Below are 57262 nucleotides of genomic sequence, written 5' to 3' on the forward strand. Positions count from 1 at the left end.
ACGCTGGCGGCATTGCGCTGCGCCATCGGCGAACTGGATGCCTGGTATCTGGAATACGTGGCCAATCTGAGCCAATTGGATGGCGAAGCCGTGCTTTCGTTTAACTTCGTGGATGGCGACAAGGGACTGATGTCCCGCGAGGAGATGCTGCTGCATCTGGTGACCCACGGCGGTTATCACAGGGGCGCAATCGGGCGGCTTCTGGTGTGTAGGAACTACTACACGCTGTTTTTTTTACAACAATCAGCATGTAAGTTTTTGATTTGTATCGGTGTCATTTTTAGGTGGATTTTTATAGGTTTTTTGTAGGTTGTTTTGTTCTTATGTGGAACCAGACACACAGCAAGCTGTGGTCTGTAGCAATCAGAAGGACACTGCGAAGCCAGGCCTATCGGGCTCAGTTGCTTGGTGGTGATCATCAAATAGCAGAAATGAAAAAAGCACCTGTGGGTGCTTTTTTCATAGATTGATAGTAACTGTTGCGATTACCCAGCTTGTGCGTTAGCATGCTAACGCATGCTTGCGAAAGGACGACATATGACTTGGAATCGTCAGAAGAGTGATTTGGAAGCGATGATGGTGAAAGTGCTAAAGAAGAAAAAAGCACTCAGCTTAGGTGAAGTTGTGTCAGAAATTGAAAAGATTGAACCCAATGCTTTTAGTGGGAAGACCCCAACAAACTCATTGTATTCCATCATTTACCGAAGAGAAAAACGCCGTGTTGAAAATGGCAATAAACTACTCTTCTTAATTGAGAAGGATAGAAACTATTCTGTCTACTCACTGAATCCGAAGTGTAAAGAAATCCTATGAAAAAAGCACCACATGTAATTCCATATCAAGGTAGCAAAAGAAAGCTTGCTGAAGATATTTTGTCTTACATGGATTTTGAGATTGATACTCTGTATGAACCATTTGTTGGTTCTGGTGCTATCACTCTTGCTGCTGCTGCCAATCAGAAGGCAAAAAAATTCGTTGTTGCCGATAAGCTTGAACCACTGGCTGAACTTTGGAAATTGATTGTTAGTGACCCTGAGCGATTGACTGAAGAGTATTCAAGGCTGTGGAATGAGCAATTGGCTGATCCTGCCGCTTACTACAAGAAAGTTCGTAACGACTACAATAAAAAAAAGTCACCATCTGACTTGCTATATTTAGTGGCAAGGTGTGTGAAAAATGCTGTTCGTTTCAATGGCAGTGGTGAATTTAATCAAGGACCAGATAACCGTCGCCTTGGTTTGAAGCCAGATAAATTGAGGCGCGAAGCAGTACTAATGTCTAAGTTACTGAAAAATAGAATTAAGATTTTTGGTGGAGACTTTAGAGATGCAATTGCTGATGCAACCTCTAATGATCTCGTTTACATGGACCCACCTTGGCAGGGAACAAGTGGAAAACGAGATCCACGATATGCCTATCTTTTGAATATTGATGAACTGATTCAAGAGCTAGACAGCCTGAATAAGCGAAATGTTCCATATATGCTGAGTTTTGATGGAACATGTGGCGACAGGACATATGGCACTGAACTTCCTGAATACCTTCAACTGAAGAAGGTTGGACTTCATGCGGGTCGTTCCAGTCAAGCAACATTACTTGGCCGTGATGATATGACAATTGAATCTCTTTATTTGTCACCTGCTCTGGTTGCTAAAACAAAGACTGTGAGCCACGAAAAGAAAAGCCCCCAACTTGACTTGTTAGGGGCTTCTGAGAGTTGATTACTTAATCAGCTTGTTGATTTCATCTTGAATGGAAGAGCCATTCCGTTTGGCTCTTTCTTCAAGCTCCTTGTATTTCAAAACATCAACACCAGAGAAAACAAGGTCAACTCTTCGCTCTTCTTTCATTGCCACATGGGTGTAATTTTCAGGAGATGCCCAATAGCAAGACTGACAGATTTGCAGAAATTTGATTTCTACAAAATTTTGGCAGTGCTCACAAACCCATGATTTTTGCCGTTGAGCAGCACCAGATAGCAACATGAAATCTGCTGGATTTCTAACAGTTCCGTCATCGTCACCAGAAATTCTATAAGGAACCCGGTGATCAATTTGAAGATGTGATTCGTCGTATTGTTCAGTGCTGATTGCACATCTAGCACCGAATTGTTCAACGAGTGCTTTCTTTAGTTGCTTGGGAAGAATTTTTCTTCCACCAAGTTTTCCATCTTCAATCTGAGATGGATCACCAAATCGGTAAGCACCAATAGACCGACCATCACTTCCCTTGACTTTGAAAGTCTCTAACGGGATGCCTTGGTCACGAACATCACCAGCAGCACGAGGCGGGTGGTTGTAGCCGTAGGTTTCCTTGAGATCTTCAGTCGTGATATAGCCATGTTTGATGATGTGATCGATCACAACCTTCGCACGATGTGCCGTCACCTTCTGAGCAGCTTCTAATAATTTGGGGTCTATCGCCACGATCCTCACCAGGGTAGTTGTTGACAAACCCCGGATTGTACGCTTGGTTTACATTCTCGAAAAGCACCTTATCATGAACAAAAAAGCACCTACGGGTGCTTTTTTGTTGCCTATTGCTAGAACATATTTATTTTTAGCTAATCAACTGGTAATCCCCCCATTTTTAGGGGCATTCAAAAGTAGAGGTCATGCAGCCTTTGTCAGATGCTGCTTTGGGGTATAACCATCCAGCGCCATATTGGGCCGCTCATGGTGTACAAGTCTAGTTATCACCTCGCCGGTCACTTGGCGGCCCCGCCTTTTGCGGCAGGCTTGCCACCCTGAGCTGCCGGTTTGGCTATGCCGGCACGGCTGGGTGCCTTGCCCTTATGGGCGGGTTTGCCCTGCCCGGCTGGTTTGCCTTGGGAGGCTGGCTTGCCATTGGCAGCGCCTTTCCCCTGAGCAGCACCTGCGACCTTGCCGTTACCAGCCTTGGCTCCGACATGGCCGCCCTTGTTGGCACCACCGTTGTTAACCGATGCGCCTTCGCTGCGAGTGCCCTGCTTGCCATTGTGTGGAGCCGATGAGGCGCCCTGTGCGGCGGCGGCGCCTTTAGTCGCGCCCTTACTGGCAGAGGCGCCCTTGCCCGCGCCATTGCCACGCTGGTGCACGATATTGCTATGGCGGGTCAGCGCGGGCTTGAGGCCCTTGTTACGGCTGCGCTCGGCCTTGGCCTCGCCGCGTCCTTCCGGCGGCACCAGGCAGTTGGGGCCGTTGCCGATCAGGTGACCCTTGCCCATTTCCAGCAGGGCTTCGCGGATCATGGGCCAGCCGGCCGGATCGTGGTAGCGCAGCAGCGCCTTGTGCAGGCGACGGCGGCGCTCACCCTTGACCACAAACACGTCCCCGCCCTGGCGGCTCACCTTGTTGAGGGGGTTTTTCTCGGTGTAATACATGGTGGTGGCGTTGGCGAGCGGCGACGGGTAGAAGTTCTGCACCTGATCCAGCTTGAAGCTGTTGGTCTTGACCCAGAGCGCCATGTTCACCATGTCTTCATCCGTGGTGCCCGGGTGGGCCGAGATGAAGTAGGGGATCAGGTACTGCTGCTTGCCCGCCTCTTTCGAATACTTGTCGAACAGCTCCTTGAAGCTGTAGTAGCTGCCCATGCCCGGCTTCATCATCTTGGAGAGCGGGCCCTCTTCGGTGTGTTCCGGCGCGATCTTGAGGTAACCGCCGACGTGGTACTTGGCCAGCTCCTTGATGTAGCGCGGATCTTCCACCGCTATGTCGTAACGCACCCCGGAGGCGATCAGGATTTTCTTGATGCCCTTCACATCCCGCGCCTTGCGATAGAGGTCGATGGTGGGGGTATGGTCGGTGTCCATGTGCGGGCATATGGTCGGCCAGACACAGGAGGCGCGGCGACAGGTCTGCTCGGCCTTGGGGCTCTTGCAGCGCAGCTTGTACATGTTGGCGGTGGGGCCGCCGAGATCCGAGATGACGCCGGTGAAGCCCGGCACCTTGTCGCGGATCTCTTCGATTTCTTTGATGATCGACTCTTCCGAGCGGCTCTGGATGATGCGTCCCTCGTGCTCCGTGATGGAGCAGAAGGAGCAACCGCCGAAGCAGCCACGCATGATGTTGACCGAGGTCTTGATCATCTCGTAGGCCGGGATCTTCTCCTTGCCATAGGCCGGGTGCGGCACCCGCTGATAAGGCAGGCCGAACACGCCGTCCATCTCGTCGGTTTCCAGCGGGAAGGCGGGCGGGTTGACCCAGACGATGCGATCACCGTGGGCCTGGGAGAGCGCGCGGGCGCAGCCGGGGTTGGTCTCGTGGTGCAGGATGCGCGACGCATGGGCGTAGAGCACCTTGTCTTCCTTCACCCGCTCGAACGCCGGCAGCTTGACGTAGGTCTTCTCCCAGGGTTTCTGCTTGGGCGGCTGCACCAATACCGGCTTGGCCTCCTGCTCCACCGGCGCCGTGCCTTCGTCGTCACTGCAGGGCGCCCCTTCCATATAGGGGTTCATGATGGGATCGATGCGGCCGATCTGATCCAGCTTGCTCGAATCCACCCCGCGCCACTCGGGCAGCGGCTCCTTGCGGATCACGGCGGTGCCGCGAATGTCCTGCATGGTCTCCATGGTCTCGCCGTTGGCGATGCGGTGCGCCACCTCGATCAGCGGCCGCTCGGCGTTGCCATAGATGAGGATGTCGGCCTTGGCGTCCAGCAGTATGGAGCGGCGTATGGTCTCGGACCAGTAGTCGTAGTGGGCGATCCGGCGCAGCGACGCCTCTATGCCGCCTATGACCACGGGGACCTCCTTGAAGGCCTCTTTGCAGCGCTGGGTGTAGACCAGAGTCGCGCGATCCGGCCGCTTGCCGCCCACATCCCCCGGGGTGTAGGCGTCGTCGTGGCGCAGCTTCTTGTCCGAGGTGTAGCGGTTGATCATGGAGTCCATATTGCCCGCTGTGACGCCATAAAACAGGTTCGGCTTGCCCAGGCGCATGAAGTCATCTTTGGATGACCAGTCCGGCTGGGCTATGATGCCGACCCGAAAGCCCTGGGATTCCAGCATGCGGCCTATGACCGCCATGCCGAAACTCGGGTGATCCACATAGGCGTCACCGGTCACCAGGACTATGTCGCAGCTGTCCCAGCCGAGCTTGTCCATCTCCGCTCTGGACATGGGCAGGAAGGGTGCAGTGCCGTAGCACTCGGCCCAGTAGCGGGGATAGGAGAAAAGGTGGGTAACCGGCTGCATTTTGAACACCTGGAACAATTCTGGTCGCGCATTATACCGGCAGAGCCGTGCGGGAGCGATGGCTTTTTGCCCCCATAAACCCAGAGGGATAAGGCGCAGCCGCCGGTGAAGCGAGGCGCACCGCCGCCGTGGCGGCAGGCAGCGCCGACAACCGGCCAACGAAGAGGGCGCCCGCAGGCGCCCTTCTCAATCCAGCGGGATCAGCCTGGCCGCTCAGGCCGCCGGCTTGCCCCGCTGCTCGGGCTCGCTGTCCACCGCCAGCGCCTCGTCCACCAGCAGATCCCGCGCGCCGGTCATGCCGGCCCGTCTGGCCAGCAGGTGATAGATGGCCGGCACCATCACCAGGGTCACCAGGGTCGCCAGGGAGAGGCCGAAGAACACCACAGTCCCCACCGCCATCCGGCTCTCATAGCCGGCCCCCATGGAGATCATCAGCGGCACGGCGCCTATGATGGCGGTCAGCGAGGTCATCAGTATGGGGCGCAGGCGGCGCACCGAGGCCGCGATGATCGCCTCCTCGAATCCCTCGCCACGCTGGCGCAGCTGGTTGATGAACTCGACGATGAGGATGCCGTTCTTGGTCACCATGCCGATCAGCATGATCATGCCGATCTGGCTGTAGATGCTCAGCTCCTGCCCCGTCAGCCACAAGCCCAGCAGGCCACCGAAGATGCCGAGCGGCACAGTCACCATCACCACGGTCGGGGTCAACAGGCTCTCGAACTGCGCCACCAGCACCAGATAGACCACCAGCAGGGCCAGGCCGAACACCATCAGCATCTCGCCCTGATTGTCACGGTAGTCCTTGGAGTCGCCGGCATAGTCCACCGTCATGCCGGCGGGCAGATGGGTGCTGGCCCAGCCGTCGAGAAAGTCGAGCGCCTCCCCCAGGGTGTGGCCGGGGGCCACGTCCGCGGTGAGGGCGATCGCCTTCTGGCGCTGGTAGTGGTTGAGGCGCTGCGGGCTCGCCACCTGCTTGACGGTGGCCAGGGTCGACAGGCTCACCATCTCGCCGCTGGCCGCCTTCAGATAGATGCGGCTGACATCGGAGATCCCGTTGAAGTCGCGCTGGTTGGCGCGCAGATAGACGTCATACTCCTCGCCCCTGTCCACATAGGTGGTCTGGCTGACGCCGCCGAGCAGCGCCTGCAGCGAGCTGGCCACGGTGGAGACGGGGATGCCGAGCTGACTGGCCCTGTCCCGCTCTATGGTCACCTGCAGCTCGGGGGTCTTCTCGGCGTAGTCGAGATCCGGCGCCAGCATCAGGCTGCTCTGGGCGGCGGCCTGCTGCAACACCAGCCCCTGCTCATAGATTTCGGCATAGTCCGAGCCCTGCAGCACAAACTGCACGGCGGCGTTGGAGCCGCCCTTGAAGCCGGGTTGGAAGGTGCGGATCATCACGTCCGGGATGGCGGCGAGGCGTGTGCTGAGGGTGCGGGCGAACTCGGTCGCGGTCTCGCCGCGCAGCGCCCAGTCGGTCAGCTGGATGATCGCCATCCCGGTCTGATCGCCACCGCGGCCGAAGGCCGGGGTGCTGAAGCTCATGGCCTGCACCACCCCCTTGCCGAGCAGCGGCATGACCGCGGCCTCCACCTGCTGCATGTTGCGCTTCATCCGCTCTATGCTGGTGCCCTCGGCCCCCTTGACGAACACATAGAGCACGCCCCTGTCCTCGGTCGGGGTCAGGCTGGCGGGCAGCTGGCTAAACAGGGCGCCGATGCCGCCGAGGCAGAGCACCAGCACCAGCGGGGTCCAGGCGGAGCGGCGCAGCACCCAGCCCAGCAGACGCCGGTAGTGCAACTCCACCCAACCGAGGTCACGGTCCAGGGTCGCGGTCAGGGCGTTGGGCTTGTCGACCGCGCGCATCAGCCAGGAGCCCATGGCCGGAGTCAGAGTCAGCGCCACCAGGGAGGAGAACAGCACGGCGAGCGACAGCAGGATGGCAAACTCGGTGAAGAGCCGCCCCACCATGCCATCCATGAAGGCGATGGGCACGAACACCATCACCAGCACGGCCGTGGTCGCGATCACCGCGAAGCCCACCTCGCGGGTACCGTGCCAGGCCGCCATCAGCGGGGGCTCCCCCCGCTGCAGATGGTGGTGGATGTTCTCCACCACCACTATGGCGTCATCCACCACCAGGCCAATGGCGAGAATAAGGGCGAGCAATGTGATGAGGTTGATGGAGAAGCCGAGGTACCAGGCGCCGATGAAGGCGGAGATGAGCGACACCGGCACAGTGATGGCCGGGATCAGGGTGGTTCTGCCCTGCCCCAGGAACAGATAGAGCACGGCCACCACCAGCACGGCGCAGATGGCCAGGGTGATATACACCTCGTGGATGGCCTGCTTGATGAAGACGGTGGAGTCGTAATCCACCTCGAGCTTGGCCCCCTCCGGCAGGAAGCGCTGCATCTCGCTCATCTTCTGCTCTATCCCCTGGGCCACCGCCAGCGGGTTGGCGGTGGACTGGGCGACTATGCCTATCCCCAGGCTCTCCTTGCCATTGCGCTGGTAGGCGCTGTCTTCGTTCTTGGCCCCCACCTCCACGTCGGCGATGTCGGCCAGGTAGATGCTCTGGCCATTGGCGGCGGTCGCCACCGGCAGGGAGCGGAAATCTTCGGCACTGTGGTAGAGACGGGCGATCTGCACCGCCATCGTCATGCTGTTGTTACGGATCTCCCCGCCCGGCAGCTCGATGTTCTCGCGCTTGAGGGCATCCTGCACATCCGCCACCGTGATGCCGCGGGCCGCCATGTCGGCGGGACGCAGCCTGACATACATCACCTGGGTCAGATCGCCAGAGAGGGAGATCTCGCTCACCCCGTCCACCAGACTCAGGGGATCGACCAGCACCCGGTTGGCGTAATCGGTCAGGGCGGTGCGGTCCATCTGGGTGCTGCTGAAGTTGAGCCAGATCGCCACATCCCCGTTACCGTTGTCCTTGGTGACCATGGGCTCGTCCACCTCGTCCGGCAACTTGGGACGGGCGCGGGAGATGGCGTCACGCACATCCGAGGTGCCTTCTACCATGTTCCAGCCGAGCTTGAACTCCACCGTGATGGAGGAGCGCCCCTTGCGGGTCACAGAGTTGATGTTCTTGATGCCGCTGATGCCGGAGAGCTGATCCTCGATGGGCTTGGTGACCTGGCTCTCCATGACCTCGGGGGCGGCGCCGTCATAGGTGGTGGTGATGGAGACGGACGGGGTCTGCACGTCCGGCATCTCCCGCACCGTCAGCTTGGAAAAAGCTACCAGGCCGAACACCGTGAGCAGGGCACTGATGACCACTGCCACCAGCGGGCGGCGCACTGATATATCGGAGAGCCACATCAGCCTTTTACCTCTGCCAGATCGCGCACATAGGCACCGTCACGCAGGTTGACCAGCCCCTCGACCGCGATGCGATCGCCGACGCTCAGCCCCTTGATGACCCACACCTCCTCGCCGTGGGTATCCCCCAGCTCCACCGGGATGCGCTTCACCCGGCCATCCGTCTCCAGTCGATAGACGAAGCGCTGCTCGCCGGCGTACTCCACCGATTGGGCCGGGATCAGGGTCATCTTCTGGGCGGGCAGGGAGAGCTCCACGTTCATCATCATGCCGGGCCGCAGCTGGCCGGTGGGATTGGGGATGATGACGCGGGCCTTGATGTTCTGGGTCTCGTTGGAGATCCGGCTGTCGAGCGTCTCCAACACGCCGGAGAAGGATTGGTCCGGCCAGGCCGAGCTGGTGGCCGTCACCGCCATGCCCGGCCTCAGCAGGGCGAGATAACGCTCGGGCACCGCCAGATCGAGCCGCAGCCGGGCGAGTTCATCCAGGTGGAGCAGCACGTCGCCGCTGTTGACCAGGGCGCCCTCGCTGAGATCGATCAGGCTGACGGTGCCGTTGAAGGGGGCCGGCAGGGTGCGCAGCGACAGCTCGTACTGGGCCGCGTCGACCCTCGCCTGGGCCTGGGCCACGGTCGCCTCCTGCCCTTCCAGCTCCGAATTGGTGATGGCGCCGCGCTCCACCAGCCGGCGCATGTCGCGCAACTTGCGCTTCTCATCGCGCAGGCTGGCGCTCTGCTCGGCCAGCTCCGCCCGCTGCTTGCCCTCATCCAGGGCGATCAGGGTCTCCCCCTGCTTGACCCGCTGACCGGAGCGCACTCCTATCTTGACGATGCGGCCGGTGACCTCGGGACTGACCGCCACTGAGCGGTTCGCCGCCAGCTTGCTGACCAGCTTGATGGAGGGCTCGGCCAGGCTCTGCCGGACAGTCTGCGCCCGGATATTGACTTGCTTCGGCTGGGGTTTGCTGACCGGTTCGGCCTGACGAAGATACCAGAGACCCGCCACCAGCAGGGCGAGCGGGAGGAGCCACAACCATATGCGCATTTTCATCAAACAATCCATGCAATGTAGGAGAAACGAGGAGACTTCATCAATGATGGCATCATGGTAACTCCTGACTATGCCGCGACTATGTATAAATGTGACAAATCGTAACAGCCAGGGCGAAAGATCATCAGACTCGCCTCTGGTGGGTGAATCTGACCCTAGGTCGGGCCCAGGCCTGCGGCCGCACTCAGGGTGAGGGCTAGCAGGATGACGGCCGGGAAAACAGGGAGTAAGCTGGAGCCCTCATTCATGCAAGGAGACGCACCGTGTCACGAAAACCCCGTTTGGGACTGGCCCTGGGCAGCGGCGCTGCCCGGGGCTGGGCACACATAGGCATCATACGGGCACTGGAGCGGCTCGGCGTCAAACCGGATCTGGTGGCCGGTTGCTCCATCGGCAGCTTCGTGGGCGCCGCCTACGCCGCCGGTGAGCTGGACAAGCTGGAGTCCTGGGTGCGCGGCTTCAGCCGGCTGCAGGTGATGGGACTGCTCGATCCCGCCCTCTCCGGCGGCCTGTTTCGCGGCGAGAAGGTGTTTGGCATCGCCGCCAACCACCTCGGCGATCCCCCCATCGAGAGCCTGCCGCTGCCCTTCGCCTGCGTCGCCACCGAGCTCAACACCGGGCGCGAGATCTGGCTGCAAGAGGGCCCGCTGCGCCAATGCGTGCGCGCCTCCTGCGGCATGCCCGGCATCCTGACCCCGACCCGGGTCGACGATCAGTGGCTGGTGGATGGCGCCGTGGTCAACCCTGTGCCCATCTCCCTCGCCCGCGCCATGGGGGCCGAGGTGGTGATCGCCGTCAACCTCAACGCCGATATGCACCAGCCCTGGGCTGACGACTCCGACGAACCCGTTCAGGGCGGCCGGTTCAGCCAATGGCTGAACCGGGGTGAACCGAGCACCCCCGGCATGTGGAGCGTGATGACGGGCTCCATCAACATCATGCAGGAGCGCATCACCCGCGCCCGTATGGCCGGGGACCCCCCCGAGATCCAGCTCTGCCCGCGTCTTGGCAGCTTCTCCATCATGGATTTCCATCGGGCGGGCGACGCCATCAGTGAGGGCGAAGCCTGCGTCGAGCGCAACCTGGAGCAGCTCAAGGAGGAGTTGTCCCGGCTCAGGCTCATCTGAGCGCCGTTAGTCACAATAAAAAAGAGCGCCACCGGCGCTCTTTTTTATCTCAGGGAATGGGATCAGAACAGCCCCAGCCCCTTGAGCATCACGATCAGGATCAGCAAGGGCGACACGTAACGGATGATGAAGAACAGGGGTTTGAGGATCTTCAGTTCCAGCTTGCCCCCATTGGTCAGCGCCGCCGCCATCCGCTCATAGCCCCAGACCCAGCCGACAAACAGGCAGAGGAAGATCCCGCCGAGCGGCATCAGCACGTTGGACGAGATGAAGTCGAACAGATCGAAGAAGGTCTTGCCGGCGATCTGCACCTCCGCCAGGGTGCTGTTGGAGAGCGCACAGGTCGAGCCGACCACCCCCAGCACCAGCAGGTTGATCAGGGTCGCCTTGGGGCGGCTCATGTGGAAGCGCTCCGACAGCACCGAGACCGGCACCTCCAGGATGGAGAGCATGGCGCCGGTCGCCGCGATGGCGGAGAGCACGAAGAACAGCACCATGAACAGATGGCCGAACGGGATGCTGGCGAACACCGCCGGAATGGTGATGAACAGCAGGGAGGGGCCGGCCGAGGGCTCGAAGCCGAACGCAAACACCGCCGGGAAGATGGCGATCCCCGCCAGCATGGAGACGAACAGGTCAGCACACATGACCCGGACCGTGGTCAACGGAATGTGCTGATCGTCCCGGAAGTAGCTGCCATAGGTCATCATGCAGCCCATGCCGATGGAGAGCTTGAAGAACGCCAGCCCCATGGCCGTCAGCACCACGCCGGCGGTGATCTTGGAGAAGTCAGGGGAGAACAGGAAGCGCAGCCCCTCGCTCGCCCCCGGCAGGGTCAGGCTGCGCAGGCCGATCACCAGCAGCAGGATGAAGAGCACCGGCATCAGCCTCTTGGTCACCGCCTCTATGCCCTTGGCGACCCCCATCAACAGGATCCCCCCCATCAGCGCCAGCACCAGCCACTGCCACAGCAGGCTCTGCAGCGGGTTGGTGATCAAGGAGTTGAAGGCCGCACCTGTGACGGCGGGATCGGTCGACAGGATCTCCCCGCTGATCGCCTTGAAGATGTAGGCGAACACCCAGGCCGCCACCTCGGAGTAGAAGGACATAATAAGGAAGGCCGCGGTGACCCCCATGGCCGCGATCAGCCACCAGGGCTGTCCCTTGGGCGCCAGCTTGATGAGTCCGCTCACCGCGTCGGATTTGGCCTGACGGCCCAGCATGATCTCCGAGATCATCACCGGCAAGCCCACCAGCAGGGTGGCGATGACATAGACCAGCAGGAAGCCGGCGCCGCCATTTTCCCCGGTCAGGTAGGGGAATTTCCAGATATTGCCGAGGCCGACGGCCGATCCCAGGGTGGCGGCGAGCACGCCGAAGGTGCTGGTGAAGCCATCTCTGGCTTTCGGTATGGTTTGACTCATGCTTGTCTCACTGTACGCATCACGGGAGGAGGCTCCCCATTCAAGGGTCGGAATTCTCTGGGGATTAATCCAGCTTGCCAAGCGGTTTTAATTAAAATCACTGCGCAGAGCACAGCCGACAGCATTTAATTAAATATGGCGGCATTTTGATGGATAAAAAAATGCCGCCTCGAGGGCGGCACTTTTACCAAAGCTCCGATGATCAGGCCTTGGCAATATCGTCCGGACCGATCTGACCGATTTCGGCGACTTTCTTGTCAGCCAGCAGCCAGAGGGTGAACTTGTGCAATTCCGGGTGATGAGCCAGGGCGACCAGGAAGGCGCCTCCGACTTCACGATAACCCAGTTCATAGTTCTTCAGGGTAGTCGGGGGGACACCCAGCAGATCGGCAAACTTGGGACGGCTCAGGCCAACCGCTTCGCGGATCTGACGGATCTTCTTGCCAACAGTTACGATATTTGAATTCATGGTGTTCCATACTCCGTTCGGCGGATTCACTCCACCTGTATTTTTCGCGACGACTCGTAGTCAAGTGTATCAGTTTTGAACGGACTCGTTATGGTCGAGCCTCTATCTTTAATAAGCGTCTTTCGACGACAACCCTAACAAACATCGGGGATGGTAATCGCAGAGCAGCCTCAGGTAAACAGTCTCGAAAAGAAACCTTATTGTTGCCACGGCCATAACTCGTATAATCCGCCGGTTATCCCTTAAAGAGTAATCAGCATGGTATTTCCAGGCATCATCTCCCGTCTTCATCCCGATTCGGACCCAGCGACCCTCGCTCGACAGCTCCTTCAGGGCCAGCAAACCCGAGCCGAGGCATTCTGGTTGCCAGCCGCCCTGCAAAGCGAGGCCGCGTCAGTGCTGGCGGCCCTCTCCGACCGGTGCAGCCTTTACCTCGAGCAGCCCGGCACGCTGCCCCTGCGCGGCCACGACGGCGTCTTGCAGGAGGATGGCACCCTGCTGCTCGGCAATGGTAACCATATGAAGCTTGCCGTGACGCAAGGAGATGGCGGCCTGGTGCCCGAACAGGGTCTGTGCGAGATGGCGCTGTGGCTGGAGGCCGGACATCGAAATTTCATTTGTTCAGCAGCAGTTCAGCCCGTGGCGCGGGCCATCCTCAATATCTGGCCCCTCGACCCCTATCTCGCCCGCCATTTTCTCCTCAGCTTCACCCCCTTGCTGTGCGAAGCAACCGAGGCCGATTACCTGGCGGTATTTTCCACGCGGGAGTCTGGAGCCACGGCACGGCCGGCCTGGGTTGAGGCCTATATGAAGCTTGAAAAAAAGCTGCACCGCGCCTACCTGGATCACTAATAAATTCGGATAAACAGCCAGTTACTCACACGACACAAATTGCCTTATCGATTATCTGTGAGCTTGATCATGTTTTGAAATGAGCATAAAGTGCGCCACGTCATCGGAATGACATCGGCTGTTCGTGAAGGGGGAAGCATTGTCGACAATGCAACCCGTTCACCTGTGCACCCAGATACGTGCCTCCTGGATGGATCTAGGATCCCTGCTCGGTGCAACCATTGTTGCCCGGCAGAGCCAGCAGCTTACATAAATTAAAAAATGCGAAGCACGTGGACTACGTGCCATCTCAACGAGGATTTTTTTATGATGAAAATGGCTCCTTCCCTGATCGCCATCGCTATGGCTACCATGGGCGCAACTGCTGCACACGCCGCTGACGACATCTACTTCGGTGCCGGTGTCGGTGCTACTCACTTCAACGGTCTGAACAAGATCGAAGGCGTTACCGCCGGTGAAGAAGACGCAGCTGCTGCAAATGCCTTCGTAGGTTACAACTTCAACGAATACTTCGGTTCCGAGCTGGGCTACCAGTACACCGGCCGTGGTAACACCGATGGCAACCGTTACGAGAGCCAGGGTGCCACCCTGTCCGGTATCGCTCGTCTGCCGCTGGGTAACGACTTCTCCCTGTTCGGTGAAGCTGGCGCCTACTGGGGCCACACCGACGGTATGGGCACCAGCGATACCAAAGTATCCCCGCTGGCTGGCGCCGGTGTGACCTACAAGGTTAACGACGCGCTGGATCTGCAAGCTCGTTACCGTTACATGTGGGACGTGGCTGACCTGACTACCGCCACCGGCGAGCAGTACAAGTCCAACCAGAGCGTGGCTACCCTGGAAGCCGTTTACCACCCGTTCCGTACTTCCTACGTAGCACCGGTTGCCGCTCCTGTTGTTGAAGAAGCCGCTCCTGCTCCGCAGATCGTTGAGAAGAACTTCGCCCTGAACTCCGACGTGCTGTTTGCCTTTGGCAAAGACAGCCTGAAGGCCGAAGGTGTTGACGCTCTGAACGCTCTGTACCAGCAGATCGTTGAGTTCCAACCGAAAGACGGCAACGCCGTAGTCGTTGGTTACACCGACCGCATCGGTTCTGACGCTTACAACCAGAAGCTGTCCGAAGCTCGTGCCCGCACCGTTGCCAACTTCCTGGTCAGCAAGGGTATGGCTGCCAGCAAGGTCGGTATCGAAGGTCGTGGCGAAGCCAACCCTGTCACCGGTACCAAGTGTAACGGCGTCAAGGCCAAGGCTGAGCTGATCTCCTGCCTGGCCCCGGACCGTCGCGTAGAAGTTCGCATCTCCGGCGTTCAGGAAGTTCAGCAGTAATCTGACTCCGCTCAGATAATGCGAAAAGGGGATGCCACGGCATCCCCTTTTGCTTGCCTGCGATCTGCGTCACGGCAACGCTCGCCCTCTCCTGCCCCCTTGCCGTCTCCCCCTCCTCACCGCTAGTCCCTCGCTGGATGTTTGTACAGAAACTTGATCAATGTGGGTCAAAAGAATACAGTAGCCTCGCTTGTAAGACATTGGATGAACTATTAAAAGTGCTTATTGCCCGGTTAGTTGTCCATGGAGAATTAGCTTCATGAGAATCCAGGTTACCATCCATTTTTTATTCAAGCCGCCCGTGATCGGCTCACGACGTCGCAGCATGAATTGTCATCTGCGGTCGGTATAACAGAAGAGTGCGCAGTACGCCCATAGCACGGCAACTCAACGAGGATAAAATGATGAAAATGAAAATGGCACCAACCCTGATTGCTCTGGCTATTGCAGCCATGGGAACTTCCACCGCCCAGGCGGCCGACGACTGGTACACAGGTATGGGTGCCGGTTGGGCATATGGCCATGACCTTGACTCCTTCGGCCAGGATGCCGACAAGGACGCCACCGCGCTGTCCCTGTTCGGTGGCTACAACTTCAACGAGAACTTTGCCGCTGAGCTGGGTTATCTCTACGCCGGCAAGGGTGGCGTCGATGGCGTCGACTTCAAGACCCAGGGTGCGACCCTGTCCGGTATCGCCCGCCTGCCGCTGAGCGACATCTTCTCCGTGTTTGCCGAAGGCGGTGCCTACTTCAACCACGTCAACGGCAATGGCGAGAGCGACAACGGCACGGCCCCCCTCGCCGGCCTGGGTCTGACCGCCAAGCTCTCCGATCTCATCGATGTGCAGGCCCGTTACCGCTACATGTGGAGCCTGGGTGACGAGCAGAAGACCTGGGAAACCGACATGAGCGTCGCGACCCTGGAACTGGTGATGCACCCGAACCGCACCACCTATGTCGCTCCCGTGGTCGCCCCCGTGGTCGCCGAGCCGGCTCCCATCGTGGTCGACAAGAACTTCTCCCTGAGCTCAGACGTGCTGTTTGCCTTCGGCAAATCCACCCTGAAGCCGGAAGGGACCGCCGCACTCAATACTCTGTATCAGCAGATCGTTGACGTTCAGCCGAAAGATGGCAGCGCCGTGGTGGTGGGTTACACCGACCGCATCGGCTCCGATGCCTACAACCAGAAGCTGTCCGAAGCACGCGCCCGTACCGTGGCCGACTTCCTGGTCGGCAAGGGCCTGCCGGCAGGCAAGGTGGCCATCGAAGGTCATGGCGAAGCCAACCCGGTCACCGGCACCCAGTGCGATGGCGTCAAGGGCAAGAACGAGCTGATCTCCTGCCTGGCTCCGGATCGTCGCGTCGAAGTGCGCGTCACCGGGGTGCAGGAAGTCCAGCAATAAGCTGCATGCTTGCACGAAAAGAAGGGGCCGCACGGCCCCTTTTTTTATGCCAAAATATTGCCGCCCGCCCCCCGGGCCGGATCACAATAGCTGCCGGTTGTCTCACAGAATTTCTATATGGATGCGCCACTTAAGTGGTTAAACCTCTTATATCGCCTATACATAATGGTGGTTATGCATAACAAGGGCTGGGAGCCCTATAACACCCAACATCGACGAGGATACGCGATGAACATAAGACTGAAACCGGTATGGATTGCATTGGCATTGGCGACCACGGCGGCGCAGGCGGCCCCCGTTCACGACTGGTATATAGGGGCAGGGGCGGGCTGGGCATGGGCACATGATATCGATGACTTTAGTCAGGATGTCAGCGACGATGACACCGCCTACAACGTCTTCGCTGGCTATAACTTCACCGAAAACCTGGGCGCCGAACTGGGCTATCTGTCCGGCGGCGAATGGGATATCAATGGCCACGAGTTCAGCAACCAGGGGGCAACCCTGTCGATCCTGGGCCGGCTGCCATTGAATGACATCTTCTCGGTGTTTGCCGAGGGTGGCGGCTACCTCTACAGCGTCAAATCCATCAACGGCAACGAAGAGAACCTGGCGCCGCTGGCCGGGCTTGGCATGACCGCCAGGCTGACCGACTGGATCGACATCCAGGCCCGCTATCGCTATATGGTGCGGGTCGGTGATGACTCGGACAACGACAAGGTGGGCAGCGGCACCCAGCGCTGGGTCAGCGACATCAGTACCGCCACCTTGGAGTTGGTGCTGCACCCCAACCGCACCGTGGCCGCGGCCGTGGTCGCCGCCCCCATAGTGGCGCCGCCCCCGGCTCCGGCCCCCGTGGATCAGACCTTCAACCTGAGCTCGGACGTGCTGTTTGCCTTCGGCAAGGCGGAGCTGAAACCTGAGGGGATGCAGGCGCTGGAGTCGCTCTATCAGCAGATAGTCGACATCCAGCCCAAGAATGGCAGTGCCGTGGTGATGGGCTACACCGACCGCATTGGCTCAGATGCCAACAACCAGGCGCTGTCGGAAGCCCGCGCAAGCACGGTAGCCAACTTCCTGATCGGCAAGGGCCTGCCGGCCGACAAGGTCAGCATTCAGGGCAATGGCGAGAGCAACCCGGTGACCGGCAACCAGTGTGACGAGGTCAAGCCCAGGGCCGCGCTCATCGACTGCCTTGCCCCTGATCGCCGGGTCGAGATCCGGGTCACCGGCGTGCAGGATGCCGACGCCGCTATGCCCGCCACCTCTGAGCCAGCGACTGAGCCCGCTGCCGAGCAACCGGCACAGTAGCAACCGGCACTCATGCCGTGCACAAAAAAAGGGATGCTACCGCATCCCTTTTTGCATCTGTGCCATTGACCCGAATCAGAACGAGGTGCGGCGATAGCGCCGGTATTCCGGCCGCCAGAAGTTCGCTTCTATGGCCTGATCGATCACCTCATCCGGAGTCTGCACCGCCTTGCCCTGCAGCATGGCGGTCTTGGCCACCATCTTGGCGATGTAGCGGGACACCTGGTGGATATCCGCCAGATCCGGCAGCAAGGAGCCATCCTCCCCCTTCACCAGCGGCGAACACTCCGCCAGGGCACGGCTGGCCGACATCAGCATGGCATCGGTCACCCGGGTGGCACCGGAGGCGATGACGCCGAGCCCGATCCCCGGGAAGATGAAGGAGTTGTTGCACTGGGCGATGACGTAGCGCTTGCCCTTGTGCTCCACCGGCGCGAACGGGCTGCCGGTCGCCACCAGCACCTGGCCATCGGTCCAGCGGATGAGGTCCGCCGGGGTGGCCTCCACCCGGGAGGTGGGGTTGGAGAGCGGGAAGATGATGGGGCGGGTGCAATGCTTGTGCATGGTCTTGACCACCTCTTCGGTGAACAGACCCGGCTGACCGGAGACGCCGATCAGGATATCCGGCCGACCGTGCTCCATCACCTCCAGCAGGGAGATGTTGTCCCCCACCGGCCACTCTTTGATCCGCTCCACCGGCTGGGAGAGACGGCGCTGGAACGGCAGCTGGTTCGGGATCTTGTCGGTGATGAGGCCGAAGCGGTCGACCATGAACACCCGGCCCCGCGCCTGCGCATCATTCAGCCCTTCGGCCTTCATCTGCGCCACTATCTGCTCGGCGATACCGCAACCGGCGCTGCCGGCGCCGAGGAAGGCGACCCGCTTCTCGGAGAGCTTGGCACCGGAGGCCTTGCAGGCCGCGATCAGGCTGCCCAGCGTCACCGCGGCCGTACCCTGGATGTCGTCGTTGAAGCAGCACAGCTCATCCTTGTAACGGTTGAGCAGCGGGGTGGCATTGCCCTGGGCGAAATCCTCGAACTGCAGCAGGATCTCGGGCCAGCGGCGCTTGACCGCCTGGATGAAGGCATCGACGAACTCGTCATACTCCTCCCCCGAGATGCGCGGATGGCGCCAGCCCATGTAGAAGGGATCGTTGAGCAGCTGCTGGTTGTTGGTGCCCACATCCAGCACCACCGGCAGGCAATAGGCCGGGGAGATGCCGCCACAGGCGGTGTAGAGCGACAGCTTGCCGATGGGAATGCCCATGCCGCCGATGCCCTGATCGCCGAGACCCAGGATCCGCTCGCCGTCGGTGACCACTATCACCTTGACGTTCTGCTTGGTGGCGTTCTGCAGCATGTCATCGATCCTGTCCTTGTCCGGATAGGAGATGAACAGGCCGCGGGCACGGCGGTAGATGTTGGAGAACTCCTCGCACGCCTTGCCCACGGTCGGGGTGTAGATGACCGGCAGCATCTCGGTCAGATGGTTGGTCAGCAGGCGATAGAACAGGGTCTCGTTGGTATCCTGGATGTTGCGCAGGTAGATGTGCTTGTCCATGTCGTTGCCAAACGCCATGAACTGGCGATAGGCCCGCACGGTCTGCTCTTCGATGGTCTCGATGTTCTGGGGCAGCAGGCCTTCCAGGTTGAAGCTGCTGCGCTCCTCGCTGGTGAAGGCGCTGCCCTTGTTGAGCAGCGGCGTCTCCAGCAGGGCCGGGCCGGCGTAGGGGATGTAGAGAGGACGTTTCTGATTATTATCTTCAAACATGGATCTGTACCTTGACTGTGTGGCCCGCCGATCCTATGGGCTTGGGCCAACAATTTCAAAGAGTTTGCGCATCCGTGGCGACAGGTTTGCGACCCAGTCGACGAAAGGCCCCCGGGGTCTGCCCCGTCAGGCGGCGAAAACGGTTGGCAAAGTTGGCACCGTCGCTGTAACCGACCCGGCCGGCAAGCTCGCCGAGCGGCCAGTTGGTATAGAGCAGCAGCTGGCGCGCCTTGTTCATTCGCAGCTGGGTGAGCCAGGCCATGGGCCCCATGCCGAACAGCTGCCGGCAGAGGCGGTGCAGATGGGGCACAGAGCAGGCCATCTGGCCGGCAAGCAGCGCCACGCTCCAGGGCTCGTCGAGGCGTGCCTCCACCCGCCGAAACAGCGCCTGCAACCGCAGCTCCGGGGTGCCGCGCACCTCCCCCTGCAGGGTCCTGTCCAGCAGCGCCAGCAGCAGGCTGAGCAGTTGCGGCTGCAGGGGGGAGCGGACCCCCTCCCCCTGCATCAGGCTGAGCAGATGGTAGAGCTGCTCCCCCTCCTCCCCTTGCCAGATGCGGTGGCCGAGCCGGTGCAGGTGGCGCCAGCGCGGGATGTCGTCGAGCAGGATCCAGCTGGTCTGCCAGCGCTCGCCGACAAGCCGCAACCCGCCCGGTACGGCCGCCGGCAGGAACACCAGCGCGCCCGCGGGAATGGGCTGTTCGGTCGCCCCGGTCAGCAGCACGCCCCCCTCGTCGTGGCTGACCATCAGGATGTGGAACTCGGGTCTGTTGCGGCGGATGAGGTAGTGATCCCGCAGGCGGGAGAGACCGGTCAGGAAGATGCCCGCCTCACCGAGCAGGGGCAATCCCTCCCGCCCCAGCATCCGCTCCTCGCAGCTCGGGGCGATCTCCAGGCACTCGCTAGCAAAGCCCATAACACCTCAACAAGATAGTTTTGCACAAGAAAACCGAGAGTCACTCACAGTGGCCCCGCCCCGGTCAGCCCCTATCATATCCCTGACAAGTGTCATCTTTTACACACCCGGTTAATATAAATGAATTATTGGCAAGCGATTTTAAAACAAACCACCGATCGCGAGTTCATGACGCGACTGTGGCGACTGGCCCTGCCGGTTTCGCTGCAATCCATGATGTTCTCCCTGCTGGGTCTCATCGATATCATGATGGTGAGCCAGCTTGGCACCACGGCTGTGGCGGCGGTCGGCTTGGGCAACCGGGTCTTCTTCTTCAATCTGCTGGTGATAGCGGGCCTCTCTGGCGGGGTCTCGGTGTTGGCGGCACAGTATTACGGCCGTGGCGAGCTGGGCGGGGTGCGCCGCTCCCTGGCGCTCGCGCTGGTGGGCGCCCTGCTGGTGAGCCTGCCGTTTGCCCTCATCTATGTGCTCTCGCCGGGCAGCGTGCTCGGCTTTGCCAGCCAAGATCCCGCATTGCGCCTGCTGGCCGACGAGTTTCTGATGATCACCGGCGCGACCATCCTCTGCACCGCCATCGTCGTGCCGCTGGAGGCGGCCCTGCGCTCGGTGGGCAACGCGGCGGCGCCGACCCGGATCGGCATCATCGCCATCATCGCCAACGTCATCCTCAACTATGCCCTCATCTTCGGTAACTTCGGCTTCGAGGCCATGGGGGTGGCGGGCTCGGCCTGGGGCACCACGCTCTCCCGTCTGCTGCAGACCGTGCTGCTGCTGATCTACGTGCTGCGCCAAGAGCCGCGCCTCGTGCCACGCAGACAGGACTGGTGGGACGCCTTTCGGCGCAAGGAGGTGGTGCGCTTCACCCTGATCGCCCTGCCGCTGCTGTTCCATGACGGACTCTGGGCCTTCGGCATGCTGCTGTATGGTTTCCTCTATGCCCACCTCGGCACCGACTCCCTGGCCATCATGACCACCCTCGGCACCCTGGAGAGCATCCTCATTTCGCTGTTCTTCGGGCTGGCGGTGGCCTGCTCCACCCTGCTCGGCCACCGGCTCGGGGCCGAGGAGTACGAGGCCGCCTGGCAACACTCCCAGCTGTTCCTGCTGCTCGCCCCCGTCGGCGCCCTGCTGGTGGGGATAGCGGTCTGGCTGCTGCAGACCAACCTGCTGCAGTGGGTCGGCAACCTGCCGGCTGAGCTGATGGGAGAGGCGGGCCAGGTGCTCGCCATCATGTGCCTCGGCATGCTGCTCAAGGTGTTCAACATGGTGGGCATCATAGGGGTGCTGCGCTCCGGCGGGGACGTGAACTACAGCATCTTCATCGACATCATCGCCATGTGGTGCATCGGCCTGCCTTGTGCCTGGGCGGCGGTCAGCCTGCTGGGCTGGCCCCTCTCCTGGGTGGTGGCGGTGGTGCTGCTGGAGGAGCTGTGCAAGGTGCTGCTGGTGCAGCGCAGGATCCGCCAGCGCCACTGGCTCAAAAACCTGGTGATGGGCTAAAAAACGGGGTCATATCAATGACAGAAAATCCCCCTTTGCAGTATGCTAGCGCCCTCTTCAATCAGCGACAGGGCGCGCCCGTGTCCTGTCAGTAGTCGTTTAAGGAGACGAGCATGCAACCAGAGAAAGAGCTGATCACCGAGACTGCCCTGCTGGAGATGGCCAACGGCATCATCAAGAGTCACGAAGACTTCATCCACGGCATGCGCGCCGACGCGGTGGAGCAGAAGGGAGAGATCCTGGTGTTCAAGGGAGAATTCTTCCTGGCCGAGGATGGCACCCCGACCGGCAAGACCATGGCGGTGTTCAACATGTTCAAGCTGCTGGCCCAGCAGCTGTCGGGCAAGTACCGGCTGAACTAGACGCAGGCGTTGTGGATCAGGATGCCGCCCTCAGGCGGCATCCGTGTTTACCGGGCTGGACAGCACGGTTTTTTCGCCGATCACGCAGTTGCGCCCCGCCATCTTGGCCAGATAAAGACACTCGTCGGCCCGGTTGAGCAGCTCTTCGATGCTCTCCCCGGAGCGGGCCAGCGTCAGCCCTATGCTCACCGTCACCTCCAGCAATTCGTCCGAGATCGGGCTCTTCACCAGCCGCGCCTCCACCGCTATCCTCAGCCGCTCCGCTATCCGCTTCGCCTTGGCCAGCTCGCCACAACCGGGCAGCAGGATGGCGAACTCCTCGCCCCCATAACGACCGAGCACCATGCCGGGTTCCAGCTGCTCGGCCAGGGTGGCCGCTACTTCCCTGAGCACCGCATCCCCCGCCAGGGGGCCGAAGGTGTCATTGATGCGCTTGAATCTGTCCAGATCCAACAGCAACACCGCAAAGGGGGCCTGCTTGTGGATCATGGTGGCCCTGGCCTTCTCTATCCTCTTCATCAACAGGCGGCGGTTCATCATGCCGGTCAGCTCGTCCGTGGTGGACTCCCGATAGAGCTGCAGCAGCATGTTGAGCTGGCCGCACTGCACCCAAGCACTCGCCACCGTGAACAGCGCCAGCAGCCAGATCTGGTTGAGGGTCTGCAGGCTCCACAGCGGCTGCTCGGTCAGCCACCAGTTACCCAGCAACATGGTGACCAGGATGCCGCCCGCCAGTTGCAGGCCGAGGGAGAGCGGTATGGGGAAGATGGCAAACAGGCTGATCAGCAGATAGGGGAAGGCCATGTAGCCCGCCTGCAGCTCCTGATCCGGCCCGAAGCTGTGCAGGCAGATGAGGGCAAACAGCATCATCACCGCCATCAGATAGCCTAAGGCCAGCTTCATCCGTTCGCGCTTGGAGTGAATGAGATAGGAGAAGGGGATGAGCGGAGAGAGGGCCAGCAAGCAGAAGATGCGGGCCTTGAACAACTCGTCGAACTGGGCAGGGGCCAGGGTCAGCCAATCCACCAGCGCCCAGGCGGGAAGACCCAGCATCAGCACACAGGTCAGCAGCCGCAGACGTACCGTCATGAAACCCATGCGGGTCAGGGTAAAATCATCGGAGTGTTCTCTGGCACTCCAAAACTCCGACAGCTTCAGCATCCAGAGTCTCCACGTTACAGACGAGGGCTCATTCTACGCCGTACAGCCTCAAAACCCTATGCGACAGTGACCATTTGAGGGCGAGCACCGTCACACAAACCGGCGGATCATAATCGCCGCGCGCAAACGTTTCAACCCATCCAGAAATAAACCCGATCCCGCTCAATTAGCGCTGGTCAGCCCCATTTCAGCCACTACAATAGCGCCCAATTTTATCCCCCTCCCCACCATTTTTTGAGGTATTTATGGAACAGGCAGCCGCCACGCGCGCCCCCCTAGAGGCACATCCCCCCAGGCGAGCCCACAGCGAACTGGTCTACGGCATCGACGATATTCCCCCCCTGCCCCAGACCCTGTTCGCCGCCCTGCAGCATATGCTCGCCATGTTTGTCGCCATCATCACCCCGCCCCTCATCATCGCCAATGCCCTCGGCCTCCCCGCCGCCGACACCCGCTATATCGTCTCCATGTCGCTGGTCATGTCCGGCATCGCCTCCTTCATCCAGACCCGCCGCTTCGGCCCGCTCGGCTCCGGACTGCTGTCGGTGCAAGGTACCAGCTTCAACTTCCTCGGCCCCATCATCGCCTCAGGCCTCGCCCTCAAGCAGGCCGCCATGCCCACCGAGGATCTGCTGGGCACCCTGTTTGGCACCATGCTGGCGGCCGCCCTCACCATAGTGGTGATGAGCCGCTTCCTGCATCTGGTCAAGCGGGTGATCACCCCGCTGGTGACCGGCATAGTGGTGCTGCTGATCGGTCTGACCCTGATCAAGGTGGGCCTCATCAGCATGGGCGGCGGCTACGGCGCCCTGGCCGACGGCAGCTTCGCCAGCCACAGCAACCTCTTCCTCTCCCTGCTGGTGCTCGGCCTCATCGTCTTGCTGCAACGCAGCCGCAATCCCTGGCTGCGCCTCTCCGCCATCATGCTCGCCATGTTGGTGGGTTATGGGGCGGCGCTGCTGCTGGGCAAGGTGAGTGCGCCGACCTTCGAGGGCCCATTGGTGATGGTGCCCATCCCTCTGCACTACGGCCTCGGCTTCGACTGGCAGCTGTTCGTGCCGCTGGCCATCATCTTCGTGGTGACGGCGCTGGAGGCCATAGGCGACATGACCGCCACCTCCGACATTTCCGGCGAACCGCTGGACGGCCCCGTCTACATGGCGCGGATCAAGGGCGGCGTGCTGGCCGATGGGGCCAACTCCATGCTGGCGGCGGTCTTCTCCACCTTCCCCATGTCCACCTTCGCCCAGAACAACGGCGTCATCCAGCTGACCGGGGTGGCCAGCCGTCACGTCGGCCTCTTCATCGCCGCCATGCTGGCCCTGCTCGGCCTGTTCCCGGCGGTGGCCAGCCTGGTACAGCAGATCCCCGAGCCCGTGCTGGGTGGCGCCACCATCGTCATGTTCGGCACCATAGCCGCCGCCGGGGTGCGCATCATCTCCCGCGAGGAGCTGGACCGCCGCGCCCTGATGATACTGGCGGTGTCGATCGCCATGGGGCTGGGGGTGGCGCAGGTGCCCGAGGTGCTGCAGCACCTGCCGGAGCTGGCCCGAAGCGTGCTCTCCTACGGTGTCGCCACCGGCGGTCTGACCGCCATCATCATGAACCTGCTGCTGCCCATTCGCGCCAACACCAGCCGCTGATCGGGTCAGACCCCCTCCCCTTGAAGCCCCGCCGTGCGGGGCTTTACCTTGCCCCTCCCCGCGGGTACTGTGCTGGCACCACTGCCGCCGGAGGCCGCCATGCCCTACTCCCTGCTCAGCCCGACACCGGATACGCCATCCACTCCCCAGCCCCCCGATCTCGTGCTGGCCCAGGAGCAGCAGTGGCTGCGCGACTGCGCCCGCCACGGTCAGGCCGGTGCCCACCTCTGGCAGGCGCCCCAGTGCCTCATCGTCACCCGCAAGGACATGCGGCTGCCCCACTATCAAAGCGCCTGCGAGCAACTCGCCGCCGAGGGCTGGCCCGTCTATGTGCGCGACAGCGGCGGCACTGCCGTGCCCCACGGCGCCGGCATCCTCAACCTCTCCCTGTTGCTGCCGCGCACCACCACGGATCTTGGCCACTACTACCAACTGCTGGGGGCGCCGCTGCTGGCCCTGCTGGCGGACTATGGCCTGCAGGGGGGCTACGACTTCGTGCCCGGTTCGTTTTGCGACGGTCAGTACAATCTGGTGATCGGGGGTCGCAAGATCACCGGCACCGCCCAGCGCTGGCTGGCGCCGGCCCAGGATCACGGCGGCGCCGTGTTGGCCCAGGCCATGCTGCTGGTGGCGGGGGATCTGGACGAGGGAACCCGGATGGCGAGCCGCTTCTATGAGCTGGCGGGCGGAGAGCTGCGCTTCCTGCCCGGCACCTCCACCACGCTGGCACAGCAGATCGGTTGGCAGGGCAGTCCCGAGGAGCTGGTGGCCCAGGTCCGGCGGCGGCTGCAGGTGCTGCTGATCGGCGGCTAGGCCCCTGCCCTTCTCCAACGGGCAGGAGAGCTAACCACTAGGACGCCAACGAAAAAGCCACGACCGGGGTCGTGGCTTTGTCATTTCCTGCACGGAGCAAAGACAGGCTCAGGCCGTCTGCGGCTCGGGCTCCGACTCGGTATCCTGGTTCCGGCTGAAGCAATAGACCAGGGTCTCGGCTGTCACAGCATGGGATCCCAACAGAGACTCATGCCGTCTGGGGCTCGGACTCCGCATCCAGATCCCGGCTGAAGTAGGCGCGGGTCTCGGCGATCACCACGTGGCGCAGGCCGATGAGGCCAATGAGGTTCGGCACCGCCATCAAGCCGTTGACGATATCTGCCAGGAGCCAAATCATGTCCAGATGGAGGAAGGCACCGCTCGCTACCAGCACCAGATAGATGAGGCGGTAGGGCTTGATCGCCTTGACCCCGAACAGGTACTCGGTGCAGCGCTCACCGTAATAGTTCCAGCCGAGGATGGTGGTAAAGGCGAAGAACAGCAGCCCTATGCTCACCAGATACTGACCTATGTGGGCATCCAGCCCCTGGGCAAAGGCCTGGCTGGTCATGGCGGCACCGCTCAAGTCTCCGCTCCAGACGCCAGTCACCACCAGGGTCAGGCCCGTCATGGTGCAGATGATAATGGTGTCGATGAAGGTGCCCGTCATGGAGACCAGCCCCTGCTCCACGCAGGAATCCGTCTTGGCCGCCGCCGCCGCTATGGGGGCAGAGCCCAGCCCTGACTCGTTGGAGAAGACCCCGCGCGCCACCCCGGACTGGATCGCCAGCATGATGCTGGCACCGACGAAGCCGCCGGTGGCGGCATGGCCGGTGAAGGCGCTGTTGATGACCAACATCACCGCCTCCGGCAGGGCGCCGGCATTGTTCACCAGCACCCCGGCACAGGCGAGGATGTAGAAGATGGCCATGAAGGGCACCACCTTGCTCGACACGCTGGAGATGGACTGGATGCCCCCCAGCGTCACCAGCGCCACTATCAGCGTCAGCACCACGGCGGTCGCCTCGCGGGGCACCGAGAAGGAGAGGCTCATGGCGTCGGAGATGGCGTTGACCTGGGGGAAGGTGCCGATGCCGAAGAAGGCGACACCTATGCCAAACAGGGCGAACAGCTTGGCCAGAGGCTTGGAGCCGAGCCCCTTCTCCAGATAGTACATGGGGCCACCCGCCATCTGGCCGTTGGCATCCTGCTGGCGATACTTGACCGCCAGCAGACACTCGGCGTACTTGGTCGCCATGCCGAACAGGGCCGCCATCCACATCCAGAACAGGGCACCCGGGCCGCCAAGCTTGATGGCGGTGGCAACCCCGACTATGTTGCCGGTGCCTATGGTGGCGGAGAGCGCGGTGCAGAGCGCGGCGAAGCTGGAGACATCCCCCTGCTTGCCCTGGCCCTGATCGCGACCAAATACCAGTCGCAGGGCGAGCGGCAAGCGCACTACCTGAAGCAAACCCAGACGCAGGGTGAGATAGACACCGGTCCCGACCAGCAGGATCAGCAGGGGCGGACCCCAGATAAAGCTATCGATGGCGGTTAACGCCGATTGAATTGATGACATGCATCCTCCTTAAAAAACAACAATTAAGGAGGAGAAGGATGATCTTCCCATAGGTGTCGCGATCGCCAGAGGTGATCGGATGCGGGCCAAGCCCAGGTACAACCATCCCATCCCCTCTGTCCTTTTGCCTGAGAGTTTCCGACACCTGCCTGCGATGCAGTCATGGTGCCTTGCTCCTTCGGCGCCCGATCTAACGGGTCTCTCCAGAGTATCGTCCAGTAGCAGTCCACACCGGTTGCCCGGTACCTGAAAGATTCACTTCTTCGGTGGATGGTCCCCCATCGCTCTCCTGCTACCTTCATCCGAACTAGTTTGGATTAGGAAGCGGGCATGGTAATCCAAAAACTGTGAGCTGTCTCCCGCTCGGCCGCCCGGGGCCGCGCTTTTTTTCCACTGGCGCCAGCATCCAGAAGAATGTTACTTGTTCGTTAACTATCAACAGCTTACCGAGTTTCATTCGACCCATTCTCGAGACAGCTTCGCCACCTCGTTGCATATCGACAGCATCTTTCGTCTCGACCAGAAAAACTTGCCAACATATCCAATCAAAATGCTTGCACAGAAACGCAATAAGCAGATAATCCCGCGCATAACTAAGCACTTTGCCGAGGAGTTATGCATTGTGCCTGGTGGGTCCCTCCGGACCACTCGCCTGAGCCGGCCGCTGCCGTCTCAACAAACCAAGGCTAGGGCAGACCTGCCCCCTAAGGACTTTCAAAACAGAATGAACGAGACCCTGATCGCACAAGACTACCGTCAGCTGGTTGAACAATTTGGCTCCCCCCTGCTGCTGCTCGACAAGGCAGCCGTCCGCAAACAGTACCGGGCCCTGGCCGCCGCCCTGCCCGATGTGCGCTTGCACTATGCACTCAAGCCCCTGCCCCATGAGGCGGTGGTCTCTGTCTTGAAGGAAGAGGGGGCCTGTTTCGATCTGGCCACCAATGGCGAAGTGGATCTGGTGCGCAGCCAAGGGGTTCGCCCGGGACGTTGTATTCATACCCATCCCATCAAGCGCGACAGCGACATCCGCTATGCGCTGGAGTTCGGCTGCACCGTGTTTGTCTATGACAACCCGCTGGAGCTGGAGAAGTTCATTCCCTACAAGGACGAGGTGAAGCTGCTGCTGCGAGTCAGCTTCCCGAACCCGGAGACCAAGGTCGATCTCTCCAAGAAGTTCGGCTGCACCCCGGAGCAGGCGCTGCCGCTGCTGCAACTGGCCCAGGCCAAGGGCATCAAGGTGATGGGGCTGTCGTTCCACGTCGGCTCTCAGGTACCCCACTCCCGTCGCCACGTGCAGGCCATCGACGCCTGCCGCGAGATCATGGAGCAGGCCTGGGATCTCGGGCTCAAGCCCTGGGTGCTGGACATCGGCGGCGGTTTCCCGGTGGACTATGAGGGTGGCGAGTTCGACATCGACGGCTTCTGCGCCCCGATCCGCGCGGCGCTGGCCAAGCTGCCCGCCACCGTGCAGAAGATCGCCGAGCCGGGCCGCTTCATCAGCGCGCCGGCCATGACCTCGGTGTCCAGCGTGATGGGCAAGGCCCACCGCGGTGACAAGATCTGGTACTACCTGGATGACGGCCTCTACGGCAGCTACAACGGTCAGCTCTATGATCACGTCACCTACCCGGTCAGCACCCCCTATGCCCACGGCGAGCTGCACAACGCGGTGCTCTCCGGCCCCACCTGCGACAGCGTGGACGTGATCCGCGACGGCATCATGCTGCCGGATCTGGCGATCGGCGAGCTGGTCATCGGTCGGGTGATGGGGGCCTACACCTGGGCCTCGGCCTCCACCTTCAACTTCTTCCCCAAGGCGAGCATCCTGATCCTGGACAGCGCCCAGAAGCAGAAGCTGGTGGCGGTGGCCTGATCCGGCCTGGATTGCACCAAACAAGAGGGGGAAGCCGATGCTTCCCCCTCTTCGTATCTATCCCTGCGTCACTCTGGCATCAGAGGAACTGGCTACCCAGCAGCCAGGAGGTATAGGCCACGAAGATGGCGAGCAGCAGGCCCCCTTCCCAGCGGTTGATCCGCCCCTGCCCCTTGCGGCCAAGACACATGATCAGCAGCAGCAGGGTCAGCCCCATCATCAGGCTCCAGTCACGGGAAAGCACCACAGAGTCCACATCCAGCGGCGCTATGCCGGCGGCGATGCCGACCACGGCCAGGGTGTTGAACAGGTTGGAGCCGAGCACGTTGCCGAGCGCAAGATCGTGCTCCTTCTTACGAATGGCGATGAGGGAGGAGGCCAGCTCCGGCAGCGAGGTGCCCACCGCCACTATGGTCAGGCCGATCACCAGATCGCTGATGCCAAGCGCCTGGGCTATGGTCACCGCGCCCCACACCAGCAGGCGGGAGGCGGCGATCAGCAGCACCAGGCCAACCAGGAGCCAGACGATGGCGCGCTTGAGCGACATGCCCTCGCTGCTGATATCGTCCGCGATATCCGCATCGAGCGCATCTCCCTTGCCGGTCATGCCGGCCCAGATGGACCAACCCATCAGCACCAGGAACACGGCCCCCAGGATCAGCGCATCAGTGCCACCCAGGTGGCCATCGATCAGCAGGGCACCGGAGAGCAGGGTGATGCCGAGCAGGATGGGGATCTCCTTGCGCACCACCTGGGAGGAGACGGCGATGGGGCTGATGAGGGCGGTCAGACCCAGGATCAGCGCGATGTTGGTGATGTTGGAGCCATAGGCGTTGCCGAGGGCCAGCCCAGGGTTACCCTGAGCCGCCGCCAGCGCGGAGACCACCATCTCCGGGGCCGAGGTACCAAAACCTATGATCACCATGCCGATCAGCAGCGGTGGCATGCCGGCATAACGGGCGGTCGCGGCGGCGCCGTCCACAAATTTATCCGCACTCCAGACCAGCAGCGCCAGTCCGGCAATCAGGGCAACAAAAGCCAGGGTCATATTCTTCTATCCCATCGACTGCAAACACGAGAGCCAGGCTGCTAGCCTGGCTCCATCCAAAAGTGGGCTCAGTGTAGCGAGCCGCCTTGCTATTTCAAGGTGAAATCAAACAATGATTAACAGTTCAGAGCGCGGCCAGCAGACTCTCGGCATCGGACACCTCAAACTTGCCCGGCGCCTCCACGAACAGCTGCTGCACCACGCCGTCCTGGGCGATCAGGGCGAAGCGTTGCGCCCGCAGGCCACCGAAGGCGCCGGTCTCCTTGGCCAGGCCCAGGGCCTGGGTCCAGCTGCCGTCGCCATCCGCCAGCATGGTGATGGCTTCGGCATTCTGGGCCTCCTGCCACGCCCTCATCACGAAGGCATCGTTCACCGAGAGGCAATAGATGGCATCGATGCCCTTAGCCTTGAACTCGTCCGCCAGCACCACGTAACCGGGCAGATGGGCATTGGAGCAGGTGGGGGTGAAGGCGCCGGGCACCGCGAACAGCACCACTCTCTTGCCCGCAAACAGGGCCTGGCTGTCCTGCACCTGCTTGCCCTCGGCAGTCAGGAAGGTGAATTCGCCCGCAGGCAGGGATTGGCCGACAGTGATCATGATGTCTCGTCCTTAAGTGGAGGGAAGATGTTCCAGTCTACTCCAACCCTGAAGGGGGCGACACCGGCTCCCCCCTGCCGCCGTGCCTGCCAGGTCGCGATGGTGAGCAGGAAAACCAAACTCGACGGCTCGCGTCGCCACCCTCACCCCTGCCGCCGCGCCTGCCAGGTGGCGATGGCGAGGAGGGAATCCGGAGTGAACTCGTCGGCCCGCACCGCTATCTCGGCCAGGCTCATCCAGTGCACCTCGCTCACCTCCTCCGCCTGCAGCTGCAGCGGCCCCTGATAGCAACAGCTGAACAGCCCGCCCCAGACCCGATAGCCTTCCCCCTCGGCGTAGAAGGTGCCAAACGCCTGCAACGCCACGTCGCGGATACCCAGCTCCTCGGCCAGCTCGCGCCGGGCGGAAGGTTCCATCTGCTCACCCTGGGTCACCACGCCGCCGGCGCAGGCGTCCAGCATGCCGGGGCAGAAGTCCTTGCCGAGGGTACGGCGCTGCACCAGCACTCTCTCGGCCTCATCGAGCACCAGGATATAGCTGGCACGATGGCGCAGATTCTCCCGCCGCACCTTGGCCCGCTCGGCGACCCCGATCACCCTATCCTGCGCATCCACTACGTCCACCCACTCCACTCGCGACACCTTCATTGAACTCATCGATGACCCGCAGTATATCGGGGCAGCGGCCTGCCGAGGCACCCTTTTTTCACGGCCCGGCGCGCCGCCCCGCAGGGCGCGATAACGCCGAAAGAAGGATTCATACAACCCTTTATAAAATGTCACATCAGTGTCACGGGAGCGCGGCATAGTGTGCCCTGTCCAAGCAACAGGGTGTTTTGCCATGAAGGTGTTCAAGCAGTTGTCTCCACGCCAGATTGCTCGTTATATCAAGAGCTTCCATCACGGTAGCTTCATGATAGAGGCGCTGGGGCGCTTCGAGTTTCAGGGCGGGATCATCGATCTGACATCCCTGAGCTGCCATCAGGCGCTGCGCCTGGCCCGGCAGATCAACCTGGCGGTGCGCGATCTGCGCACCACCGCCCTGTTGCCGGGCTGACATACTCCTTTCCGTTGGTAGTCTGCTTCCATGTACGTCTTTGCCCGCCGATCACCGATCGTGCGGGCGTTTTTATCGCGCCCTGCCGTCGGCGCTCAATGCTGCAGGATCTGGGACAGGAACAGCTTGGTGCGCTCCGACTGGGGATGGTCGAAGAACTGATCCGGCACGTTCTCCTCGATGATCTGGCCTCTGTCCATGAAGATCACCCTATCCGCGACCTGCTTGGCAAACCCCATCTCGTGGGTCACGCAGAGCATGGTCATCCCCTCATGGGCCAGCTCCACCATGACATCCAGCACCTCGCGCACCATCTCGGGATCCAGCGCCGAGGTCGGCTCGTCAAACAACATGACCTGCGGATTCATGCAGAGGCTGCGGGCGATGGCCACCCGCTGCTGCTGCCCGCCGGAGAGCTGACCCGGATACTTGAGCGCCTGCTCCGGGATCCTGACCCGGCGCAGGAAGGTCATGGCGATCTCCTCGGCCTCCTTGCGGGGCAGCTGCTTGACCCAGATGGGGGCCAGACAGCAGTTTTCCAGCACGGTCAGATGGGGAAACAGGTTGAAGTGCTGGAACACCATCCCCACCTCCTTGCGCACCGTCTCTATGTGCTTGAGATCCGAGGTGAGCACTGTGCCCCTGACCAGGATGTCGCCGCTCTGGTGCTCCTCCAGCCGGTTGATGCAGCGGATCATGGTGGACTTGCCCGAGCCGGATGGCCCGCAGATGACGATCTTCTCCCCCTTGCCCACCTGCAGGTTGATGTTTCGCAGCACATGAAACTCGCCATACCATTTGTTGACGTCTTTGAGTGAAACCACGGTGTCCGTTGTCATGTTGAAGCTACTCCCGAAGCTTGTGAGCACTGGTTCTGTGCTCCCATTATCCGTTTTTCCCCATTCCACCCCTGTCGGGCGATATTGCGCTGCATATGACAGTCGCCATGCCGTTTGTGATAGGCGGCCTTGAGCGCGGCCATCATCTCTGTTGTCATCTTGCAATCACTCCTAACGCTTGTGACCCGTGTTGAGCTTGTTCTCCAGATAGATGGAGTAGCGGGACATACCAAAACAAAACATCCAGAAAATCATGGCGATGAACACATAAGCCTCGGTGGAGAACCCCAGCCAGGCCGGATCCGCCAGCGCCACCTTGGAGATGGCGAGCAGATCGAACAGGCCGATGATCAGCACCAGGCTGGTGTCCTTGAACAGGGAGATGAAGGTGTTCACCAGGGAGGGGATGGTGATCTTGAGGGCCTGCGGCATGATGATGAGCCCCATCACCTTCCAGTAGGAGAGCCCAAGGGCATCCCCCGCCTCATACTGCCCCTTGGGGATCGCCTGCAGGCCGCCGCGCACCACCTCGGCCACATAGGCCGACTGGAACAATATGATGCCGATGAGGGCCCGCAACAGCTTGTCGAGCTCCACCTCGGTGGTCATGAACAGTGGCAGCATGACGGAGGCCATAAACAGCACAGTGATCAGGGGCACCGCCCGCCAGAACTCGATATAGACGGTGGACAGGCTGGAGATGACCGGCATGTGGGAGCGGCGCCCCAATGCCAGCAGGATCCCGAACGGCAGCGCCACCGCTATCCCCACCACCGCCAGCACCAGGGTCAGCATCAGCCCGCCCCAGCGGTTGGTCTCCACCACCTCGAGGCCAACCCCGCCGTGGATCAGCAGGAAGGCGATGACCGGGAACACCAGCAGGGTAAAGATCGCCAGCCAGCCCTTGCGGGGTGTCCTTGGCCAGATCAGCAACGCCAGCAGCCCGGCCAGCCCGGCAAACACCAGGTTGATGCGCCAGTACTGATCCACCGGGTAGAAGCCGTAGAGGTATTGCCCCAGCCGGCTCTCGATGAAGATCCAGCAGGCCCCTCCCTGCACGCAATCGGCACGGCTGCTCCCCAGCCAGCTGGCCGAGAACAGGGCCCAATCCAGCGCGGACCAGATAGCCGGCAACAGCAGGTACGCCAGCCCCAGGGTCAGCAGGCCGTTCCACCAGTTGGGGAACAGGTTTTGCCTGATCCAGGCGAGGATCCCTCGACGATTGCTGGGCGGCGGCAGCGCTTCTTGCAACTCATTCACAAACATATTGCCTCCCTAGCGCTCCACCAGCGTCATCTTGCGGTTGTAGATGTTCATCAGCACCGAGGTGGTGATACTGATGAGCAGATAGACCCCCATGGTCATGGCGATCACCTCGATCGCCTGCCCGGTCTGGTTGAGGGTGGTCCCCATGAACACCGAGACCAGATCCGGATAGCCGATGGCGGTGGCCAGCGAAGAGTTCTTGGTGAGATTCAGATACTGGCTGGTGAGCGGGGGTATGATGACCCGCATCGCCTGCGGGATGACCACCAGCCGCAGGGTCTTGGTGGGTGACAGCCCCAGCGCGGAGGCGGCCTCCGTCTGCCCCTTGCTGATGGCCTGGATGCCGGAGCGCACTATCTCGGCGATGAAGGCCGCCGTGTAGATGGTCAGCGCCAGCAGCAGGGCGGCCAGCTCGGGCAGCACCGTCAGCCCGCCCCTGAAGTTGAAGCCCTGCAGGGTCGGGATGCTCCAGGAGAGCGGGCTCCCCACCAGCAGGAAGGTAAGCAGGGGCAGCAGGATGAGCAGGCCTATGGAGCAGAGCCAGACCGGGAAGCTCCTGCCAGTCAGCTCCTGGCGGCGATGGGCCCAGCGACGCAGGCCCCAGCTCACCAACAGCGCCAGCAGCAGCGCCCACAGCACATAACCGAAGCCATCCTCGAACAGGGGCTTGGGGATATAGAGGCCGCGCACATTGAGGAAGGCGAGTTCTCCCAGCTCTACGCTCTGGCGCGGCGAGGGCAAGGTGCGCAGCACCGAGAAGTACCAGAAGAAGATCTGCAGCAGCAGTGGAATGTTGCGAAAGGTCTCGATGTAGACGGTGGCAATCTTGGCCACCAGCCAGTTGCTCGACAGCCGGGCCACCCCGAGCACGAAGCCGAGCAGGGTGGCAAACAGAATGCCGAGCACCGACACCAGCAGGGTATTGAGCAGGCCGACCACGAAGGTGCGACCGAAGGTATAGGTCTCGTCGTAGGGGATCAGGCTCTGCAAGATGCCGAAACCGGCGGTGTTGCCCAGAAAGTCGAAGCCGGTGGTGATGCCACGGGTGGCCAGATTGGTCAGGGCATTGTTGATGATGTAGAACAGAAACGCGATCACGGCCGCAACGGCCAGGCACTGGAAGATCAGAGCCCGTACCTTCGCGTCATACCACCAGCGGCCCTGTTCTTTCCTCTGGTTCGGTGCATATAACGCCATAGGGATGACTCCGGCAAGGCCAAGGCAAGAGGGAAATGGGGGGCTAGGCCCCCCGGCAGTTCATCGACTCAGCGGATGGGCGGGGCATACATCAGGCCCCCCTTGTTCCACAGCGCGTTGATGCCACGATCGATCTTGAGCGGAGACCCCGCCCCCACGTTGCGATCGAACGACTCGCCGTAGTTGCCGACCTGCTTGACGATGTTGTAGGCCCACTTGTCATCCAGCCCCAGCACGGCGCCCTTGGGCTCTTCCAGCCCCAGCAGGCGGCGGATGTCCGGATTGGTGGATTTCAGCATCTCATCTACGTTGGCACTGGTGACCCCCGCCTCCTCGGCATTGAGCATGGCGTAGAGGCTCCAGCGCACCACCTTGAACCACTGCTCATCCCCTTGCCGCACCGCCGGGCCCAGCGGCTCCTTGGAGATCACCTCAGGCAGCACCACAGCCTCTCCCGGCTTGGACAGCTTGATCCTGAGGGAATAGAGCTGGGACTGATCCGAGGTCAGCACGTCGCAGCGCCCCGCCTCAAATCCCTTGACGGTCTGATCCGAGGTATCGAACACCACAGGGGTATATTTCATGCCACCGTTGGCGCGGAAGTAGTCCGCCAGATTGAGCTCGGTGGTGGTACCGGACTGGATACAGACAGCGGCGCCGTCCAGCTCCTTGGCACTCTTGACCCCGAGGGACTTGTTGACCAGGAAGCCCTGGCCGTCGTAGTAGTTCACGCCGGCGAAGGTCAGGCCCAGCGAACCGTCACGAGTCAGGGTCCAGGTGGTGTTGCGGGAAAGCAGGTCGACCTCACCGGATTGCAGGGCGGTGAAACGCTCCTTGGCGGTGAGGGAGACATACTTGACCTTGCCGGCATCCCCCAGCACGGCGGCGGCGACGGCGCGGCAGACGTCCACGTCCAGCCCAGTCCAGGTGCCCTTGGCATCCGGGTTGGAGAATCCGGGCAGACCATCGCCGACCCCGCACTGCACGAACCCCTTCTTCTTGACTGCATCCAGGGTCCCATCCGCCCAGACATTGGCCGCCGTCAGCGACAGCACTATCACCATACCTGCCTTGTGTATCTGCTTCATGTCACTCTTCCCTGTGGTTTGATTCAAAGTTGGCACCCCAAACCTCATCAGATGCCTTGGTTTTCTCTGCTTTTTGCAGCTTATCCAGCCGGTTAAAAACCTGTCAATCGGTGCAACCTGGCCCACTTCTGGTGCAACAGCACAAAATGTTTAAACCGCTCGCGGTGCACCATTTGAATAGAAAATAGACCCTTATCGACCAAATAGCCTGCTGTCATAGGCCATTCATTCCATGAGGATTATTTTTTCGACAAAATGCGACTGCACCGTGGTGGGGCAACGAAGTGGCCTCATAACAGATTCATTAAGCTCAAATTTCTGTCAGCAGGCTCCAACACAGGGAGCCGTGACCCTGAAAGGCAGGAATGGGAGTGGCGGTGAAGAGCGCGATGGCCCTGTGGCTTTCCGGCGCTAGGGGACGCCATTGGCGGAGCTGCCATTGACTCGGCAGGCCCCCTGCCCGCACTGGCTCTGTGATAATGCAGCCGGACGGCCAGGGGATCAGCCGCCGCGCGGGCCGTCTTCGATCTCGGTGATGACGCCGTTCTCGACGGTGACAAACTGCATGAACTCGCTCTTGCCGAAGTTGTATGTCCAGCGCTCGGCATACTTGACCGTCATCCTGGCGCCAAAGCCGTTCTCCTCGTAACGGGTTAGGTCCTCCTTGAGCATCGGCTGACCGCAGCGGATCAGCAGCTCGGCCGTGGTATCCCCCTCGGTCAGCAGGGTACTCTTGCAACGCAGGGTACCGGCGCTCACCGGCAGCGTGGCAACCAGCAGTAGCAACCACCACATTGACTTCATTTTGCACTCCATTTGAATAACGCGGCCCCCAGCGTGACACACACCAGGGCGAACAGGACGACCTGGGCCAATGGCCCAGCCACCTCCTGCCAACCGGCTCCCTCCAGCATCACGGCGCGGGCCGCATCGATGATCTGACTGAGCGGCAAACGCGCCGCCACCGCTTGCAACCAGGGGGGAGAGCCTTCCAGCGAAAACCAGACGCCGGATAAGAACATCATGGGCAGACTGATGAGATTGAGCAAACCGCTCGCCAGCTCTTCGTTCTGGATGCGGGCGGCGATGAGCAGCCCGAGCGAGGCCATGGCGGCGCCACCTGCCAGAGCGATCAGCAGCAGCAACCAGCCCGAACCGAGCAGCGGGACCTCAAGCAGCCAGTACGCCACCAGAAACACCAGCAGACTCACCACCAGGGTGATCAGGACCCGCGACAACAGCTGGGCACAGAGGAACTCGGCCGCCGACAGCGGGGTCGCTCGCAATCGCTTGAGCACTCCGTTCTTGCGATAGCGCACTATGACAAAGCCGACCCCGAACAGACCGGAGAACATCAGGTTCATGCCGATCACCCCGGGCAGCAGCCAGTCGCCATAGCGGATGGCCTGGCCGCTCAGGGTCTCCTTCTGCAGCGGCATGAACACAGCTTGGCGCAGCAGGTACTCCGCCATGGCCCCCTGGGGCGCATCCGGGTTGACCCAATAGCGACCCTGCGCCGGTGAGAGCAGCAGATCCAGCTGATGGTGACGCACCTTGAGCCGTCCCCTCCCCTCATCCTCATAGGGGATCAGCTTGAGCAGCGGTATGGCACCGAGGGGCTGGTAGGCGGCGGGCAGCGCCCCCAGCACCCCGATCTGCACCAGCGGCTTTGGGGGGCCGGAGAAGATGAGGGAGAAGCCGATCACCAGCAGCAGGGGGAAGACCAGGTTCCAGATCAGCGCCGCCCTGTCCCGCACAAACTCGAGGTTGCGGGCATGGAAGAGTGCACCTATGCGCTTCATCGATCCGCTCATGCGCCGCTCCTCAGGCTATGGCCGACCCGCTGCGGGAAGAGATCCTCGAGGTTGTGGGCATGGAAGAGTGCGCCGATACGCTTCATCGAGCCGCTCATGAGCCACTCCTCAGGCTGTGGCCGGTCAGGTAGAGGAAGAGATCCTCCAGATTGGGGGAGCGTACCTGCATGCCGGTCAGCGGCACCCCCAGGCTGAGCAGCCGCGGCAACAGGGCCGCCACGTCGGGACAGCTCAGCTCCACCTGATCGCCATGGCGCTGCAGCGGGTGGCCCAGGGTGGCGAGGGCCGGGTGATCCATCAGCCGCACCAGCACGCCGTCGAAGTGACGGGCCAGCAGGGCCGCCGGCGTATCCAGGCTGAGCAGGCGACCGTGGTCGACGATGGCGATGCGGTCGCACAGCTGCTGCGCCTCGTCCATGTAGTGGGTGGTGAGCACCACCGTCTTGCCCTGGGCCTTGATCGCCTCGATACGCTGCCAGAAGTGGTGGCGGGCCTGGGGATCCAGCCCGGTAGTGGGCTCGTCCAGAAACAGCAGCTCGGGGTCGCCGAGCAGGGCCAGCGCCAGCAGCAGGCGCTGACGCTGGCCGCCGGAGAGCTTGCGGCTGTCCCGGTCGATGAACTCGCCAAGGGCACACAGATCGATGAGCTGCGCCTGGGGCAAGGGATTGGGATAGAGGCTGGCAAACAGGCGCAGGGTATCGCGCACCGTCAGAAAATCCTGCAGCGCCGTGTGCTGAAACTGGATGCCGATGCGGGAGCGATAATCGGGAGCGCGAGGGGCACCATGAAACAGGATCTGGCCGCTGTCCGGGGTGAGGATCCCCTCCAGCAGCTCTATGGTGGTGGTCTTGCCTGCCCCGTTCGGGCCGAGCAGGCCGAAACAACTGCCGGCGGGAATGGCGAAGCTGAGCCCGTCCACCGCCTTGACGCCGGGAAAGTGCTTGATGAGGTCGATGACCTCGATGATGGCTGCCATGGTCGCTCTCCTGGGAGAAGCCCTGACTATAACTCGGGCATCTGCCCATTGCCCGACCCCGAGGCCCCAAAAACAAACGGCGACCCAAGGGTCGCCGTTTGCATCAAGCCAGCCGGATCACAGGATGTCCAGCAGCTCCACTTCGAATACCAGCGCGGAGTACGGCGGGATGGAGCCGGCACCACGGGCACCGTAGGCCAGATCGTGCGGGATGTAGAGCTTCCACTTGGAGCCTACCGGCATCATCTGCAGTGCTTCCACCCAACCGGCGATGACGCCGGTCACCGGGAATTCGGCCGGCTCGCCACGGGCGACTGAGCTGTCGAACACGCCACCGTGGGTGAAGGTACCGTGGTAGTGCACGCGCACGGACTGACCGGCCACCGGCACGGCGCCATCGCCTTCCACCATGACTTCGTATTGCAGACCGGAGTCGGTCACCTTGACGTCGGCGCGCTTGGCGTTGTCGGCCAGGAAGGCTTCGCCTTCACCGGCAGCGGCCTTGGCAACGGCTTCCTGCTGTTCCTGCATGCGGGCGGTGATGACCTGGAAGGCATCGTTGATATCGTCACGGCTGACCGCGAACTCCAGACCATTCAGGGCATCTGCCAGACCTTGTTGCAGGGCCGGGATATCCAGACCGGCGAACGCTTGCTGCGCCAGTTGATCACCCATGTTGCGGCCGATGCCATAGCTGGCCTTCTGTTCGATAGAGTCGTATTGGGACATTGAGATGTAGCTCCAGATCCAAGTAATGAGGCATGTAAAAGAGACGGGATGATATCAGACTTTTTCCCGGGGTGCTGCCGGCGCCGGCCCTGATTTACCCGCCGGTGGGAGAGAGTTCACACCAGCCGGAGGCGAACGCCGCCCATTGGCGGCGATCTCCTCAAGAGCTAACCACTCTCGTCAGGCGTCCAGCAGCGCCCGCACCGCCGCCACCTTGGCGCCGTCGGTGATATTGACCCGGCCGTCGTCCGAGGTCCCCATGTTGACGCCGTGGGGTACCATGCCGCCGCGCCAGCCCATGCCGGACATATGCACCTCGCTCACCCCGGTGAACTCGAGGATGGTGCGCACGTTGTCCGCATTGACCCCGGCCCCCGGCATCAGGCTGGCGCGGCCCGCCAGCGTCTGCTGCATGGCCTGCAGGGTCTCCAGACCCGCCAGGGCGGTCGGTGCATGGCCAGAACTCAGGATCCGCTCACAGCCGGCCGCGACTATGGTCTCCAGATCGGCGCGCCAGTTGGAGCTGAGATCGATGGCGCGATGGAAGGTGACGCCGAGGGGGCCGGCGGCGTCAACCAGTTGCTGGAGCAAGGCGGCGGGCACCCGGCCGGCCTCGTCCAGCAGACCCACCACCACACCCTGCAAGCCGGCGGCACGGGCGGCGGCCACATCCAGCAACATGAGCTCGAATTCGGCGGCACTGAAACAGAAATCCCCGGCGCGGGGGCGGATCATGGCGTACACCGGGATGGTCGCGTGGCGCGCCACCTGTTGCATGAAGCCAAAGGAGGGGGTGAGACCACCCAGTCCCAGCGCAGAGCAGAGCTCGATGCGATCCGCGCCAGCCTGCTGGGCGGTAAACAGGGATTCCAGGTTGTCGATACAGATTTCAAGACGGGTCATGATGACTCCTTATTCCGGGGAGATCAGACCCTGTGTCTGATCTCATAAATTAAGCAGGGCCGCACCGCGTACCCCGCCGGCACCGCCGAAACGGGCCTGGCGGATCGCCGGCAGGGCGACGCCGGGCAGCAGATGGCCGGGCAGGCGCTGCGGCAACTGTTCATAGAGGGCGGGCAGGCCGCTGAGGCCGCCCCCCAGCACCACCACCTCGGGGTCGATCACCGAGATGGCGGTGGCGAGCCCGGCGGCCATGATCTCCAGCCAGCAGTCGATGGCCGCCAGAGCGCTGGGCTCGCGGGCATCGGCGCGGGCGACGATCTGGTGGCCGCTGGCCCGCTCGCTGTGGAAATGATGATAGAGCCGCTCCAGGCCGGTGCCGGAGGCATAGGTTTCGAAACAGACCAGGCGGCCGCAGCCGCAGCGGGGACGAGGCAGCTCGGGATACTTCATCAGGATGGTGGCCGGCAGCGGGTAATGGCCTATCTCCCCCGCCAGCCAGTTGCGCCCCTGGATGAGCCTGCCCGCCAGATAGACGGCGCCGCCGATGCCGGTGCCAATGGTCACCCCCAGGGCGCTCTCCGCCTCGGCGGCAGCCCCTTGCTGCACTTCGGACCAGAGGAAGCAGTTGGCGTCGTTGTCGACACTGACGGTACGACCCAGCAGGGTCGCCAGATCCGCCCCCAGATGACGGCCATGGATGGCGGGCAGGTTCGCGGCCACTATGCTCCGATCGTGGCGATTGAGGATGCCGGGAAAACCGATGCCGACCGCCCCTCTGGTGCCAAACCGGGCGTCGGCCTCCAGGGTCCTGGCGAGAATGAGTTGCTGCAATCCCTGATAGTCGTCACCCGGGGTGCTCATGCGCTCCTCGTGACAGAGATTCAAGCCGCCGTCATAGACCGCGAAGGCTATCTTGGTGCCGCCAATATCAAAGCCGTAATACATGCCCACACTCCCTTGCCGGTGAACCGGGTCACCTCAGTCTGTCCAGAAGGGGCACATTGTATTAATTCGCAAAAAAAATAAAGTGACCGGAGGCGAAAAACGGGAGCCAGCTCAAAGCAAACGGAACATTTGTCGCTGCAGGCAGGGTTGCCCGAAGCTCTGCAGGGTGCGCTCCTGACCATCGAAGATGAAGCCGCGGCGCTGGTAGAAGCGCTCCCCGATGTCGTTGCCATCGAGCAGCCACAACCTGACGCATTCGCAGCCTTCCCGGCGCATCTGCACCGCCACCGCCTGCCACAGCCGTTTGCCGTGGCCCTGGCACCAATGGTCGGGATGCAGGTAAAACGCCAGGATGCGGGCCGTCATCAGCGCCCCCTCCCGCGCCGGCTGCCAATAGAGCAGGCCGATGACCAGCTCCCCCAGGCAGAGCAGCATGGGATGGGGGCCGGGCTCGGCGAGCCGGTGGCGCCACACCCGCAGGTGCGCGGTGACCGCCAGCCGGGTCAGCGGCGCCTCCCCGAGCACCTTGCCATAGGCCGCCAGCCAGCTGGCCCGCTGCATCACCGTCATGGCGGCGGCGTCAGCGGGGCGGGCCATGCGCAGACTTATGCCTTGCACTGAGGAGTCAGACCTGCGGCACGGGCCTGTTGATACAGGGGCTGCGCCTCGGCCAGCTGGGCCTGCAGCTCGGCGATGCGGTTCTGATCACTGGGGTGGGTGGAGAGCAGCTGGGGCGGCGCCTTGCCACCGGAGGCGGCACTCATGTTCTGCCACAGGGGAATGGCCTGGGCCGGGTCGAAGCCGGCACGGGCCATCAGATCCAGCCCAAGCCGATCGGCCTCGCTCTCCTGCTCACGGCCATAGGGCAGGGTGATCCCCACCTGGACCCCGAGTCCGAGCGCCGCCATGGTGGCACCGCCGCCCTGGCTGCTGCCCAGGGCCACATCGGCCACCGCCAGCCCGATGCCGGTCAACTGATCCCGGGAGAGACGCTCGTTGGAGTGCTGGGCCAGCACATGGGTCAGCTCGTGACCTATGACGGTGGCGAGCTGATCCTGATTCTTGGCGACCTTGAGCAGGCCGCTGTAGACCCCGATCTTGCCGCCAGGCAGGGCGAAGGCGTTCACCTCCTTGGAGTCGAACACCACCACTTCCCAGCTGGTGATGCCGTAGCTGGCCGGCACCTGGGCGGTGATCGCCTTGGCCACGCAGGAGACATAAGCGTTGAGCCTGGCATCCTTGCTCACCTTCTCCTGCTTCTTCATCTGATCGAAGGAGTCGGCCCCCAGCTGGTTCATCTGCTGGGGGGAGAAGAGCAGCATCTGGCTGCGGCCGGTCGGCGACTGGGCACAGCCGGCCAGCAGCGAACCGCACAGAGCCACCAGGCCGATTTTGGACAGAGAAGAGGCGCGCATGAAGGGATCCTTTACCTTGAAGTTGCCCTATTTTCGGGAATGCCGCCGTCCGGTGCAAGCCGCCAGCCATGACATGCGACCAAAAAGATCCCATGGCGCCAATAAAAACGAGCCCGCATGGGGCTCGTTGTTCTGTACTGGCGAGGCGCTGGCTTACATCAGGCCCAGCTTCTTCAGGTCGGCCTGGACCACCTTGGCGGGGACAGGCACGTAACCGTCCTTGGCCACTATGGTCTGACCGGCCTTGGAGAGGATCATCTTCACAAACTCTTGCTCCATCGGGGAGAGCGGCTTGTTCGGATGCTTGTTCACGTAAACGTACAGGAAGCGCGAGAGCGGATACTTGCCGGTGATGGCGTTGTCAGAGGTCGCCTCGATGAAGGTCTTGCCATCCTTGGAGAGCGGCACGGCGCGCACGCCTGAGGTGACATAACCGATGCCGGAGTAGCCGATGCCGTTCAGGGAGGAGGAGACGGACTGCACCACGGAGGCGGAGCCCGGCTGCTCGTTCACGCCGCTCTTGAAGTCGCCGTTACACAGGGCGTGCTCCTTGAAGTAACCGTAGGTACCGGATACCGAGTTGCGACCGAACAGCTGCAGATCCTTGCTGGACCAGCTGCCATCCAGACCCAGATCGGACCACTTGGTGGCGGCCTTGGCTTCGCCGCACTTGAGGGTGCTGGAGAAGATGGCGTCGATCTGCGGCATGGTCAGCCCCTTGATGGGGTTGTCCTTGTTGACGAACACGGCCAGGGCATCGACCGCGACGCGGATGGCGGTCGGCTTGTAGCCGTAACGCTTCTCGAATGCCTCTTCTTCACCGGCCTTCATGGCGCGGCTCATGGGGCCAAACTGGGCGACGCCCTCGGTCAGTGCGGTCGGCGCGGTAGAAGAACCGGCGGCCTGGATCTGCACGTTGACGTTGGGGTACATGCGCTTAAATTCTTCGGCCCACAGGGTCATCATGTTGGCCAGGGTGTCTGAGCCGACAGAGGACAGGTTGCCCGAGATGCCGCTGGTCGGGGCGTATTCCGGCAGGTCTTTATCCACACCGGCAGCCAGAGTGCTGACAGAAAACAGGGTTGCTGCGGTGAATCCGATCACACCGGCCAGTTTGTTGAGTTTCATCCAATCTCTCCAAAATTACAGAAGGCTATTGCCAATACATGGCGCCGATTAACACTGTCTTGCGGTGGTCAACCCGACTGCATCAGTCAGATTGTTGAGTTTCATTCCCTACCCTCTCTCTCCAAAATGACAGAAGGTCTGTTCTTAAGACGGCGCCAGTATCTGACCTGGCAATGACAAATTTATGGATTTAATGTGACACTTTGATGACATGGCGGCAGATGCTGGCAGATGAGAAGGGGGCCTCGCAGAGGCCCCCTTGATGACACTAACGCATTGCTGCCGAGGCTATTTCACCACCATCCTCGCCGGGATGAGGAAGCTGAAGCGGCTACCGACACCGACCTGGCTCTCTATCTCGAGCTGGGCGTCGTGATGGCTCAGCGCGTGCTTGACGATGGCGAGGCCGAGCCCGGAGCCGCCGGTATGGCGGGAGCGCGCCTTGTCGACCCGGTAGAAGCGCTCGGTGAGGCGCGCCAGATGCTCAGGCGGTATCCCCTCCCCCTCGTCCTGCACCGCGAACAGCGCCATGGCCCCCTGCTTGCGCCACTCCACGCTGATCTTGCGACCCGCCGGGGTGTAGTGAATGGCGTTGTAGACCAGGTTGGAGACGGCGCTGCGCAGCTGATCCCTGTCCCCTCGCACCAGCAGGCCGGGCTGCACCCTGAACTCTATCTGGTGCGCATGCTCCCCGGAGAGCGCCCGCGCCTCCTGCTCCAGCAACCCCAGCATGGCGGGCATGTCCACCAGATGGGACAGATCCACGGTCGGGGCCGCCTCGATCCGCGACAGGGTGAGCAGCTGATTGACCAGATTGTCCATGCGGATGGTCTGCTCCATCATCACCCTGTGCGCCTTGGCCCACATGGCGGGGGGGGGCGGCTCCTCGGTCATCTCCAGATAACCCTTGAGCACGGTGAGCGGGGTGCGCAGCTCGTGGGAGACGTTGGAGACGAAGTGCTTGCGGGTCTTCTCCAGACTGCGCAGCCGGGTCACGTCACGCACCACCAGCATGGCCTGATCCTCGGCGTAGGGCATGATGCGAAACTCGAGCGATTTCTCCTCGTTGATCGGGGAGTTCATCTCGAAGGGTTCGTCATACTGCCCCTTGCCGAGGTAGGCGACGAAGGCGGGATTGCGGATCAGGTTGCCGATGTGCTGACCGGCATCCTCAGGCCAGCGAAAGCCGAGCAGTTGCTCCGCCAGCCGGTTGCACCAGAGGATGCTGCCATCGGTGCGAAACACCACGGCCGCATCGGGCAGCGCCTCGGCCCCCTCCCGAAAGCGGCGGATCAGACCCGCCAGCTCGCGGCGCCGGGCCCGGTGGCGCTGCTGCAGCTTGTAGATGCCGTTGAAGATGTATTCCCAGCTGCCGCTGCCGTTGGGGGGCACCAGGCTGCGATCGTGCCACAGCCAGTCCGACAGCCGCTTCTGGAAGCGGTAGTGCCAGCCGAGGTGCAGCAGGGTGGCTAGCAGCAGGCAGAGGGTGAGGTAATTCGTCAACCAACCTACCAAGACGAAGGGGGCGTAGAAGAACGCCATTCGCCACAACTGTCGCCGCCAGGCGTAAGGTTGCAACATGTTAGCCCCTAGAGACGGGTTGAGAAGCGATATCCGGCTCCACGCACCGTCTGGATCAATCTGTCGTGCCCCGTCTCTTCGATCGCCTTGCGCAGGCGACGGATGTGCACATCCACGGTTCTGTCCTCCACATACACATTAGTACCCCAGACGTTGTTGAGCAGTTGCTCGCGGCTGTAGACCCGCTCCGGGTGCGTCATGAAGAAGTGCAGCAGCTTGAACTCGGTCGGCCCCATGTCGAGCGCCTTGTCTTCGGCGCTGACGCGATGGGAAACCGGATCCAGCTTGAGCCCCTGCACCTCGATCACCTCGTCCACCGAGGTGGGGGAGACCCGACGCATCACGGCATGCAGCCGCGCGGTCAGCTCCTTGGGGGAGAACGGCTTGGTGATGTAGTCGTCGGCTCCCGCCTCCAGACCGCGCACCTTGTCCTCCTCCTCGCCACGGGCGGTCAGCATCACCACCGGGATCTGGCGGGTCACCTCATCCTGTTTGAGTTGCTTGATAAACTGGATGCCACTGCCACCGGGCATCATCCAGTCCAGCACGATAAGTTCCGGGTAGGGCTCACGCACCTTCGCCAAGCCATCGGCATAGTCTTCCGCTTCAATCGTCTCATATCCTTTTTGCTCGAGCACGAAGCAGAGCATTTCGCGGATTGGTGCCTCGTCCTCGACCACCAGAATTCGCTTAGCCATATCCCTTCTCTCTCCTCTGTGAAGATGGGTGCGCCAATTATTAGAACTTTCTGTGACACTTTTATGACTTTATGACAGGCAGGATGATAAACGTTTTCAGTTTCAGTTGGCAGCGACGCGTTGCAGCAGGTCCCAGCGGTTGCCACTGAGGTCCTCGAACACCACCACGGTGCCATAGGCCTCGACCCGGGGCTGTTCACAAAAGTGCACGCCATAGGCCTGCATCCGATGGTAATCGCCCCAAAAATCGTCGGTCTCGAGGAACAGGAAGACCCGGCCACCGCCCTGCCGGCCGATGGCGGCCTCTTGCTCGGGATTGGCGGCTCGCGCCAGCAACAGCGCCGAGCCGGAGGCGCCCCTGGGGGCGACCCGCACCCAGCGCTTGCCGGGCTTGCCCGGCTCGTCGAGCGGGCTGTCTTCCAGCAGGGCGAAGCCGAGCCCCTGGGTGAAGAAGGCGATGGCCTGGTCGTAGTCGGCCACCAGCAGGGTCAGGGCGCCAAGGTGTTGCGGCATGGGGATGTTCCTCGTCAGATGAGCCGGGCGGCGAGCGCCTTCATTGCGGCGCAGCATAGCGGGCTTTTGCCCGCAGAGGCCAGCACGGCCAGTGCATTTGAGGGCACCACCGCGCGCCCTTACCCCACCTCGACCCGGTTGCGCCCCTGCTTCTTGGCCCGATAGAGCGCCTCGTCGGCCCGCTTGAGCACACTTTCCAGCGGATCGCCGCGCCGCTCCGCCACCCCGAAGGAGGCGGTGATCTTCAGGCCCCTTGGCCAGTGCGGATAGCCGACCAGCGCGGCCCGCAGCCGCTCGGCCAGCGCCAGCGCCTTGGCCTGCTCATGGTGCAGGCAGACCAGCACGAACTCCTCTCCCCCCCAGCGCACCAGGCGGCAGAGGCTATCGCAGTGGCGCAGCACCTCGCTCACCATGTGCTTGAGCACCTCGTCCCCCATGGGGTGGCCATGGTTGTCGTTGACCCGCTTGAAGTGATCGATGTCGATATAGATAAAGGAGAGCGGTATCTCGCCGAGCTCGCTGAGCAGCTTCTCGCCGCCGAACCGGTTGAGGGCCCCGGTCAGGGGATCGTAACGGGCCTCCTCCTCGGTGCGCCGACTCTGCTCGCTCAGGCTCTGGCTAAGCGCCTCGGCCGCCCGCCGCGCCGCCCTGGCCTTGCGCAGCCGGTCCCGCATCAGCAGATGCTGCACCAGAAACAGCGTGAGCCCGTAGGCCAGCCAGCTCAGCAACAGGGGACGATAGAAGGAGCCAGCCCGCCCCCAGCGGCCATAAAACTCCATCTGCTCCAGCGCCAGCCGGTAGTGGCCGGGCTTCATGCCGACACCGGAGGCGATCTCGATGGCAAAGACGTGGTGCAGATCCGGCCCCTGCTGGGAGAGCGGGATCTTGTATTGCTGCACCCACCAGGTGGCCGGGGTAAACACCTTGAGCGGCACGTCCTGGACACGGCCGTAATCGTCGGGGCGGAAGATCACCTCGTTGAACTTGTGGGAGGTCTCATCCCCGGGCTTGGAGTAGGCGGGGTGATAGTTGCGCAGATAGAGTCGCCATACTTGCTCCCCCTCGCCCTCGACCCGCAACTTGATGCGCACCCCGTCGAAATGGGAGAGATCGATTCCCTGCTCGGGCTTGGCCAGGGTCAGAGCCAGCTCACAGAAGGGAAATTCGTAGCCGGCGCGCAACTGGCAGTCGATAGCGGGTTGCTCCCGTGATGGGAGCAGGGAGGTGACCGAATGGCCCCCCAGCGGGCGATCATCATGCACGGTGACGGACAGTTCGGCATTCGCCACCATCTCCAGCCGTCGATCCGGCCCGAATTCAAACAGCAGGATCGCCAGCAGGCTCAATACCAGCAACACCCAGAACAACAGGTTGGTCACGCGAGAATAGGAAGGAAGCATATGTATCACGCCTAAACAGGACTCTTACTCTACACCTTCCGATCCGGCTCCAACCTGATCCGGATCCGAAGGTTATTACACGCGCCGCCGCGGGCGCCATGGGCTAACGGGCCGCTGACATGCCTAGGGGCATGCGGGGCCGCCGCTCCCAGACGCAGGGATAACCCTGCTTGAGTTCCGTTCGGAATCAGATCCATGCTCGGGGTGGGAGGGAGCGGGCCAACGTCTTGATATCTTTACCACAGAGCACTCCATGCTACGGAAAAATAAAGAGAAATCGTCTTGCGCCCCATAGTACACAAGGCGGGCAGGAAGCGATAGCGCCCTCAGCCGCCCGCTCGCAGCGTCCGGTAGAGGGTGGTGCGGCTGATGCCGAGTCGGCGCGCCGCCTCGCTCACGTTGCCGTCACACGCCGCCAGGGTCTGCTGCACCCGCAGCCGGTTTTGCTCCCTCAGGGTGACGGCCTCCCCCACACACTGGGCTCGCGACAGCGTCTGCTCCTCGGGCAGATGCAGGTGCGAGGGCAGGATGTTGCCCAGCCCCTCCGCCAGCACGCAGGCCACCTCCAGCACCTGCTTGAGCTGACGCACGTTGCCGGGCAGGGAGTGGGCCAGCAGCTGGCGCTCGGCGGCCTCATCGAGCCGCAACGCGGGATCCATCTCCCGCAGCAGGTGCAGGATCAGGGCCCTGCGCTCGGCCAGCGGTCGCGCCCGCAGCGGCGCAAGTGACTGGCGCCAGCCGCAGATGCGGTAGTAGAGATCCTCGCGAAAGGTGCCGGCCTGCACCATGGCGGCCAGATCCCGGTGGCTGGCGCTGACCAGCCAGAAGTCCACCGGCTCGGGTCTGTGGCTGCCAACCGGGGTGACGGCGCGCTCCTGCAACACCCGCAGCAAGCGGGTCTGGGCCGACAGCGGCAGCTCGCCGATCTCGTCCAGCATCAGGATGCCGCCGTGGGCGGCGCGCAGATAGCCCTGACTGCCCTGGCTGCGGGCGCCGCTGAAGGCCCCGCCCACGTAGCCAAACAGCTCGGCCTCCACCAGCTCCGCCGGCAGGGCGCCGCAGTTGACGCACAGCAGCGCCTTGTCCCGTCGGCTCGACTGGCGGTGCAGGATGCGCACCAGGTGTTCCTTGCCGCTGCCGGTCTCCCCCTCGACGAGCAGGGAGATGCCCCGCTCCAGCATCTTGAGCGGCACCGATGCCGCGTCCTGACGAGGCGCCACGACGGGCGCGGGTTCGGGCGCCAGCCGCAGGCCACGGCGCTCGCGCAGCAGTTGTTGCCCATCGAAGGGGTACTGGCCGAGCCAGAGTCGCCCGGCCCGGTTCGCGCCGAGCAGTTCCCCCGCCTCCCCCAGCAGCAGCCGGGCGGACCAGAGGCTCTGGGGCTCCAGATCCACCAGCCAGCCCGGCTGGCGGGCCAGCAAGGCGTTCTCGAGCGTCATGGCCAGCAGCCGCACCGTGCCCAGCATGTCGCCGTCGTGGTGCGCCGCATCGGTGGAGATGTCGAGCACCCCGAGCAGACTGCCGTCCGGCCCGAGCAGCGGGCTGGCGCTGCAGCTGAGGAAGCTGTGCTGGGCGAAGAAGTGCTGGGCCCCCAGCACCTGCACCTCGCTCTGTTCGGCCAGCGCGGTGCCGATGGCGTTGGTGCCCTTGCTCGCCTCCCCCCAGCGGGCGCCGCTGCGCAAGAAGATGCGCTCGGCGTGACGGGCGAAGCCATCGTCGCCGCTGGCGGCCAGGATGGCCCCCTCGGCGTCACACAACAGCAGCCGGCAGGGTCGCCCGGCCAGCAGCTGGGCAAACAGTGGCAACACGAAACGCTGGAAGCAGGCAACGAGCCCCTGGCTCGCCTCCAGCCGGGCCGACAGCTCCCCCTGGGGCAGCAAGTCCAGCTCGGTGCTCTGCTGGCGGCTGAGCCCCTGATGCAGGCAGCGCTGCCAGGAGCGTTGGATGGGGCCGGCAAATTGGGGTAACTCGATCATCACGCCTCCTGTTCATAAAGGGCACAGTGTCGCGGTCACTGTCCAGAAACGGCACAGGCTGGACGCCGCCACCGGGCTCACTGGTTAATCAAGATACGACGCCACACCCCGCTTGATAACGTTTTTGTAACTTTTATCCTGCTGGTCAGACCCTCTGGCATGACCCTTGCGATAGCTGATGGGTGACTGCGTCAGGGAACAGGCATGACAGCCGGAGTGCCCAGGCACAACCGATCAGGACCACACACATAAGGACGTCGAGATGATTTATACCGCCCCCGGCCAGGCAGGTGCCCTGGTCAGCTTCAAGTCCCGTTACGACAACTTCATCGGTGGCGACTGGGTCGCCCCCCGCGCCGGCCGCTACTTTGAGAACATCTCGCCGGTGGATGGCAAGGTGTTCTGCGAGGTGGCCCGCTCCGACGCCGCCGACATCGAACTGGCGCTGGATGCCGCCCACAAGGCCTTTGCCAGCTGGAGCAAGACCAGCGTCACCGAACGCAGCAACCTGCTGCTGCGCATCGCCGATCGCATCGAGCAGAACATAGAGCGGCTCGCCGTCGCCGAGACCTGGGAGAACGGCAAGGCGGTGCGCGAGACCCTGGCCGCCGATCTGCCGCTGGTGGTGGATCACTTCCGCTACTTCGCCGGCTGCATCCGCGCCCAGGAGGGCTCGGCCGCCGAGCTGGATCAGAACACCGTCAGCTACCACTTCAAGGAGCCCATCGGGGTGGTCGGCCAGATCATCCCCTGGAACTTCCCGCTGCTGATGGCGACCTGGAAGCTGGCGCCTGTGCTGGCGGCCGGTTGCTGCAGCGTGCTCAAGCCCGCCGAGCAGACCCCGGTCACCATCATGCTGCTGATGGATCTCATCAAGGACATACTGCCCCCCGGCGTGGTCAACGTGGTCAACGGCTTCGGTGCCGAGGCGGGCCAGGCGCTGGCCACCAGCGATCGCATCCAGAAGCTCGCCTTCACCGGTTCGACCGAGATCGGTGCCCATATACTGCGCTGCGCCGCCGACAAGATGATCCCCTCCACCGTCGAGCTGGGCGGCAAGTCTCCCAACATCTATTTTGACGATGTGATGAGCCACGAGAGCCAGTACATCGACAAGGCGGTGGAGGGCATGCTGATGACCTTCTTCAACCAGGGCGAGGTGTGCACCTGCCCCTCCCGCGCCCTGGTGCACGAGAAGATCTACGACGATTTCATGGAGCGGGTGCTGGCCCGCACCCGTGCCATAGTGCAGGGCAACCCGCTCGACACCGCGACCCAGGTGGGGGCCCAGGTCTCCCGCGAGCAGTACGACAAGATCCTGAGCTACATGGCGATAGGCCGGAACGAGGGGGCCAGGATGCTGATCGGCGGCAACGCCGCCAGGGTGAGCGGGCTGGAGGGGGGCTTCTACATCCAGCCCACCATCTTCCACGGTCAGAACAAGATGCGGGTGTTCCAGGAGGAGATCTTCGGCCCGGCGCTCGGGGTCACCACCTTCAAGGACGAGGCGGAGGCGCTGGCCATCGCCAACGACACCCAGTACGGGCTGGGGGCGGGTCTGTGGACTCGGGACAGCAACCTGGCCTGGCGCATGGGCCGCGGCATCCAGGCCGGTCGGGTCTGGGTCAACTGCTACCACGCCTATCCGGCCCACGCCGCCTTCGGCGGTTACAAGAAGTCGGGGATCGGCCGCGAGACCCACAAGATGATGCTGGATCACTACCAGAACACCAAGAACCTGCTGGTGAGCCACGACATCAACCCGCTCGGCTTCTTCTAGCCAGGCAGTCGCTCATCTCAACAGACAAGGGCGCCTTAGGGCGCCCTCCCTTTATCCGTCGATCTCATCCCGACTGACGCCAGCCAGGGCTCAGCCCCCTGGCTGGGCTAGCTGCTGACGATAACGCTGGGGGGAGCAGCCCAGCTCCCGGTTGAACATGGCGATGAAGGCCGAGGTGGAGCCGTAGCCGAGCCGCCAGCCAATCTCCTGAATGGGCAGCTCCCCCTTGAGCCAGGCCAGCGCCTTGAGCAGCCGCAGCCGGGCCCGCCACTGACCGAAGTTCATGCCGAGCTCGCGCACGCAGCGCCGGGCCAGGGTGCGCTCGGTGCTGTGCAGCTGCTCGGCCCACTGGGCCAGGGTACGGGGATCGGCGGGATCGCTGCGCAGGGCCGCCAGCATGGGGGCCAGCAGCTTGTCCTGGCTCATCGGCAGGTAGCTCTCCTGGCAGCGGGTCCGGCTCAGTTTCTCCACCAGCAGCTCGGCCTGGCGCCTGTCCCACTCGTCCTCCATGTGCCCCAGCCGCCTATCGCAGAAATCCGCCAGCATGGCCCGGATCAGCGGCGTCATCTCCAGCAGCCTGGGCTCCGTGGGTAGCCGGGCGGCCAGGCTGTCGTTGACGTAGATGGAGGTGTAGTCGAGGGCCTGCTGGTTGTAGGAGGCGTGCTCCAGCCCGGCCGGCACCCAGATGAGGTAATCCGCCGGGGCCAGCAGCCGCTGCTCGTCCAGCACTATCTCCATCACCCCCAGGCTTATCATGCTGAGCTGACCCCAGGGGTGGCTGTGGGAGGCGCAGGCGCTGTCGGCCTGGATCTGCTGATAGCGCAGGTAGAGCGGATTGGGCTCGGCCAGTTCGGCATCCTGGCGCTGATGGGGACGCGGCTGCATGGGTTGTCCTTTCTGCGGGATAGATTGTCAGTTTTACGTTACTTGCCAACAAAAAGACAATAGTAGACTGATGGCCTGATGCTAAGGAGTCTTTAATGCGTATCTTCTCCCCCCTCCTGTTCCCCCTGATGGCGGTGCTGATCTGGGCCACCAACACCGTGGTCTCCAAGGCCGCGGCCGGTGTCGTCGATCCCGCCGCCATCTCGTTCTACCGCTGGGTGCTCGCCGCCCTAGCGCTCTCCCCCTTCTGCCTGCCGCAGCTGTGGCGCCGCCGCGCCGAGGTCCGCCTCTGGCTCGGCAAGCTGCTGGTGCTCTCCCTGCTCGGCATGGTGCTCTACCAGTGTCTGGCCTACTACGCCGCCCACAGCACCTCGGCCACCAACATGGGGGTGATCGGCTCATTGCTGCCGCTGCTCACCCTGCTGATCGGCGCCTGCTTCTTCGGCCAGCGGCCCGGCAAGCAGGCGCTGGGGGGCATGAGCGTCTCCCTGTTCGGGGTGTTCTGGCTGCTGAGTCAGGGTCAGCCCCTGGCGCTGCTGCATAACGGCATCAACCCGGGGGATGGCATGATGCTGCTGGGGGCGGCCAGCTATGCGCTCTATGGCCTGCTGATCCGCCGCTGGCAGCTGCCGTTCGGCCCCTGGCTCAACCTCTATGTGCAGATCCTGCTGGCGGTGCTGCTGCTCATCCCGGTCGCCCTCAGCGCCGACTCGCTGGCGGTGCCGCGGGAAGGCTGGAGCATGGTGCTGTTCGCCGGGCTGGCCTCCTCCCTGCTGGCGGCCTACTGCTGGATGCGCGGCCTGGCCAGCCTCGGACCTGAGCGCACCTCGGTGTTCATGAACCTGATCCCGCTGTTCACCGCCATGATCGCGGTCACCAGTCTGGGGGAGCCCATCCACGGCTATCACCTGCTCGGCGGCGGCCTGATCCTGGGGGGGGTCATGTGTTCCCAGTTCAAGCCAAGACGGCGCGCGCCCCAGCTGGAAGGGGCCTGATCCCCGGCCACACCAAGGGTGCCGGGTACAGATAAACAACAAGGGAGCCGAGGCTCCCTTGTTGTTTATCCTGCTCGCCTCAACCGGGGCGGCGCCAGTGATAACGCCGCTCGGGGCGGCCGCGCTGGCCGTAGTTGAGATCCACATCCAGCTTGTCTTCGGACTCCAGAAACTCCAGGTAACGGCGCGCCGTGGTGCGGCTGAGCGACAGGCGCAGCGCCACCGTATCGGTGGAGAAGGCCTGGTCCGGCTCCCCCGCCAGTAGCTCCAGCACCTGGCGCAGGGTGATGGCATCTATGCCCTTGGGGGTGTCGCGCACCTCCCGCGGCTGAATGCGGCCCTTGCCCATCAGGCGGTCGAGATCGCTCTGCTCCAGCAGGCCGCGCTCGCACAGGCGCCGGTGCAGGGTCAGGATCTCGTCCAGGCTCTGCTGGATGCGAAACAACCGCAGCGGCTTGATGATGTAATCCTGCACCCCCAGGTTGAGGGCCTGCTGTATGGTCTCCACGTCGCAGGAGGCGGTCACCATGACCACATAGACCTCGCGATTGTGGCTGCGCAGCCGGCTCACCCACTCCAGGCCGGAGCCATCCGGCAGGGAGATATCCACCACCAGCAGCTGGGGCTCGGTGGCGCGCATCATGAGATCGGCCTGGGCCAGGCTCTCTGCCCGGCCCAGCAGGGAGTAACCCGCGGTCGAGGAGATCAGCTCGGCCAGGATGGCGCCGATCCGCTCGTCATCCTCGATAACAAGAGTGAAAATTGGCTTCATCGCTCACACCAATTGGTTTTTATTCAAATAGATACCGAACAATGTCGTCTGCTCGGCGGTGCGTCGCCATTCTATCACACCCCCACGGCGGGCCACCGTCTTCTTGACCAGAAAGAGACCTACGCCGTGATCGCCGATCTGGCGGCTGACGCCGTAGTCGAACAGGTGATCCGCCAGCGCCTCGTCCACCCCCTCACCGCTGTCCTCCACCTCGATCACCAGCCGCCGCCCGAAGTCGTCGACGGAGAGGAGCACCCTGGGGGGGCACTGCTGGCGGTTGGCCCAGGCCGCGCGGATGCCGTTGTCCAGCAGGTTGCCGAGGCAGGTGATGAGATCCGCCGATATCTCGGCCGAGTACTCCCCGAGCGCCGAGCCGGGATCCAGCACCAGCTCGACCCCCAGCTCCCGCGCCCGGCTGAACTTGCCGAGGATGAGCCCGGCCACCGGTTTGTTCTCGATGGAGCGCAGCAGATCCTGCAGCATGGTCTGGCAGGCCTCGTTTTCCTGCTGGATCAGCTCCACCGCCTCGTCCACGTGGCCGAGCTGCAGCAGGCCGGAGAGGCTGCTCAGCTTGTTGGCAAACTCGTGGGTCTGGATCCGCAGCATCTCGGCATACTGGCGCAGGTGGGTCACCTGCATCCCCAGGCTGCCGGTGCCATCCGGTCGGCTGAAGATCAGCATACGGCCCGGCTCGCGGCCGCTGAGATCCTGCCAGTGGCCGACGAACGCCTCCCCCTGCACGGTGAAGTTCACCCCGCCCTGCTGGTTCAGGGCCGGCAACAGGCTGGGGGCCAGCTCGGCCAGGGATTGCCCCAGCAGGGCGTGGCGGCCGGTACCCGGCAGCCGCAACTGGTAGAAGGCCGCGCTGTTGAGCATCTTGATGCGATGGTTGCCATCGAGGGCCACTATCCCCTCCGAGATGCCCTCCAGCACCAGGTCCTGCTGGGCGAAGCGGTTGACTATGGTCTCCGGCTCCAGATCCAGCAGGGTGCGCCGCAGCCGGTGCTGCAACCAGAACGCCAGCAGCAGGCCGCAGCCCAGCACGGCGCCGATGGCGCTGATGAGCAGGGCGATCCTCTCCAGATAGATGCCCTCCACCGTCTGCATCAGGTAGCCCACCGCCACCGCGCCTATGGCACGCCCGTCCGCCCCTATCACCGGCGAGAAGCAGCGGATGGCCGGGCCGAGGGTGCCCGCATCCTTGGAGCAATAGCTGCGCAGCTCATTGATCACCGGCCAGATGTCCTCGCCGCGGAAGGTCCCGCCGACCAGCTCGGGGGACGGGTGGCTCAAACGGCGGGCATGTTCGTCGGTCACCACCATGTAGGCGGCATCGGTGCGGCTGCAGATCCCCTGCACATAGTCGCGCAGGCCGGGATCGCTGCCCTGCTGCAGGGCCTGCACCACCCGGGTGTCCGCCGCCAGCACCCGCGCCAGATCGCTGCCCTTCTCCTGCAGGTTGCTCTCCAGCAGGTGGCGGATGAAGAGGGCGAGCAGGCCCCCCAGGATCACGATCAGCAGCAGTGACAGCCCGAGGGAGAGGGTGACCAGTTGGTGGCGCAGTTTCATCGATTAACCTTGCAGCGTCAGGAGGCGGACCAATAGTGCGGGCGCCACCAGGTCTGGTCAATAAGCGGCGCGGGATCGCCGCTGAAATCGGCAAGCCCCTCGTCCCGGGCACAGAGCGCCACCGCCCTGGCCACGGCGCGGGCCACCTCCCCCACCTGCTCGATGGGAGGCAGCAGCCGCCCCTCCGCCAGCGGATAGGCCCCCACCGCCCGCACCGCCGCCTGCAACATGCCATCGCTGATGCGGCGCGCCTTGACGGCGCAGGCACCGAGGCCGATGCCGGGGAAGACGTAGACGTTGTTGCACTGGGAGACCACCCGCGCCTCCCCAGCCACCTCGACCGGGGCGAAGGGGCTGCCGGTGGCGAGCAGGGCGCGCCCGGCGGTGGCCTGCCACACCTGGGCCGGCGTCGCCTCGGCGCTGCGGGTCGGGTTGGAGAGCGGCAGTATCACCGGCCGCTCGCACACCGCCCCCATGGCGCCGAGCACCTGCTCGGTGAAGAGGCCACCCTGGCCGCTCACCCCGATCAGCACCCCGGGGCGCAGCCGCGTTATGAGCTCGGGCAGGGAGGCGCAGGCCTCCTCCGCCGGGCGGGCGAAGGGCCGCTGGGACGGCGTCAGGTTGGCTCTGTCCAGGCAGACCAGGCCGTCCTGATCGAACAGCTGCACCCCCTCAGGGTTGCCCGCCAGCTGGGCCAGCATGGCGGCGATGCCGCAGCCCGCCGAACCCGCGCCGACGATCAGCACAGGGGTCTGTGCCAAGGTGCTGCCGGCCTGCTGCAGGCCGGCCAGCACGCAGGCGGAGGCGACCGCCGCCGTGCCCTGGATATCGTCGTTGAACATGCACAGCTCGTCTCTATAGCGGGCCAGCAGGTTGGCGGCGTGCTTGCCGGCGAAGTCCTCGAACTGCAACACCACCTGGGGCCAGCGCCGGCGAATGGCCGCCACCACCTTGTCCATGAAGTGGTAGTAAGGCTCCCCGTCCACCCGTGGCGCCTGCCAGCCGAGGTAGGA

Annotated in this window: 51 protein-coding genes and 1 riboswitch (2 of these 52 running past the window's edge); of the genes, 16 read left to right on the top strand and 35 right to left on the bottom strand. The window is 62.7% G+C overall.

The features are described from left to right. From EL255_RS15460 to EL255_RS15470, 3 genes are all read left to right on the top strand, one after another. Positions 1 to 309: the 3' portion of a DinB family protein gene (locus tag EL255_RS15460; RefSeq protein WP_084228366.1), read on the top strand. It extends 219 nt beyond the left edge of the window; only the last 309 of its 528 coding nucleotides appear in the window; the start codon falls outside the window, past its left edge; its stop codon occupies positions 307 to 309. A gap of 228 nt (positions 310 to 537) precedes the next feature. Then, positions 538 to 813 carry a hypothetical protein gene (locus EL255_RS15465; RefSeq protein WP_084228367.1) on the top strand — a complete coding sequence of 92 codons (276 nt, stop codon included), beginning with the start codon at positions 538 to 540 and terminating at the stop codon, positions 811 to 813. Then, a complete protein-coding gene (locus EL255_RS15470) occupies positions 810 to 1721 on the top strand; it encodes a DNA adenine methylase (protein WP_084228368.1) in 912 nt (303 codons plus the stop codon). The genes EL255_RS15465 and EL255_RS15470 overlap by 4 nt, the downstream gene beginning before the upstream one ends. On the opposite strand, the gene EL255_RS15475 is transcribed toward EL255_RS15470, so the two are convergent. The 4 genes from EL255_RS15475 to EL255_RS15490 all read right to left on the bottom strand — a co-directional run bounded on the left by EL255_RS15475 (position 1722) and on the right by EL255_RS15490 (position 9552). Beyond that, on the bottom strand, positions 1722 to 2426 hold the full coding sequence (locus EL255_RS15475) for a hypothetical protein (RefSeq protein WP_197720901.1): 705 nt from the start codon (positions 2424 to 2426) through the stop codon (positions 1722 to 1724). Positions 2427 to 2707: 281 nt separating this feature from the next. Beyond that, positions 2708 to 5170 carry a YgiQ family radical SAM protein gene (locus EL255_RS15480; protein WP_042654311.1) on the bottom strand — a complete coding sequence of 821 codons (2463 nt, stop codon included), beginning with the start codon at positions 5168 to 5170 and terminating at the stop codon, positions 2708 to 2710. Between the two features lie 213 nt (positions 5171 to 5383). Next, a complete protein-coding gene (locus tag EL255_RS15485) occupies positions 5384 to 8503 on the bottom strand; it encodes an efflux RND transporter permease subunit (protein ID WP_042653966.1) in 3120 nt (1039 codons plus the stop codon). Then, positions 8503 to 9552, bottom strand: coding sequence for an efflux RND transporter periplasmic adaptor subunit (locus tag EL255_RS15490; protein ID WP_042653967.1), 1050 nt, complete (start codon positions 9550 to 9552; stop codon positions 8503 to 8505). Before EL255_RS15490 ends, EL255_RS15485 begins: the two co-directional genes overlap by 1 nt. 263 nt (positions 9553 to 9815) lie before the next feature. Here EL255_RS15490 and rssA point away from each other — a divergent pair, with 263 nt between their 5' ends. After that, on the top strand, positions 9816 to 10679 hold the full coding sequence (gene rssA / locus EL255_RS15495; protein WP_042653968.1) for a patatin-like phospholipase RssA: 864 nt from the start codon (positions 9816 to 9818) through the stop codon (positions 10677 to 10679). Between the two features lie 62 nt (positions 10680 to 10741). Here rssA and EL255_RS15500 read toward each other — a convergent pair whose 3' ends face one another. Then, entirely contained in the window at positions 10742 to 12103 is a 1362-nt protein-coding gene (locus EL255_RS15500; protein ID WP_042653969.1) for a sodium-dependent transporter, read from the bottom strand. Between the two features lie 202 nt (positions 12104 to 12305). Continuing rightward, entirely contained in the window at positions 12306 to 12572 is a 267-nt protein-coding gene (locus EL255_RS15505) for a helix-turn-helix domain-containing protein (RefSeq protein WP_005298604.1), read from the bottom strand. A 258-nt stretch (positions 12573 to 12830) separates the two neighbouring features. Here EL255_RS15505 and EL255_RS15510 point away from each other — a divergent pair, with 258 nt between their 5' ends. From EL255_RS15510 to EL255_RS15525, 4 genes are all read left to right on the top strand, one after another. Then, complete coding sequence (locus EL255_RS15510) at positions 12831 to 13424, top strand: hypothetical protein (protein ID WP_042653970.1); 594 nt, start codon at positions 12831 to 12833, stop codon at positions 13422 to 13424. 306 nt (positions 13425 to 13730) lie between these two features. Then, positions 13731 to 14750, top strand: coding sequence for a porin OmpA (locus EL255_RS15515; protein WP_042653971.1), 1020 nt, complete (start codon positions 13731 to 13733; stop codon positions 14748 to 14750). Between the two features lie 404 nt (positions 14751 to 15154). After that, the gene (gene ompA / locus EL255_RS15520; protein ID WP_042653972.1) at positions 15155 to 16153 is read left to right on the top strand and encodes a porin OmpA; all 999 of its coding nucleotides are present in this window, start codon (positions 15155 to 15157) and stop codon (positions 16151 to 16153) included. Between the two features lie 228 nt (positions 16154 to 16381). Next, the gene (locus EL255_RS15525; RefSeq protein WP_042653973.1) at positions 16382 to 17464 is read left to right on the top strand and encodes an OmpA family protein; all 1083 of its coding nucleotides are present in this window, start codon (positions 16382 to 16384) and stop codon (positions 17462 to 17464) included. 75 nt (positions 17465 to 17539) lie between these two features. On the opposite strand, the gene EL255_RS15530 is transcribed toward EL255_RS15525, so the two are convergent. After that, complete coding sequence (locus EL255_RS15530; RefSeq protein ID WP_042653974.1) at positions 17540 to 19234, bottom strand: NAD-dependent malic enzyme; 1695 nt, start codon at positions 19232 to 19234, stop codon at positions 17540 to 17542. A gap of 55 nt (positions 19235 to 19289) precedes the next feature. Continuing rightward, positions 19290 to 20147 (bottom strand): helix-turn-helix transcriptional regulator, encoded by an 858-nt coding sequence (locus EL255_RS15535; RefSeq protein WP_042653975.1) that lies wholly within the window; start codon positions 20145 to 20147, stop codon positions 19290 to 19292. A 120-nt stretch (positions 20148 to 20267) separates the two neighbouring features. On the opposite strand from EL255_RS15535, the gene EL255_RS15540 reads away from it, so the two are divergent. Together EL255_RS15540 and EL255_RS15545 are read left to right on the top strand one after the other, a co-directional pair. Then, the gene (locus tag EL255_RS15540) at positions 20268 to 21647 is read left to right on the top strand and encodes an MATE family efflux transporter (RefSeq protein WP_042653976.1); all 1380 of its coding nucleotides are present in this window, start codon (positions 20268 to 20270) and stop codon (positions 21645 to 21647) included. Between the two features lie 113 nt (positions 21648 to 21760). Then, positions 21761 to 22009 carry a DUF2498 family protein gene (locus EL255_RS15545; RefSeq protein WP_042653977.1) on the top strand — a complete coding sequence of 83 codons (249 nt, stop codon included), beginning with the start codon at positions 21761 to 21763 and terminating at the stop codon, positions 22007 to 22009. Positions 22010 to 22039: 30 nt separating this feature from the next. Here EL255_RS15545 and EL255_RS15550 read toward each other — a convergent pair whose 3' ends face one another. After that, positions 22040 to 23170 carry a GGDEF domain-containing protein gene (locus tag EL255_RS15550; protein ID WP_042653978.1) on the bottom strand — a complete coding sequence of 377 codons (1131 nt, stop codon included), beginning with the start codon at positions 23168 to 23170 and terminating at the stop codon, positions 22040 to 22042. A 245-nt stretch (positions 23171 to 23415) separates the two neighbouring features. On the opposite strand from EL255_RS15550, the gene EL255_RS15555 reads away from it, so the two are divergent. After that, on the top strand, positions 23416 to 24813 hold the full coding sequence (locus EL255_RS15555; RefSeq protein ID WP_042653979.1) for a nucleobase:cation symporter-2 family protein: 1398 nt from the start codon (positions 23416 to 23418) through the stop codon (positions 24811 to 24813). A 99-nt stretch (positions 24814 to 24912) separates the two neighbouring features. After that, positions 24913 to 25626 carry a lipoyl protein ligase domain-containing protein gene (locus EL255_RS15560; RefSeq protein ID WP_042653980.1) on the top strand — a complete coding sequence of 238 codons (714 nt, stop codon included), beginning with the start codon at positions 24913 to 24915 and terminating at the stop codon, positions 25624 to 25626. Positions 25627 to 25834: 208 nt separating this feature from the next. Here the strand turns inward: EL255_RS15560 and EL255_RS15565 are convergent, their stop codons facing one another. After that, entirely contained in the window at positions 25835 to 27205 is a 1371-nt protein-coding gene (locus EL255_RS15565; RefSeq protein WP_042653981.1) for an alanine/glycine:cation symporter family protein, read from the bottom strand. A 106-nt stretch (positions 27206 to 27311) separates the two neighbouring features. After that, positions 27312 to 27422: riboswitch (glycine riboswitch) on the bottom strand. A 507-nt stretch (positions 27423 to 27929) separates the two neighbouring features. Here EL255_RS15565 and EL255_RS15570 point away from each other — a divergent pair. Then, positions 27930 to 29078: a type III PLP-dependent enzyme gene (locus EL255_RS15570; protein WP_042653982.1), complete on the top strand. Its 1149-nt coding sequence runs from the start codon at positions 27930 to 27932 to the stop codon at positions 29076 to 29078. Between the two features lie 79 nt (positions 29079 to 29157). Here EL255_RS15570 and EL255_RS15575 read toward each other — a convergent pair whose 3' ends face one another. The 3 genes from EL255_RS15575 to yfcD form a co-directional block, all read right to left on the bottom strand. Beyond that, on the bottom strand, positions 29158 to 30126 hold the full coding sequence (locus EL255_RS15575; protein ID WP_042653983.1) for a calcium/sodium antiporter: 969 nt from the start codon (positions 30124 to 30126) through the stop codon (positions 29158 to 29160). A gap of 124 nt (positions 30127 to 30250) precedes the next feature. Then, positions 30251 to 30724 carry a peroxiredoxin gene (locus EL255_RS15580; RefSeq protein WP_042653984.1) on the bottom strand — a complete coding sequence of 158 codons (474 nt, stop codon included), beginning with the start codon at positions 30722 to 30724 and terminating at the stop codon, positions 30251 to 30253. A gap of 143 nt (positions 30725 to 30867) precedes the next feature. Next, positions 30868 to 31380, bottom strand: coding sequence for an NUDIX hydrolase YfcD (gene yfcD, locus EL255_RS15585; RefSeq protein WP_042653985.1), 513 nt, complete (start codon positions 31378 to 31380; stop codon positions 30868 to 30870). A gap of 184 nt (positions 31381 to 31564) precedes the next feature. Here yfcD and EL255_RS15590 point away from each other — a divergent pair, with 184 nt between their 5' ends. Then, on the top strand, positions 31565 to 31780 hold the full coding sequence (locus EL255_RS15590) for a DUF1107 family protein (protein ID WP_042653986.1): 216 nt from the start codon (positions 31565 to 31567) through the stop codon (positions 31778 to 31780). A 95-nt stretch (positions 31781 to 31875) separates the two neighbouring features. Here EL255_RS15590 and EL255_RS15595 read toward each other — a convergent pair whose 3' ends face one another. The 18 genes from EL255_RS15595 to EL255_RS15680 all read right to left on the bottom strand — a co-directional run bounded on the left by EL255_RS15595 (position 31876) and on the right by EL255_RS15680 (position 50248). Then, complete coding sequence (locus tag EL255_RS15595) at positions 31876 to 32619, bottom strand: amino acid ABC transporter ATP-binding protein (RefSeq protein WP_042653987.1); 744 nt, start codon at positions 32617 to 32619, stop codon at positions 31876 to 31878. Positions 32620 to 32790: 171 nt separating this feature from the next. Then, on the bottom strand, positions 32791 to 33885 hold the full coding sequence (locus EL255_RS15600; protein ID WP_042653988.1) for an amino acid ABC transporter permease: 1095 nt from the start codon (positions 33883 to 33885) through the stop codon (positions 32791 to 32793). Positions 33886 to 33894: 9 nt separating this feature from the next. Then, positions 33895 to 35082 carry an amino acid ABC transporter permease gene (locus EL255_RS15605; protein ID WP_042653989.1) on the bottom strand — a complete coding sequence of 396 codons (1188 nt, stop codon included), beginning with the start codon at positions 35080 to 35082 and terminating at the stop codon, positions 33895 to 33897. A gap of 68 nt (positions 35083 to 35150) precedes the next feature. Next, positions 35151 to 36170, bottom strand: a complete 1020-nt coding sequence (locus tag EL255_RS15610) for an amino acid ABC transporter substrate-binding protein (protein WP_042653990.1) — start codon at positions 36168 to 36170, stop codon at positions 35151 to 35153. Between the two features lie 501 nt (positions 36171 to 36671). After that, the gene (locus EL255_RS15615; protein WP_042653991.1) at positions 36672 to 36986 is read right to left on the bottom strand and encodes a DUF2845 domain-containing protein; all 315 of its coding nucleotides are present in this window, start codon (positions 36984 to 36986) and stop codon (positions 36672 to 36674) included. Continuing rightward, positions 36971 to 37984, bottom strand: a complete 1014-nt coding sequence (locus EL255_RS15620) for an ABC transporter permease (RefSeq protein WP_042653992.1) — start codon at positions 37982 to 37984, stop codon at positions 36971 to 36973. The genes EL255_RS15615 and EL255_RS15620 overlap by 16 nt, the downstream gene beginning before the upstream one ends. 94 nt (positions 37985 to 38078) lie before the next feature. Continuing rightward, positions 38079 to 38960: an ABC transporter ATP-binding protein gene (locus tag EL255_RS15625; protein ID WP_042653993.1), complete on the bottom strand. Its 882-nt coding sequence runs from the start codon at positions 38958 to 38960 to the stop codon at positions 38079 to 38081. 117 nt (positions 38961 to 39077) lie between these two features. Continuing rightward, positions 39078 to 39689 (bottom strand): BamJ family beta-barrel-assembly machinery protein, encoded by a 612-nt coding sequence (locus EL255_RS15630; RefSeq protein ID WP_042653994.1) that lies wholly within the window; start codon positions 39687 to 39689, stop codon positions 39078 to 39080. Positions 39690 to 39869: 180 nt separating this feature from the next. Next, a complete protein-coding gene (locus EL255_RS15635) occupies positions 39870 to 40592 on the bottom strand; it encodes a copper homeostasis protein CutC (RefSeq protein ID WP_042653995.1) in 723 nt (240 codons plus the stop codon). Positions 40593 to 40634: 42 nt separating this feature from the next. Continuing rightward, positions 40635 to 41537, bottom strand: coding sequence for an ROK family protein (locus EL255_RS15640; protein ID WP_042653996.1), 903 nt, complete (start codon positions 41535 to 41537; stop codon positions 40635 to 40637). A gap of 111 nt (positions 41538 to 41648) precedes the next feature. Next, positions 41649 to 42155: a GNAT family N-acetyltransferase gene (locus EL255_RS15645; protein ID WP_042653997.1), complete on the bottom strand. Its 507-nt coding sequence runs from the start codon at positions 42153 to 42155 to the stop codon at positions 41649 to 41651. Continuing rightward, the gene (locus tag EL255_RS15650; RefSeq protein ID WP_042653998.1) at positions 42143 to 42952 is read right to left on the bottom strand and encodes a M48 family metallopeptidase; all 810 of its coding nucleotides are present in this window, start codon (positions 42950 to 42952) and stop codon (positions 42143 to 42145) included. The genes EL255_RS15645 and EL255_RS15650 overlap by 13 nt, the downstream gene beginning before the upstream one ends. 153 nt (positions 42953 to 43105) lie before the next feature. Continuing rightward, entirely contained in the window at positions 43106 to 44080 is a 975-nt protein-coding gene (locus EL255_RS15655) for a PstS family phosphate ABC transporter substrate-binding protein (protein ID WP_042653999.1), read from the bottom strand. A gap of 288 nt (positions 44081 to 44368) precedes the next feature. Next, positions 44369 to 45661 (bottom strand): phosphate regulon sensor histidine kinase PhoR, encoded by a 1293-nt coding sequence (gene phoR, locus EL255_RS15660; protein ID WP_042654000.1) that lies wholly within the window; start codon positions 45659 to 45661, stop codon positions 44369 to 44371. 8 nt (positions 45662 to 45669) lie between these two features. Next, entirely contained in the window at positions 45670 to 46359 is a 690-nt protein-coding gene (gene phoB, locus EL255_RS15665; RefSeq protein WP_042654001.1) for a phosphate regulon transcriptional regulator PhoB, read from the bottom strand. Between the two features lie 102 nt (positions 46360 to 46461). Beyond that, positions 46462 to 46872 (bottom strand): VOC family protein, encoded by a 411-nt coding sequence (locus tag EL255_RS15670; RefSeq protein ID WP_042654002.1) that lies wholly within the window; start codon positions 46870 to 46872, stop codon positions 46462 to 46464. 119 nt (positions 46873 to 46991) lie between these two features. Further along, a complete protein-coding gene (locus EL255_RS15675; protein WP_042654003.1) occupies positions 46992 to 48272 on the bottom strand; it encodes a GGDEF domain-containing protein in 1281 nt (426 codons plus the stop codon). Between the two features lie 326 nt (positions 48273 to 48598). Further along, positions 48599 to 50248, bottom strand: a complete 1650-nt coding sequence (locus tag EL255_RS15680; RefSeq protein ID WP_042654004.1) for a sigma-54-dependent Fis family transcriptional regulator — start codon at positions 50246 to 50248, stop codon at positions 48599 to 48601. A gap of 262 nt (positions 50249 to 50510) precedes the next feature. On the opposite strand from EL255_RS15680, the gene exaC reads away from it, so the two are divergent. Further along, positions 50511 to 52028, top strand: a complete 1518-nt coding sequence (gene exaC, locus EL255_RS15685; RefSeq protein WP_042654005.1) for an acetaldehyde dehydrogenase ExaC — start codon at positions 50511 to 50513, stop codon at positions 52026 to 52028. Positions 52029 to 52118: 90 nt separating this feature from the next. Here exaC and EL255_RS15690 read toward each other — a convergent pair whose 3' ends face one another. Further along, on the bottom strand, positions 52119 to 52913 hold the full coding sequence (locus EL255_RS15690) for an AraC family transcriptional regulator (RefSeq protein ID WP_042654006.1): 795 nt from the start codon (positions 52911 to 52913) through the stop codon (positions 52119 to 52121). A gap of 95 nt (positions 52914 to 53008) precedes the next feature. On the opposite strand from EL255_RS15690, the gene EL255_RS15695 reads away from it, so the two are divergent. Continuing rightward, entirely contained in the window at positions 53009 to 53908 is a 900-nt protein-coding gene (locus EL255_RS15695) for a DMT family transporter (RefSeq protein ID WP_042654007.1), read from the top strand. Between the two features lie 79 nt (positions 53909 to 53987). On the opposite strand, the gene EL255_RS15700 is transcribed toward EL255_RS15695, so the two are convergent. The 3 genes in view from EL255_RS15700 to EL255_RS15710 are tightly spaced (at most 17 nt apart) and all read right to left on the bottom strand, a layout consistent with a single transcriptional unit that may run on beyond the window. Further along, the gene (locus EL255_RS15700; RefSeq protein WP_042654008.1) at positions 53988 to 54680 is read right to left on the bottom strand and encodes a response regulator; all 693 of its coding nucleotides are present in this window, start codon (positions 54678 to 54680) and stop codon (positions 53988 to 53990) included. Positions 54681 to 54683: 3 nt separating this feature from the next. Further along, positions 54684 to 56249, bottom strand: a complete 1566-nt coding sequence (locus EL255_RS15705) for an ATP-binding protein (protein WP_042654009.1) — start codon at positions 56247 to 56249, stop codon at positions 54684 to 54686. A 17-nt stretch (positions 56250 to 56266) separates the two neighbouring features. Continuing rightward, positions 56267 to 57262: the 3' portion of an NAD-dependent malic enzyme gene (locus EL255_RS15710; protein WP_042654010.1), read on the bottom strand. The gene runs 555 nt beyond the window's last position; the window shows 996 of its 1551 coding nt (coding positions 556–1551); its start codon lies off the right edge, out of view; its stop codon occupies positions 56267 to 56269.

Origin of the sequence: Aeromonas encheleia, assembly GCF_900637545.1 — a bacterium.
GTDB classification, from domain to species: domain Bacteria; phylum Pseudomonadota; class Gammaproteobacteria; order Enterobacterales; family Aeromonadaceae; genus Aeromonas; species Aeromonas encheleia.

Coding starts and splice junctions, on each gene's coding strand:
- EL255_RS15555 (WP_042653979.1), top strand. CDS start 23,416: ATGGAACAGGCAGCCGCCACGCGCGCCCCCCTAGAGGCACATCCCCCC.
- EL255_RS15595 (WP_042653987.1), bottom strand. CDS start 32,619: ATGACAACGGACACCGTGGTTTCACTCAAAGACGTCAACAAATGGTAT.
- EL255_RS15515 (WP_042653971.1), top strand. CDS start 13,731: ATGATGAAAATGGCTCCTTCCCTGATCGCCATCGCTATGGCTACCATG.
- EL255_RS15675 (WP_042654003.1), bottom strand. CDS start 48,272: ATGCTTCCTTCCTATTCTCGCGTGACCAACCTGTTGTTCTGGGTGTTG.
- EL255_RS15560 (WP_042653980.1), top strand. CDS start 24,913: ATGCCCTACTCCCTGCTCAGCCCGACACCGGATACGCCATCCACTCCC.
- EL255_RS15490 (WP_042653967.1), bottom strand. CDS start 9,552: ATGAAAATGCGCATATGGTTGTGGCTCCTCCCGCTCGCCCTGCTGGTG.
- EL255_RS15540 (WP_042653976.1), top strand. CDS start 20,268: ATGAATTATTGGCAAGCGATTTTAAAACAAACCACCGATCGCGAGTTC.
- EL255_RS15530 (WP_042653974.1), bottom strand. CDS start 19,234: ATGTTTGAAGATAATAATCAGAAACGTCCTCTCTACATCCCCTACGCC.
- phoB (WP_042654001.1), bottom strand. CDS start 46,359: ATGGCTAAGCGAATTCTGGTGGTCGAGGACGAGGCACCAATCCGCGAA.
- EL255_RS15670 (WP_042654002.1), bottom strand. CDS start 46,872: ATGCCGCAACACCTTGGCGCCCTGACCCTGCTGGTGGCCGACTACGAC.
- EL255_RS15620 (WP_042653992.1), bottom strand. CDS start 37,984: ATGAGCGGATCGATGAAGCGCATAGGTGCACTCTTCCATGCCCGCAAC.
- EL255_RS15610 (WP_042653990.1), bottom strand. CDS start 36,170: ATGAAGCAGATACACAAGGCAGGTATGGTGATAGTGCTGTCGCTGACG.
- EL255_RS15550 (WP_042653978.1), bottom strand. CDS start 23,170: ATGCTGAAGCTGTCGGAGTTTTGGAGTGCCAGAGAACACTCCGATGAT.
- EL255_RS15650 (WP_042653998.1), bottom strand. CDS start 42,952: ATGCGCGCCTCTTCTCTGTCCAAAATCGGCCTGGTGGCTCTGTGCGGT.
- EL255_RS15480 (WP_042654311.1), bottom strand. CDS start 5,170: ATGCAGCCGGTTACCCACCTTTTCTCCTATCCCCGCTACTGGGCCGAG.
- EL255_RS15545 (WP_042653977.1), top strand. CDS start 21,761: ATGCAACCAGAGAAAGAGCTGATCACCGAGACTGCCCTGCTGGAGATG.
- EL255_RS15635 (WP_042653995.1), bottom strand. CDS start 40,592: ATGACCCGTCTTGAAATCTGTATCGACAACCTGGAATCCCTGTTTACC.
- EL255_RS15605 (WP_042653989.1), bottom strand. CDS start 35,082: ATGGCGTTATATGCACCGAACCAGAGGAAAGAACAGGGCCGCTGGTGG.
- EL255_RS15640 (WP_042653996.1), bottom strand. CDS start 41,537: ATGTATTACGGCTTTGATATTGGCGGCACCAAGATAGCCTTCGCGGTC.
- exaC (WP_042654005.1), top strand. CDS start 50,511: ATGATTTATACCGCCCCCGGCCAGGCAGGTGCCCTGGTCAGCTTCAAG.
- EL255_RS15655 (WP_042653999.1), bottom strand. CDS start 44,080: ATGAAACTCAACAAACTGGCCGGTGTGATCGGATTCACCGCAGCAACC.
- EL255_RS15525 (WP_042653973.1), top strand. CDS start 16,382: ATGAACATAAGACTGAAACCGGTATGGATTGCATTGGCATTGGCGACC.
- ompA (WP_042653972.1), top strand. CDS start 15,155: ATGAAAATGAAAATGGCACCAACCCTGATTGCTCTGGCTATTGCAGCC.
- EL255_RS15580 (WP_042653984.1), bottom strand. CDS start 30,724: ATGATCACTGTCGGCCAATCCCTGCCTGCGGGCGAATTCACCTTCCTG.
- EL255_RS15700 (WP_042654008.1), bottom strand. CDS start 54,680: ATGAAGCCAATTTTCACTCTTGTTATCGAGGATGACGAGCGGATCGGC.
- EL255_RS15470 (WP_084228368.1), top strand. CDS start 810: ATGAAAAAAGCACCACATGTAATTCCATATCAAGGTAGCAAAAGAAAG.
- EL255_RS15625 (WP_042653993.1), bottom strand. CDS start 38,960: ATGGCAGCCATCATCGAGGTCATCGACCTCATCAAGCACTTTCCCGGC.
- EL255_RS15690 (WP_042654006.1), bottom strand. CDS start 52,913: ATGCAGCCGCGTCCCCATCAGCGCCAGGATGCCGAACTGGCCGAGCCC.
- EL255_RS15680 (WP_042654004.1), bottom strand. CDS start 50,248: ATGATCGAGTTACCCCAATTTGCCGGCCCCATCCAACGCTCCTGGCAG.
- EL255_RS15615 (WP_042653991.1), bottom strand. CDS start 36,986: ATGGAGTGCAAAATGAAGTCAATGTGGTGGTTGCTACTGCTGGTTGCC.
- EL255_RS15695 (WP_042654007.1), top strand. CDS start 53,009: ATGCGTATCTTCTCCCCCCTCCTGTTCCCCCTGATGGCGGTGCTGATC.
- EL255_RS15570 (WP_042653982.1), top strand. CDS start 27,930: ATGAACGAGACCCTGATCGCACAAGACTACCGTCAGCTGGTTGAACAA.
- EL255_RS15485 (WP_042653966.1), bottom strand. CDS start 8,503: ATGTGGCTCTCCGATATATCAGTGCGCCGCCCGCTGGTGGCAGTGGTC.
- EL255_RS15630 (WP_042653994.1), bottom strand. CDS start 39,689: ATGTCCCAATACGACTCTATCGAACAGAAGGCCAGCTATGGCATCGGC.
- EL255_RS15510 (WP_042653970.1), top strand. CDS start 12,831: ATGGTATTTCCAGGCATCATCTCCCGTCTTCATCCCGATTCGGACCCA.
- EL255_RS15500 (WP_042653969.1), bottom strand. CDS start 12,103: ATGAGTCAAACCATACCGAAAGCCAGAGATGGCTTCACCAGCACCTTC.
- EL255_RS15705 (WP_042654009.1), bottom strand. CDS start 56,249: ATGAAACTGCGCCACCAACTGGTCACCCTCTCCCTCGGGCTGTCACTG.
- EL255_RS15565 (WP_042653981.1), bottom strand. CDS start 27,205: ATGTCATCAATTCAATCGGCGTTAACCGCCATCGATAGCTTTATCTGG.
- EL255_RS15505 (WP_005298604.1), bottom strand. CDS start 12,572: ATGAATTCAAATATCGTAACTGTTGGCAAGAAGATCCGTCAGATCCGC.
- EL255_RS15600 (WP_042653988.1), bottom strand. CDS start 33,885: ATGTTTGTGAATGAGTTGCAAGAAGCGCTGCCGCCGCCCAGCAATCGT.
- phoR (WP_042654000.1), bottom strand. CDS start 45,661: ATGTTGCAACCTTACGCCTGGCGGCGACAGTTGTGGCGAATGGCGTTC.
- EL255_RS15535 (WP_042653975.1), bottom strand. CDS start 20,147: ATGGGCTTTGCTAGCGAGTGCCTGGAGATCGCCCCGAGCTGCGAGGAG.
- EL255_RS15590 (WP_042653986.1), top strand. CDS start 31,565: ATGAAGGTGTTCAAGCAGTTGTCTCCACGCCAGATTGCTCGTTATATC.
- yfcD (WP_042653985.1), bottom strand. CDS start 31,380: ATGAGTTCAATGAAGGTGTCGCGAGTGGAGTGGGTGGACGTAGTGGAT.
- EL255_RS15465 (WP_084228367.1), top strand. CDS start 538: ATGACTTGGAATCGTCAGAAGAGTGATTTGGAAGCGATGATGGTGAAA.
- EL255_RS15575 (WP_042653983.1), bottom strand. CDS start 30,126: ATGACCCTGGCTTTTGTTGCCCTGATTGCCGGACTGGCGCTGCTGGTC.